At 64.4% G+C, this 55406-nt stretch carries 59 protein-coding genes (1 of these 59 only partly in view); 34 read left to right on the top strand and 25 right to left on the bottom strand.

Going from position 1 to position 55406, the window contains the following annotated elements:
- From RPS27_RS14595 to RPS27_RS14575, 5 genes are all read right to left on the bottom strand, one after another.
- Positions 1-70: the 5' end (the start) of a PepSY domain-containing protein gene (locus tag RPS27_RS14595; protein ID WP_063198686.1), read on the bottom strand. Its footprint begins 209 nt before the window's first position; 70 of the gene's 279 nt are visible here — the first part of the coding sequence; the start codon lies at positions 68-70; its stop codon lies beyond the left edge, outside the window.
- A gap of 243 nt (positions 71-313) precedes the next feature.
- Entirely contained in the window at positions 314-1126 is an 813-nt protein-coding gene (locus tag RPS27_RS14590; RefSeq protein WP_313754087.1) for an SDR family oxidoreductase, read from the bottom strand.
- Between the two features lie 3 nt (positions 1127-1129).
- Complete coding sequence (locus RPS27_RS14585; protein ID WP_212064696.1) at positions 1130-1576, bottom strand: PaaI family thioesterase; 447 nt, start codon at positions 1574-1576, stop codon at positions 1130-1132.
- A complete protein-coding gene (locus RPS27_RS14580) occupies positions 1573-2376 on the bottom strand; it encodes a crotonase/enoyl-CoA hydratase family protein (protein ID WP_212064697.1) in 804 nt (267 codons plus the stop codon). The genes RPS27_RS14585 and RPS27_RS14580 overlap by 4 nt, the downstream gene beginning before the upstream one ends.
- Before the next feature lie 31 nt (positions 2377-2407).
- The gene (locus RPS27_RS14575; protein ID WP_313754086.1) at positions 2408-2758 is read right to left on the bottom strand and encodes a hypothetical protein; all 351 of its coding nucleotides are present in this window, start codon (positions 2756-2758) and stop codon (positions 2408-2410) included.
- Positions 2759-2863: 105 nt separating this feature from the next.
- On the opposite strand from RPS27_RS14575, the gene RPS27_RS14570 reads away from it, so the two are divergent.
- Entirely contained in the window at positions 2864-3394 is a 531-nt protein-coding gene (locus RPS27_RS14570) for a TetR/AcrR family transcriptional regulator (RefSeq protein WP_212064698.1), read from the top strand.
- Between the two features lie 59 nt (positions 3395-3453).
- The gene (locus RPS27_RS14565; protein ID WP_194405294.1) at positions 3454-3651 is read left to right on the top strand and encodes a Trm112 family protein; all 198 of its coding nucleotides are present in this window, start codon (positions 3454-3456) and stop codon (positions 3649-3651) included.
- A 102-nt stretch (positions 3652-3753) separates the two neighbouring features.
- On the opposite strand, the gene RPS27_RS14560 is transcribed toward RPS27_RS14565, so the two are convergent.
- The gene (locus RPS27_RS14560) at positions 3754-4974 is read right to left on the bottom strand and encodes a ubiquinone biosynthesis hydroxylase (RefSeq protein WP_212064699.1); all 1221 of its coding nucleotides are present in this window, start codon (positions 4972-4974) and stop codon (positions 3754-3756) included.
- Between the two features lie 205 nt (positions 4975-5179).
- Between RPS27_RS14560 and tesB the strand changes: the two genes are divergently transcribed.
- Positions 5180-6043 (top strand): acyl-CoA thioesterase II, encoded by an 864-nt coding sequence (gene tesB / locus RPS27_RS14555; RefSeq protein WP_194405292.1) that lies wholly within the window; start codon positions 5180-5182, stop codon positions 6041-6043.
- A gap of 40 nt (positions 6044-6083) precedes the next feature.
- On the opposite strand, the gene RPS27_RS14550 is transcribed toward tesB, so the two are convergent.
- Positions 6084-6974 (bottom strand): DUF4339 domain-containing protein, encoded by an 891-nt coding sequence (locus tag RPS27_RS14550; RefSeq protein ID WP_313754085.1) that lies wholly within the window; start codon positions 6972-6974, stop codon positions 6084-6086.
- Between the two features lie 246 nt (positions 6975-7220).
- Between RPS27_RS14550 and RPS27_RS14545 the strand changes: the two genes are divergently transcribed.
- The 9 genes from RPS27_RS14545 (at position 7221) to xth (ending at position 17612) form a co-directional block, all read left to right on the top strand.
- On the top strand, positions 7221-7559 hold the full coding sequence (locus tag RPS27_RS14545; RefSeq protein WP_027535359.1) for a P-II family nitrogen regulator: 339 nt from the start codon (positions 7221-7223) through the stop codon (positions 7557-7559).
- Between the two features lie 74 nt (positions 7560-7633).
- The gene (locus tag RPS27_RS14540; protein ID WP_212064700.1) at positions 7634-8935 is read left to right on the top strand and encodes an ammonium transporter; all 1302 of its coding nucleotides are present in this window, start codon (positions 7634-7636) and stop codon (positions 8933-8935) included.
- A gap of 307 nt (positions 8936-9242) precedes the next feature.
- Positions 9243-9581: a P-II family nitrogen regulator gene (locus RPS27_RS14535; protein WP_008142813.1), complete on the top strand. Its 339-nt coding sequence runs from the start codon at positions 9243-9245 to the stop codon at positions 9579-9581.
- Between the two features lie 38 nt (positions 9582-9619).
- Positions 9620-11068 carry an ammonium transporter gene (locus RPS27_RS14530; protein WP_063198703.1) on the top strand — a complete coding sequence of 483 codons (1449 nt, stop codon included), beginning with the start codon at positions 9620-9622 and terminating at the stop codon, positions 11066-11068.
- Positions 11069-11285: 217 nt separating this feature from the next.
- On the top strand, positions 11286-11690 hold the full coding sequence (locus tag RPS27_RS14525) for a GFA family protein (RefSeq protein ID WP_212064702.1): 405 nt from the start codon (positions 11286-11288) through the stop codon (positions 11688-11690).
- 281 nt (positions 11691-11971) lie between these two features.
- Positions 11972-13186, top strand: a complete 1215-nt coding sequence (locus tag RPS27_RS14520; protein WP_212064703.1) for an aminotransferase class I/II-fold pyridoxal phosphate-dependent enzyme — start codon at positions 11972-11974, stop codon at positions 13184-13186.
- 8 nt (positions 13187-13194) lie between these two features.
- Complete coding sequence (locus RPS27_RS14515) at positions 13195-15675, top strand: DNA translocase FtsK (protein WP_212064707.1); 2481 nt, start codon at positions 13195-13197, stop codon at positions 15673-15675.
- A 154-nt stretch (positions 15676-15829) separates the two neighbouring features.
- Positions 15830-16588 carry an outer membrane lipoprotein carrier protein LolA gene (locus tag RPS27_RS14510; protein WP_212065207.1) on the top strand — a complete coding sequence of 253 codons (759 nt, stop codon included), beginning with the start codon at positions 15830-15832 and terminating at the stop codon, positions 16586-16588.
- A 208-nt stretch (positions 16589-16796) separates the two neighbouring features.
- Entirely contained in the window at positions 16797-17612 is an 816-nt protein-coding gene (gene xth, locus RPS27_RS14505; protein WP_212064710.1) for an exodeoxyribonuclease III, read from the top strand.
- A gap of 25 nt (positions 17613-17637) precedes the next feature.
- Here the strand turns inward: xth and RPS27_RS14500 are convergent, their stop codons facing one another.
- On the bottom strand, positions 17638-18081 hold the full coding sequence (locus tag RPS27_RS14500) for a cyclic nucleotide-binding domain-containing protein (RefSeq protein ID WP_194405284.1): 444 nt from the start codon (positions 18079-18081) through the stop codon (positions 17638-17640).
- A gap of 58 nt (positions 18082-18139) precedes the next feature.
- Complete coding sequence (locus RPS27_RS14495) at positions 18140-18826, bottom strand: response regulator transcription factor (protein ID WP_007598630.1); 687 nt, start codon at positions 18824-18826, stop codon at positions 18140-18142.
- Between the two features lie 237 nt (positions 18827-19063).
- Between RPS27_RS14495 and RPS27_RS14490 the strand changes: the two genes are divergently transcribed.
- Positions 19064-19600: a L,D-transpeptidase gene (locus RPS27_RS14490; RefSeq protein ID WP_249131343.1), complete on the top strand. Its 537-nt coding sequence runs from the start codon at positions 19064-19066 to the stop codon at positions 19598-19600.
- A gap of 5 nt (positions 19601-19605) precedes the next feature.
- Positions 19606-20391: a 2-keto-4-pentenoate hydratase gene (locus RPS27_RS14485; RefSeq protein ID WP_212064714.1), complete on the top strand. Its 786-nt coding sequence runs from the start codon at positions 19606-19608 to the stop codon at positions 20389-20391.
- Positions 20392-20439: 48 nt separating this feature from the next.
- Here RPS27_RS14485 and RPS27_RS14480 read toward each other — a convergent pair whose 3' ends face one another.
- Entirely contained in the window at positions 20440-21129 is a 690-nt protein-coding gene (locus RPS27_RS14480; RefSeq protein ID WP_211415196.1) for a YggS family pyridoxal phosphate-dependent enzyme, read from the bottom strand.
- A gap of 109 nt (positions 21130-21238) precedes the next feature.
- Here RPS27_RS14480 and RPS27_RS14475 point away from each other — a divergent pair, with 109 nt between their 5' ends.
- Positions 21239-22942: a diguanylate cyclase domain-containing protein gene (locus RPS27_RS14475; RefSeq protein ID WP_212064716.1), complete on the top strand. Its 1704-nt coding sequence runs from the start codon at positions 21239-21241 to the stop codon at positions 22940-22942.
- Between the two features lie 37 nt (positions 22943-22979).
- Here RPS27_RS14475 and RPS27_RS14470 read toward each other — a convergent pair whose 3' ends face one another.
- Positions 22980-24026, bottom strand: a complete 1047-nt coding sequence (locus tag RPS27_RS14470; RefSeq protein WP_212065208.1) for a GGDEF domain-containing protein — start codon at positions 24024-24026, stop codon at positions 22980-22982.
- Positions 24027-24217: 191 nt separating this feature from the next.
- On the opposite strand from RPS27_RS14470, the gene leuS reads away from it, so the two are divergent.
- The 3 genes from leuS (at position 24218) to holA (ending at position 28549) form a co-directional block, all read left to right on the top strand.
- A complete protein-coding gene (gene leuS / locus RPS27_RS14465) occupies positions 24218-26854 on the top strand; it encodes a leucine--tRNA ligase (protein WP_212064717.1) in 2637 nt (878 codons plus the stop codon).
- Positions 26841-27392, top strand: a complete 552-nt coding sequence (lptE, locus tag RPS27_RS14460) for an LPS assembly lipoprotein LptE (protein WP_211415199.1) — start codon at positions 26841-26843, stop codon at positions 27390-27392. Before leuS ends, lptE begins: the two co-directional genes overlap by 14 nt.
- 128 nt (positions 27393-27520) lie before the next feature.
- Positions 27521-28549, top strand: coding sequence for a DNA polymerase III subunit delta (gene holA, locus RPS27_RS14455; RefSeq protein WP_211415200.1), 1029 nt, complete (start codon positions 27521-27523; stop codon positions 28547-28549).
- 204 nt (positions 28550-28753) lie between these two features.
- Here holA and RPS27_RS14450 read toward each other — a convergent pair whose 3' ends face one another.
- The 5 genes from RPS27_RS14450 to mnmE form a co-directional block, all read right to left on the bottom strand.
- Positions 28754-29641 carry a ParB/RepB/Spo0J family partition protein gene (locus RPS27_RS14450; protein WP_026312464.1) on the bottom strand — a complete coding sequence of 296 codons (888 nt, stop codon included), beginning with the start codon at positions 29639-29641 and terminating at the stop codon, positions 28754-28756.
- A gap of 154 nt (positions 29642-29795) precedes the next feature.
- Positions 29796-30656, bottom strand: a complete 861-nt coding sequence (locus RPS27_RS14445) for a ParA family protein (protein WP_194405274.1) — start codon at positions 30654-30656, stop codon at positions 29796-29798.
- 27 nt (positions 30657-30683) lie between these two features.
- Positions 30684-31355, bottom strand: a complete 672-nt coding sequence (rsmG, locus tag RPS27_RS14440) for a 16S rRNA (guanine(527)-N(7))-methyltransferase RsmG (RefSeq protein ID WP_313754091.1) — start codon at positions 31353-31355, stop codon at positions 30684-30686.
- A 125-nt stretch (positions 31356-31480) separates the two neighbouring features.
- Entirely contained in the window at positions 31481-33361 is a 1881-nt protein-coding gene (gene mnmG / locus RPS27_RS14435) for a tRNA uridine-5-carboxymethylaminomethyl(34) synthesis enzyme MnmG (protein ID WP_212064718.1), read from the bottom strand.
- Positions 33362-33934: 573 nt separating this feature from the next.
- On the bottom strand, positions 33935-35293 hold the full coding sequence (mnmE, locus tag RPS27_RS14430) for a tRNA uridine-5-carboxymethylaminomethyl(34) synthesis GTPase MnmE (protein WP_212064720.1): 1359 nt from the start codon (positions 35291-35293) through the stop codon (positions 33935-33937).
- Positions 35294-35326: 33 nt separating this feature from the next.
- Here mnmE and RPS27_RS14425 point away from each other — a divergent pair, with 33 nt between their 5' ends.
- Positions 35327-35491, top strand: a complete 165-nt coding sequence (locus tag RPS27_RS14425; RefSeq protein ID WP_313754084.1) for a hypothetical protein — start codon at positions 35327-35329, stop codon at positions 35489-35491.
- A 114-nt stretch (positions 35492-35605) separates the two neighbouring features.
- On the opposite strand, the gene rho is transcribed toward RPS27_RS14425, so the two are convergent.
- Complete coding sequence (gene rho / locus RPS27_RS14420; RefSeq protein ID WP_008133567.1) at positions 35606-36871, bottom strand: transcription termination factor Rho; 1266 nt, start codon at positions 36869-36871, stop codon at positions 35606-35608.
- A gap of 249 nt (positions 36872-37120) precedes the next feature.
- Positions 37121-37555, bottom strand: coding sequence for a protoporphyrinogen oxidase HemJ (gene hemJ / locus RPS27_RS14415; protein ID WP_212064722.1), 435 nt, complete (start codon positions 37553-37555; stop codon positions 37121-37123).
- A gap of 457 nt (positions 37556-38012) precedes the next feature.
- On the opposite strand from hemJ, the gene RPS27_RS14410 reads away from it, so the two are divergent.
- The 4 genes from RPS27_RS14410 to dnaQ are packed head-to-tail and all read left to right on the top strand — an operon-like array spanning position 38013 to position 40863.
- Positions 38013-38852, top strand: coding sequence for a pyruvate, water dikinase regulatory protein (locus RPS27_RS14410; protein WP_194405270.1), 840 nt, complete (start codon positions 38013-38015; stop codon positions 38850-38852).
- Between the two features lie 8 nt (positions 38853-38860).
- Complete coding sequence (locus tag RPS27_RS14405) at positions 38861-39469, top strand: Maf family nucleotide pyrophosphatase (protein WP_211415203.1); 609 nt, start codon at positions 38861-38863, stop codon at positions 39467-39469.
- A gap of 23 nt (positions 39470-39492) precedes the next feature.
- The gene (gene coaE, locus RPS27_RS14400; RefSeq protein ID WP_211415204.1) at positions 39493-40092 is read left to right on the top strand and encodes a dephospho-CoA kinase; all 600 of its coding nucleotides are present in this window, start codon (positions 39493-39495) and stop codon (positions 40090-40092) included.
- Positions 40093-40146: 54 nt separating this feature from the next.
- Complete coding sequence (gene dnaQ / locus RPS27_RS14395) at positions 40147-40863, top strand: DNA polymerase III subunit epsilon (RefSeq protein ID WP_194405268.1); 717 nt, start codon at positions 40147-40149, stop codon at positions 40861-40863.
- A gap of 9 nt (positions 40864-40872) precedes the next feature.
- Here dnaQ and secB read toward each other — a convergent pair whose 3' ends face one another.
- Positions 40873-41364 (bottom strand): protein-export chaperone SecB, encoded by a 492-nt coding sequence (gene secB, locus RPS27_RS14390; protein ID WP_194405267.1) that lies wholly within the window; start codon positions 41362-41364, stop codon positions 40873-40875.
- Positions 41365-41776: 412 nt separating this feature from the next.
- Here secB and RPS27_RS14385 point away from each other — a divergent pair, with 412 nt between their 5' ends.
- From RPS27_RS14385 to RPS27_RS14375, 3 genes are read left to right on the top strand one after another with little or no spacing between them, the layout of a single operon-like run.
- Positions 41777-42484, top strand: a complete 708-nt coding sequence (locus tag RPS27_RS14385) for a Tim44/TimA family putative adaptor protein (RefSeq protein ID WP_313754083.1) — start codon at positions 41777-41779, stop codon at positions 42482-42484.
- Entirely contained in the window at positions 42462-44000 is a 1539-nt protein-coding gene (locus RPS27_RS14380) for an MltA domain-containing protein (protein ID WP_313754082.1), read from the top strand. The genes RPS27_RS14385 and RPS27_RS14380 overlap by 23 nt, the downstream gene beginning before the upstream one ends.
- The gene (locus tag RPS27_RS14375; protein WP_212064726.1) at positions 43997-44611 is read left to right on the top strand and encodes a Smr/MutS family protein; all 615 of its coding nucleotides are present in this window, start codon (positions 43997-43999) and stop codon (positions 44609-44611) included. The genes RPS27_RS14380 and RPS27_RS14375 overlap by 4 nt, the downstream gene beginning before the upstream one ends.
- On the opposite strand, the gene RPS27_RS14370 is transcribed toward RPS27_RS14375, so the two are convergent.
- From RPS27_RS14370 to hslV, 5 genes are all read right to left on the bottom strand, one after another.
- Complete coding sequence (locus RPS27_RS14370; RefSeq protein WP_212064727.1) at positions 44608-45732, bottom strand: hypothetical protein; 1125 nt, start codon at positions 45730-45732, stop codon at positions 44608-44610. The two genes, RPS27_RS14375 and RPS27_RS14370, sit on opposite strands and share 4 nt — an antisense overlap.
- A gap of 28 nt (positions 45733-45760) precedes the next feature.
- Positions 45761-47065 carry an ATP-dependent protease ATPase subunit HslU gene (hslU, locus tag RPS27_RS14365; protein ID WP_212064729.1) on the bottom strand — a complete coding sequence of 435 codons (1305 nt, stop codon included), beginning with the start codon at positions 47063-47065 and terminating at the stop codon, positions 45761-45763.
- A gap of 53 nt (positions 47066-47118) precedes the next feature.
- A complete protein-coding gene (locus RPS27_RS14360; protein ID WP_212064731.1) occupies positions 47119-47736 on the bottom strand; it encodes a DUF2585 domain-containing protein in 618 nt (205 codons plus the stop codon).
- Positions 47733-48218, bottom strand: a complete 486-nt coding sequence (locus RPS27_RS14355; protein WP_212064733.1) for a GNAT family N-acetyltransferase — start codon at positions 48216-48218, stop codon at positions 47733-47735. The genes RPS27_RS14360 and RPS27_RS14355 overlap by 4 nt, the downstream gene beginning before the upstream one ends.
- Before the next feature lie 186 nt (positions 48219-48404).
- Positions 48405-48965, bottom strand: a complete 561-nt coding sequence (hslV, locus tag RPS27_RS14350) for an ATP-dependent protease subunit HslV (protein ID WP_194405259.1) — start codon at positions 48963-48965, stop codon at positions 48405-48407.
- A gap of 193 nt (positions 48966-49158) precedes the next feature.
- On the opposite strand from hslV, the gene hisB reads away from it, so the two are divergent.
- From hisB to RPS27_RS14310, 8 genes are all read left to right on the top strand, one after another.
- Positions 49159-49752 carry an imidazoleglycerol-phosphate dehydratase HisB gene (gene hisB, locus RPS27_RS14345; protein WP_211415210.1) on the top strand — a complete coding sequence of 198 codons (594 nt, stop codon included), beginning with the start codon at positions 49159-49161 and terminating at the stop codon, positions 49750-49752.
- Positions 49753-49810: 58 nt separating this feature from the next.
- Positions 49811-50341, top strand: coding sequence for a DUF2628 domain-containing protein (locus tag RPS27_RS14340; protein ID WP_194405257.1), 531 nt, complete (start codon positions 49811-49813; stop codon positions 50339-50341).
- Positions 50338-50988, top strand: coding sequence for an imidazole glycerol phosphate synthase subunit HisH (gene hisH, locus RPS27_RS14335; RefSeq protein ID WP_194405256.1), 651 nt, complete (start codon positions 50338-50340; stop codon positions 50986-50988). Before RPS27_RS14340 ends, hisH begins: the two co-directional genes overlap by 4 nt.
- Positions 50985-51722: a 1-(5-phosphoribosyl)-5-[(5-phosphoribosylamino)methylideneamino]imidazole-4-carboxamide isomerase gene (gene hisA / locus RPS27_RS14330; RefSeq protein ID WP_313754081.1), complete on the top strand. Its 738-nt coding sequence runs from the start codon at positions 50985-50987 to the stop codon at positions 51720-51722. Before hisH ends, hisA begins: the two co-directional genes overlap by 4 nt.
- A 10-nt stretch (positions 51723-51732) precedes the next feature.
- Positions 51733-52506 carry an imidazole glycerol phosphate synthase subunit HisF gene (gene hisF, locus RPS27_RS14325; protein ID WP_027561669.1) on the top strand — a complete coding sequence of 258 codons (774 nt, stop codon included), beginning with the start codon at positions 51733-51735 and terminating at the stop codon, positions 52504-52506.
- A gap of 89 nt (positions 52507-52595) precedes the next feature.
- The gene (locus RPS27_RS14320; RefSeq protein ID WP_212064737.1) at positions 52596-52922 is read left to right on the top strand and encodes a phosphoribosyl-ATP diphosphatase; all 327 of its coding nucleotides are present in this window, start codon (positions 52596-52598) and stop codon (positions 52920-52922) included.
- A 27-nt stretch (positions 52923-52949) separates the two neighbouring features.
- The gene (coaA, locus tag RPS27_RS14315) at positions 52950-53906 is read left to right on the top strand and encodes a type I pantothenate kinase (protein WP_211415213.1); all 957 of its coding nucleotides are present in this window, start codon (positions 52950-52952) and stop codon (positions 53904-53906) included.
- Positions 53907-54008: 102 nt separating this feature from the next.
- Complete coding sequence (locus tag RPS27_RS14310; protein ID WP_212064739.1) at positions 54009-54248, top strand: hypothetical protein; 240 nt, start codon at positions 54009-54011, stop codon at positions 54246-54248.
- Between the two features lie 4 nt (positions 54249-54252).
- Here RPS27_RS14310 and RPS27_RS14305 read toward each other — a convergent pair whose 3' ends face one another.
- Positions 54253-55311: an AI-2E family transporter gene (locus RPS27_RS14305; RefSeq protein WP_212064741.1), complete on the bottom strand. Its 1059-nt coding sequence runs from the start codon at positions 55309-55311 to the stop codon at positions 54253-54255.
- Positions 55312-55406: the final 95 nt, after the last annotated feature.

The raw sequence follows: 55406 nt of genomic DNA, 5'->3' as shown, positions 1-55406 counted from the left end.
CGGCCATGGCCGCCGACCCCATGCCGATCCCGACCGTCAGTGCAATGGCAACAACACGAATGACCTTCACGAACATCTCCTCCTCTGTCGTGCGCGCTACGCGAGGTGCGAAGCGGAAGTGAAGGAAGCAAAGGGGATGATGAAGTCAATCCGGTACGGGCACGCCGCGCTTTAGATAAGTTCTATTGTTGAGTTTAGACTGGTTCTAACATGGACGAAAACGTGAGCGCGCTCTGAGGAGAATGCGGATTCGGCCGACCAGTGCGGCCTTACGCCTCACGGTCCGGATAAACGGCCGGCCTCACCAGCCGCGTTACGCCGCGCTTCGCATTCCCGGATAATTGTGCTGCAGCCAGTCCGCCCAACGGAGACGTCCGCGCACACCCTGGCTGACGACGAAGCCCATGTCGCGCGCCTTCGCCTCGGACAGGCCGATTGGCAGGATTTTCCGGTGCAGTTGCCTTGCATCCCGGTATTGGCGGGCGAAGGCAACGAGATCGAGAGCTTCGGGGCCACCAATCTCCGCACGCACGCCGCGCTTCCCGTCGAACGCGCAGGTCATGACGTGATCGGCGACATCCGATGTATCGACAGGATTGAACAGCGTGGTTGGCACCGGCCATACCGGGAGCCAAGCGAGGCTCGAGAGCAATTTGTCGAGCAGGTAATAGAACGGCATCGCGCGAACGATGGACCAGGACAAGGCCGAGGCACGCACCAGCTGTTCGCCGGCGAGCTTGACCCGTGCGTAGGGCAGGGTTGCCTGCTCGAGCCCGACGATCGAAACATGCAGAAAATGCCGTGCATCGGCCTCCCTGCAGAGCGACAGCAGCCGCTCCGTTCCCTCGACGTCCACGGCGGAAGGCGATCTGAAGAAATCGATCGGACGAACGCCGCCGCGCCGTGCGATCGGCGAATAGGTCGCCGCATTGATCACCGTATCGACGTCATGCAGGGCGTGCCGCAACCCCGCGCCTGTGGCGAGATCGCCTGTGGCCCATTCGACGTCCGTCCGTAGGCCGGGCGATCGTGCAAACACCCGAACGCGACGTCCGTCGCGAACCAGGCGATCGACGATATCCCGACCGAGATGCCCTGTACCTCCGGTGACGAGCGTCAGCGCCATGATTCAACTCCCGTCGATCTTGCGCGACGGCTCGCCAGTGGGGACGAGCACGGTCTCGCCTGTCGCGACGAGGGTCAACGCATCTTGCTCATCGGCCGCGAACAGTTCGGCGCGGGCGAACACCTGCCTGCGCCCTGCGCGGAGCGTCGTTCCCTTGGCGAGGAAGGAACGACCGATGGCCGGCCTCAGGCAGCTCATCGAGAAATGCGATGCGGTGACCGCGCCCACGAGCGTTGCTGCGGCGAACCCGCAGGCCGTGTCGAGCAGGGCCGCGATCAGGCCGGCGTGGAGATGCCCGGAATACTGGGTGAGCTCGTCGCGCCAATTCATGCGAATGGTCGCCTCGCCCTTGCCGGCCGCAACAACGTCGAAGCCCGCGGCGCGGTTGAACGCCGCGGACGCGTTGACCGCCTCGAGCGCTGGCAGGTCGAATCCGTGCGGCATGCTCATGCGCGGCTCCATCGTGGGGTGCGGCCTTCGAGGTTGCTCCTGACCGCCCCGACATGATTAACGGAGCCGAGCAGCGCCGCCTGTTCGGCAGTCTCCGCGGCGAGACCGGTTGCCACCTGGCAAGTTGCGGACAGTTTGAGCAGCCGCTTGGCGGCACGGATCGCATCAGGGCTGCGGCCAGCAATCTCACGCGCCGTTGCCAGTGCGGCGGCCACGGGATCATCGACGAGCCGCGTTGCAAAGCCGTAGGTAACCGCTTCGTCGGCCGAAAAAACGCGCCCGGTATAGGTCAGCTCACGCACGATATCCTCGCGCGCGAGATGGCGCATCAATTGCGTGCCGCACATGTCCGGCACCAGACCCCATTTCGTCTCGATCACAGCGAGCTTCGTATCGGGCGCGACGTAGCGCAGGTCCGCGCCGAGCGCGAGCTGGAAGCCGCCGCCGAAGGCAATGCCGTGCACCGCTGCGATCACGGGCACCGGCAGCTCGCGCCACAGCCAGACGAGGTGCTGGGCATAATTCGCGACGCCGTGGGTTCGCTGCGTGAGGTCCACGGGCGGAAGCAGCGGCTCGCCTCGCGTCGTCGCGACAAGGCGCTCCAGGTCGAGGCCCGCGCAGAATGCGCGTCCCTCGCCGGAGAGCACGACGGCCCGAATCTCCGGGCTGTCGCGCAGGTCTGCGCCGGCTTCGATGAGCGCCGCGAACATCGCGGGATCGAGCGCATTCATCTTGTCCGGACGGTTCAGGCGGACGTGGGCCACGTCATCCACGACAGTCACACGGACGCGATCAGTCATCGTGCTCCTCCTTTGGCGCGGACCGGCGGCCTCAATATCCGGCGACCGCCAGCGCGACCACGGCCGCGAGAGCCTTCCAGCCGAAGCCGCGTCCGCGCGACCACCACGCGTTGGCGACGGCCGCAAAGCCGTAGACGGCGACGATGGTCGCAACGATCCAGTGCCGTGCGCTGTCCGATCCCAACATCGGCGCCGCAAGCAGCAGCACGCCGCCGCCGATCCAGGCGACCGTCCCGGCCTGCCAGACCAGGCGGATCAGCATGCGCAGGCTTTCCGGGGTGATGGTCGCCCTGGCGAACACCTTGGTTTCGCCCAGCACGCCATGGATCAGGGCGACCACGATTCCCGCGACGCCGGCACATTGCAGCAGCAGATCACACATCGGAAGACCTCGCCTCCTCCATCCATACAGTGCTGTATGGAGAGATAGGCGCTGGTCGGCGTCCTGTCAATACACTAGTGTATGGTCAAATCTCGGGAACCCGACATGACCGACCAGCTTTCCGCCGACGACTGGATCAAGGCAGGCCTCAAGGCGCTCGCCAGCAGCGGCTTCACCGCGCTCAAGGCCGATCCCCTGGCAAAGGCCATGGGAGTGTCGCGCGGCAGCTTCTACTGGCATTTCGCTGATCTCGGCGCGTTCCACGCCGCCGTGTTGAGGCGCTGGCGCGAGATCGCGGCGGAGCAGATCATCGCCGACGTCGAGGCCGCCGGCGACGAGCCGTTGAAGGCGCTGCTGCGCAGGACGTTCGGCGCGCGGCTCGATCTCGAACGCGCGGTGCGCAACTGGGCGGCCTTCGATGCGGCGGCACAGGGTGCCGTGCGCGCGATCGACCGCCGCAGGCTCGACTATATCGAAGGGCTGCTGACGAAACGCGGGCTCGGGGCGGCGACGGCGCAGGCCCGCGCACAGATTCTCTATTGGACGTTTCTCGGCTTCGCGCTTTCGGGCGCGCCGGTGCCGGCGGCACGGCTGCAGCCCATGCTCGACGAGGTCTTAACGATGGTCTCCGCTTGAGCCCGCGATGGGCGGTGGCGAATTTCTGTGCTAGAGGCAGCCGAACGCCGGAGACCAAAATGAATACGCCCACCGAACGTCCCGAAGCCAGCGTCGATCCCAAATTGCTGGAGATTCTCGTCTGCCCGCTGACCAAGGGCCCGCTGGAGTTCGATTCCGCCAAGCAGGAGCTGATCTCGCGCAGCGCCAAGCTCGCCTATCCGATCCGCGACGGCATCCCGATCATGCTGCCGGAAGAGGCGCGGAAGATCGATTGAGTTTCTCGTGGTCCGGATGGAGCGCAGCGCAATCCGGGAATCCTTGCGCTGACGGTGCAGCGACCGCGGATTGCGCTGCGCTCCATCCGGGCTACGAAAATCCTACAACGCCTCGCCCTTCAACAGCCGTGGCACCTCGCCCGTGAGCCCGGCGGCCTGGCGGATAAAGAGGTTCTTCAGCGGCGGGGCGCGGTCGACGAGTCCGAGGCCGATGTCGCGGACGGTGCGCAGCAGCGTCGACTGGTTCGAGAACAGGAAGTTCAGCGAGTTGGTGGCAACGCCCATTGCCATGGTGTCGAAGCGGCGCCAGCGCTGGTAGCGCTCAAGCACGTCGGTCCCGCCGAGATCCATGCCGAGCCGCGCCGCATCGACGACGACTTCGGCCAAAGCCGCGACATCCTTCAAGCCCATGTTGAGGCCCTGGCCCGCGATGGGGTGGATGACATGGGCGGCATCGCCGACCAGCGCGAGGCGGGTGGCGATGAAGGAGCGCGCGACGAAATAGGACAGCGGAAACGCGCGCGGCTTGTCGAGCGCCTTGACCTCGCCGAGATGCAGGCCGAAGCGCTGCTCGAGCTCAGCGTGAAATTCCTCGTCGCTGAGCGCAACGATGCGCGCGGCCTCGGCCCGGCGCTCGGTCCACACCAGCGAGGAGCGCTTGCCGGAGAGCGGCAGGATCGCGAAGGGACCAGCCGGCAAGAAATGCTCCTCGGCGCGGCCCTCATGATCGCGCTCGTGGCCGACCGTGACGACGATGCCGGATTGATCGTACTCCCAGCCATGGGTCGCGATGCCCGCGCGCTCGCGCAGCTTTGAGCGCGCGCCATCGGCGGCAACCAGAAGACTGGCGGCGATCACGCTGCCGTCGCCCAGCGTCACGTCGATGCCTTCGGGCCGCGCATCGTAGGACGCCACGGTGGTGGCACGGAGATCAATGCCCTCGGCTTCCGCTCGCGCCGTCAGCGCATCGATCAGCCGGCGGTTCTCGACCATATGCGCAAAGGGCTCGCCCGGCGCGACGTCGCCCGCGAAATTGAGGAAGACCAGACGGGTAGCGTCCTCCAGCTTGGAGTCAGTGACGACCATGTCGAGGATCGGCTGCGCCTCGGCCCTGACGTCGTCCCAGGCGCCGATCACCTCGAACAGGCGGCGGCAGGCGGCCACGATCGCGGTCGCGCGGGGGTCGCGGCTTGGCCGCGTGCCGAGCGCGGGATCGGCGACGATGACGGGGATCTCGGGGCCGAGCCCCTGGCGTAACGCCAAGGCCAGCGCTAGGCCGGCAAACGCGCCGCCGCCAATGACAATGCTTCCCTGTACCGACATACCCAAATTCCCGGTCAATTCTCGGTCTTGCTAGCAGACTTGAGCTGGGCGAAACAGTGCGGTGAAACAAGGGCGGCGAGCCCTTCGTTCCCGTCATTCCGGGGCGCGCAATGCGCGAGCCCGGAATATCGAGGTTATCAGCTCGGGATTCCGGGTTCATCGCTGGCGCGATGTCCCGGAATGACGAGACAATTGAAAGCACCCGATGTCCAAGAGCCTGATCGACCTCATTTCGATCCTCGACCTCGAACAGCTCGAGGTGAACCTGTTCCGCGGCAACAGCCCGAAGACGAGCTGGCAGCGCGTGTTCGGCGGCCAGGTGATCGGGCAGGCGATGGTCGCGGCCTGCCGCACCGTCGAGGGGCGGCTGCCGCATTCGCTGCATTGCTATTTCATCCTGCCCGGCGATCCGCAGATCCCGATCATCTACCAGGTCGAACGTCTGCGCGACGGCAAGAGCTATTCGACCCGCCGGGTCACCGCGATCCAGCACGGCAACGCGATCTTCTCGATCATGGTCTCGTTCCATGCCGAGGAGGAAAGCGCCTTCGATCACCAGGACAAGATGCCCGACGTGCCGCCGCCGGAGAAGCTCACGGCAGAGGAGGTGGCGAAGCAGCCGATGTTCAAGGAGATGCCGGAGTTCATCCGCCGCTATTATGAATCGGACCGGCCGATCGAGCTGCGTCCGGTCGAACTCGGCCGCTATTTCGGCCAGAAGATCGACGACGGCCGCATCCATGTCTGGATCAAGACCGCCGCGAAGCTGCCTGACGACCCGGCGCTGCACATGTGCGCGCTCGCCTATGCCTCGGACTTCTCGCTGCTGGATGCGATCATGGCGCGCTATGGCCGCACGCTGTTCGACAAGCGCATGATGCCGGCGAGCCTCGATCACGCCATGTGGTTTCACCGCCCGTTCCGCGCCGACGAATGGCTGCTCTACGCCCAGGATTCGCCGAATGCGCGCGGCGGCCGCGGCTTGACCCGCGGCTCGATCTTCAAGCCCGACGGCACATTGGTCGCCTCCGTTGCGCAGGAAGGCTCCGTGCGCGAGCGCAAGGGATGATCACCTCGAACGCGAGGTCTCGCGTTCGAGGCTTTTGAGCTCATGCACCAAGAGACCCGCGCGGAGCGAGCTCGGTCTGCGACGCGAACCAGTTCATGATCCAGCGATACACCCACGGAATCGGGATGATCAGGCTGCTCAGGATCGCAGCGACAATGCCGCGCCAGAGGATGTCGAGGCCGGAGCCCTTGAACACGATCTCGCGCCGCGTGCCCTCGATGCTGCGGCAGAACCAGCGCATCTGGGCTGCGGCGACCCAGGCCCAGCCGATGATGGTGATGATGGAAATCGCAAACAGCAAATTCCAGCCGATATAGGCCCAGACCGAGCCGGTGAAGCTCAAGCCCAGCGGCTGCCCGTTGGAGGCGAGGTTGGCGATCATCCATTTGACCAGCAGCCAGTAGAGCACGATCTGGACGATGAACAGCAGATTGCTCAGCAGCTGGCTGCCGACGAAACCGATCGCGATCGCCAGAACGATGAAGCCGAAGAACCATGGCACCAGCGTCATCGCGGTGCCGGTGAAGCTGAGATTCGGCCGTCCGGGGACCTTCACGCAAGGCACGATCCAGTTCAGGTACCAGACGAACAGCCACGGCACCGGGATGATGAAGCACGAGCCGATCACGAAGACGAGCGTGCGCCAGGTGAACTCGAGGATGCCGAAATCGACGGCCAGCGATCCGCCGCCGGCGTCACCAGCATAACCACGGGAGCCCATCATCGGCGGGCCGCCCGCCGGGATCATCGGCGGCGCGCCGCCGCCCCCGACCAGGCCGGGGATTTCGGCGGCCTTCTGCCAGCCGGCCGTGCCCTCGGTCCACACCAGCGTATCCGGGCGCACCACACCCTGGGCAACGAGGTCGCGGAATTGCCCTTCCGGAAAGGGCCCCTGCTGCTTGCCCTCGGATGCGTAGAACCAACTCGCCATGAAGCGTCCCCTCAAAATACTTATGTACCGCTCGGCCGGCCCGGGTTCACCGTATCCATGCCAAAAATGCATTGTGAATGATGAACGGTTGCCCTGTACAGAGGCGGCCGTTCACATGACCGCCCTTGGCCAAACGTTTTTGCGCTTCAATCTGCAAGTTTTTTGTGCCATTTGCCCGGAAAGATGCCAGATTGACGCAGCGCCGGGGACATACGGCGCGGCGCATCCCGGGGAATAGGCCTGACCATGAAACTCGTCGTCGCGATCATCAAACCCTTCAAGCTCGATGAGGTCCGCCAGGCCCTGACGGCGATCGGCGTCCACGGCATGACTGTGACCGAGGTGAAGGGTTATGGCCGGCAGAAGGGCCATACCGAGATCTATCGCGGCGCCGAATATGTCGTGAACTTCCTGCCCAAGCTGCGCATCGAGATCGCGGTGGCCTCCGACATCGCCGACAAGGCCGTCGGTGTGATCACGGCCTCCGCCCGCACCGGGCAGATCGGCGACGGCAAGATCTTCGTCACGCCGATCGACCACGCGCTGCGCATCCGCACCGGCGAAACCGACAGCGACGCGCTCTAACAAAAACTCATTTTTCGATCGCACCAGCAACGACGCTAGCTTGTGCGACGCCAATTGATGCCGGGGGGAACGATATGGCGGGATTGTTGCGCCGCGCAGCTGCCATGGCTGCGCCGATCGGAATTGCGTTGGTCATGGCCGCGCCGGCGCAAGCCGCGACAAGTGAGATCAACGCCGCCGATACCGCCTGGATGATCGTCGCCACCGCGCTGGTGCTGATGATGACGATCCCGGGCCTCGCGCTGTTCTATTCCGGCATGGTGCGCAAGAAGAACGTGCTCGCCACCATGGCGCAGAGCCTCGCCGCGGTCGCGCTGATCTCCATCCTCTGGGTCGCGTTCGGCTATTCGCTGTGCTTCGTCGGCGATGGCCCGTGGATCGGCACGCTCGACCGCTGGTTTCTCGCCGGCATGACCATGGACAGCGTCAATCCGGCGGCGAAGACCATCCCCGAAGCGCTGTTCATGCTGTACCAGATGACGTTTGCCATCATCACGGTGGCGCTGGTCGCGGGCTCGGTCGCCGACCGGATGCGGTTCTCCGCCTATCTCCTGTTCTCCGTGGCCTGGTTCATCTTCGTCTACATTCCGCTGGCGCATTGGGTGTGGGGCGGCGGCTTTCTCAACAGCATGGGCGTGCTGGATTTCGCCGGCGGCCTCGTGGTGCACCTGTCGGCCGGCACCTCCGGCCTCATTGCGGCGAAGGTGATGGGGCGTCGCCAAGGCTACGGCTCCGAAAATCTCTCGCCGTTCGATCTGTCGCTCGCGGTGATGGGCACCGGCTTGCTGTGGGTCGGCTGGTTCGGCTTCAACGGCGGCTCGGCCGGCGCGGCCAATTCACGCGCGGTGATGGCGATCATCGCCACGCATCTTGCGGCCTGCTCAGGCGCGTTGACCTGGGGTGCGATCGAATGGTCGACGCGGCGCAAGCCCTCCGTGCTCGGCATGATCTCCGGCGCGGTGGCCGGGCTTGGCACCATCACGCCGGCCTCCGGCTTCGTGGTGCCCTGGCACGGCATCGTCATCGGCATCGTCGCCGGTGCGGTCTGCTATTGGGCCTGCACCTGGCTGAAGCACCGCTTCAACTATGACGATTCGCTCGACGTGTTCGGCGTCCACGGCATCGGCGGCCTGACCGGGACCCTGCTCGCCGGCGTGTTCGCAACCAGCGCCATCGGCGGCACCGCCGGCCTGTTCGAGGGCCATCCGCAGCAGATGCTGATCCAGTTGTACGGGATCGCCGTCACCTTCGTCTGGTCGGCCGGCGTGAGCTTCGTCCTGCTCAAGCTGGTCGGCCTGTTCGTGCCGCTGCGTGTATCCCGTGAGCACGAGCTCGAAGGGCTGGATATTTCGCAGCACGGCGAAGCCTTGCAATAAAGCTGACGCTACGTAATTACCTTTTTGCTGCCCGACACATGAGCAACATTGTGTCGGCAGCCTGTCTTGCACTCCATTTGAGCAGGCATGACCACGTTTTGGGCGCGACGGAATAGCGCACCGCACTGCAATACCCGCCAAACGCGAAAACCCCCGTTTTCATAGTCCATTAGGCAACGCGCCCGATCTGGCACGGCATTTGATTCTATGGGTCCGGCTGTGCCCGCGTAGTGAACTTCTCCCTCGTGGCGAACCAGTCGAGAACGCCCGGCCATGTCCGGACCGGGCCCAAGCGGGGATAGGACCCATGAAAATTGTTATGGCGATTATCAAGCCATTCAAGCTGGAAGAAGTCCGTGACGCCCTGACCGCCATCGGCGTTCACGGTCTCACGGTGACGGAAGTCAAGGGGTATGGCCGCCAGAAGGGCCATACGGAAATCTATCGCGGTGCCGAATATGCCGTGAGCTTCCTGCCCAAGATCAAGATCGAGGTCGCTGTCGCCTCCGACCAGGTCGACAAGACCATCGACGCCATCACGTCCGCCGCCAAGACCGGACAGATCGGCGACGGCAAGATCTTCGTCATCAACCTCGACCACGCGGTGCGCATCCGCACCGGCGAGGCCGATGCCGCGGCCCTTTGATTTCGCGCTCAACCATTATCCAATCAGGAGTGAATAATATGACGTTCAAGCGTCCCTATGGCGCGGGATTGGCGGCTCTCGCAGTCGGCCTGTTCGCTGCGACCGCAGCCTACGCCGAGCCAACGGTCAACAAGGGAGACAACGCCTGGATGCTGACATCGACAGTGCTCGTGCTGTTGATGACGATCCCCGGCCTCGCGCTGTTCTACGGCGGTCTTGTCCGTTCCAAGAACATGCTCTCCGTCCTGATGCAGGTGTTCTACACCGTCTGCATCGTCACCGTGATCTGGGCCGTGTACGGCTACAGCCTGGCCTTTACCGGCGGCTCCGACTTCATCGGCGGCTTCTCCAAGGCCTTCATGATGGGCGTCACCACCGACTCGAAGGCCGCGACCTTCTCGGTCGACGCCAACATCTCGGAGCTCATCTACATGTGCTTCCAGATGACCTTCGCGGCGATCACCCCCGCCCTCATCGTCGGCGCCTTCGCCGAGCGCATGAAGTTCTCGGCGATCGCGCTGTTCATCCCGCTCTGGGTCACGCTGATCTACTTCCCGATCGCGCACATGGTCTGGTACTGGCCGGGCCCGGACATGATCCAGGACGCTGCCAAGGCTCTTGCCGCGGCCACTGACGCGGCGGCGAAGACCGCGGCGCAGGCCAAGCTCGACGAGATCAACGCCGACGCCGGCTGGATCTTCAAGAAGGGCGCGATCGACTTCGCGGGCGGCACCGTGGTGCACATCAACGCCGGCATCGCAGGCCTCGTCGGCGCTCTCTTGATCGGCAAGCGCGTCGGTTACGGCAAGGAGCTGATGGCTCCGCACTCGCTGACCATGTCGATGATCGGCGCCTCGCTGCTCTGGGTCGGCTGGTTCGGCTTCAACGCGGGCTCCAACCTCGAAGCCAACGGCGGCGCAGCGCTCGCCATGACCAACTCCTTCGTCGCCACCGCGGCCGCCGCGCTGTCGTGGATGTTCGCGGAGTGGATCATCAAGGGCCATCCGTCGGTGCTCGGCGTCATCTCCGGCGCTGTCGCGGGTCTCGTGGCTGTCACCCCCGCCGCCGGCTTCTCCGGCGTGATGGGCGCGATCGTCCTCGGCCTCATCGTCGGCGTGGTCTGCCTGTTCTTCTGCACCGTCGTGAAGAACGCGCTCGGCTATGACGACTCCCTCGATGTGTTCGGCGTGCACTGCGTCGGCGGCATCGTCGGCGCCCTCGGCACCGGCATTCTCGTCAACCCCGCCCTCGGCGGCGCCGGCATCATCGACTACACCGCGATCCCGCCGAAGGTCGCCGACTACGACTTCGCGGCGCAGATGATGTCCCAGATCTGGGGCGTCGGCACCACGCTGGTGTGGTCGGGCGTCGGCTCGGCGATCCTCTACAAGGTCGTCGACGTGATCGTCGGTCTGCGCACCAATGTCGAGAGCGAGCGTGAAGGCCTCGACATCACCGAGCACACCGAGCGCGCCTACAACATGTAAGGCTCCTCCCGGACGCGGTCTCCCCGGAGACCGCGTCCAAAACTACGGTCCGGGCACATACCCGGCAATGCCCTGACCGTTGAGGGGCTCCAGCGCAAGCTGGAGCCCCTTTCTTTTTGCGCGGCTGTTTTTGATTTCGCAGCGAAGAAAGGGATTGCCATTCCGCACCGGCGGCGCAGAAATGTCGCCCATAAGAAACAACAAGCGGGAGGTCGTCATGCGTTTGGAAGGCGGATGCTATTGCGGCGAAGTGCGCTACCAGGCCGAGGGCGACCCGATGATGCAGGCCCAGTGTCATTGCCGCGAGTGCCAGTACATCTCGGGCGGCGCGCCCAACACCTTCATCGCGATGCCGGTGGCCGGCTTCAGCTACACCAAGGGTCAGCCCAAGCAGTTCACCCGCAAGGATCTCGAACGCGCCGTCACGCGTGAGTTCTGCGCCGAATGCGGCACCCATCTGGCGACCAAGGTTCCGGGCCTGCCCGCCGTGGTGGTGAAGGTTGGCACGCTGGACGATCCGACCCAGTTCCATCCGCAGATGGCGATCTACACCTGCGACATCCAGGAATTCCATGCGATCCCCGCGGGCATGAAGACGTTCGAGAAACTGCCGGGGCGCTGAGGCCGGGAGGCTTGCCAAGCTCGTCATGCCGGGCTTGTCCTGGGCATCCAGTTTCTTGAGTGCTGCCCGAAAGGCGTGGATGGCCGGGACAAGCCCGGCCATGACGCAGCCCCCGAACACGCCCGCATCCCGTTGTTATCCGGCCTCAATATTCCAGCTCTGGACGCACCTGCCGACCGATGGTTAATCGCGTCTTAACCTCGCCCTATCTATGGTGAACTGAACCGCTTCCCGCCGGCGCCGTGCTGCGACCGGCTGTTCCAAGAGTACTGGCGCCCAGAATGGTCATGACCGCTTCATCCCGTGCGCCGCAGGCCGGTGGAAGCTCCAACAACGAACGCTCGCCCTTCGTCCGGCTGAACGAGCTGCTGGCGCCGCATCAGCCTGGCAAGCCATTGATTTCCCTCGCGGTCGGCGAACCGCAGCATCCCGTGCCCGATTTCGTCGGCCCGGTGCTGGCCAAGCACATCGCCGATTTCGGGCGTTACCCGATGAACCAGGGCACCGACCCGTTCCGCCAGGCCGCAAGCGCCTGGATGTCGTCGCGCTTCAAGCTGCCGCGGGCGCTCGACCCCAAGGGCGAGATTCTCGTGCTCAATGGCAGCCGGGAGGGCCTGTTCCTCGCCGCGATCGCAGCGGCGCGCTATGTCGGCCCGCGCCCCGGCAAGCCCGCCATCCTGATGCCGAACCCGTTCTATCCGGTCTATGGCGCCGGCGCTCTCGCTGCCGCCTGCGAGCCGGTCTATCTGCCGACCACGGTCGAAAACGGCTTCCTGCCTGATCTCGACGCCATCGACGAGGCGACGCTGGCGCGCACCGTGGCGTTCTATCTGGCCTCGCCTGCCAACCCGCAAGGCTCGGTCGCCTCGCGCGATTACTTCACGCGCCTGAAGCGCCTCGCCGATCGCTACGGCTTCATGATCCTCAGCGACGAATGCTATTCGGAGATCTACACCCGCGAAGCGCCGGGCAGCGCGCTCGAATGCGCGGGCGGGGATTTCACCCGCGTGGCCGCGTTCCAGTCGCTGTCGAAGCGCTCGAATCTGCCGGGCCTGCGCGTCGGCTTCGCCGCCGGCGACAAGACATTCATCGGCATGTTCCTGGAGCTGCGCAACATCGCAGCGCCCCAGGTGCCGGTGCCGCTGCAGCATGTCGCGACCTTCGCCTACGGCGACGAAGCGCATGTCGAGGAGAACCGCAGGCTCTACCGGATCAAGTTCGACCTCGCCGACCAGATCATCGGCAACCGTTACGGCTATCGCCGGCCCGATGCCGGCTTCTGCGTCTGGCTCAATACGTCGGGGATCGGCGACGACGTGTCCGTAACGCTCAAGCTCTTCAGGGAAGCAGGCGTGCGCGTGGTGCCCGGCAGCTTCCTGGCGCGGCAGCAACCTGACGGATTCAATCCCGGCGCGGGCTACATTCGTCTCGCGCTGGTGCAGGATGGTGAGACCACGGCGCAGGCATTGCATCGCCTGGTCGAGACTCTGGGTTAGGCGGGCCCGTGAGCATGTCGGCAATCGAACGTGTCATTCCACTGGTCGGCCATCTGCCGCCATCGATCCGTGAGGGTCTGGCGCGGCGCATGCGCGAGCTCTCCGGCCTCGGCCTGATCGGGCTGGCGGGCGTCGCCTCGGCCGCGCTGATGACCTGGTCGGTGCAGGATCCCAGCCTCAGCCACGCCACCTCGCGGCCGATCCGCAATATCCTCGGCTATGCCGGCGCGATCGGCGCCGATCTTGCGATGCAGATCCTCGGGCTCGGCGCGATCATGCTGGTCCTGACCGTCGCGGTCTGGGGCTGGCGCATGATGACGCATCGCCCGTTCGACCGCGAAGCGCTGCGGCTCGGCTCCTGGATTCTCTGCACGGTCATCGCGGCGGGCTTCGTCAGCTGCTGGCCGCATGGCGGCGCATGGCCACTGCCAACCGGCCTCGGCGGCGTCGTCGGCGATGCCCTGGTGCGCGCGCCCGCGGTGATTTTCGGACCGCCGGGCACGATCTATCGCATCGTGCTCGGCACGATCCTGTTCGCCGCAATGGCCGCGACCTTCCTGATCGCCTGCGGCCTTGGCGCCCGCGAGCATGACGACGAGCTCGCGGAGATCGAGGATGACGACAAGCCGCTCGACGAAGACGATGAGAGCGATCGCGGGTCGGTGTCGCTGGGCTGGCTGTTCCATGCGCTGATGAGCACGAAGGCGCGGCTGATCTGGCTGTGTGGCGCCGCCTACCGTTCGCTGGTCTCGAGCGGACCGAAGACCAAGGCCGTGGCGTTCAGCCGGCAGGAGCCGAATCTCGGGGGCGGGCGCTCCGCGCCGTCGATCTCGCCGCAGTCGGAAGACGAAGACGACGAGGATCAGCACGAGGAAGAGGAAGACGAGGAGGAAGAAGAGGAGGAGCCCGTCGCGCGCGCACCGCGCAAGAAGGCTTCGCCGAAGGCCCCCGCCAAGAAATCCTCCGACAAATTCGAGCTTCCGTCCGTGTCCGTGCTGGCCGCGCCCAAGGCCGGCGATCGCCAGCCGCTCAGCAAGGCCGAGCTGGAAGCCAATTCGCGCTCGCTCGAAGGCGTGTTGCAGGATTTCGGCGTCCGCGGCGAGATCGTGAAGGCCAATCCAGGCCCCGTGGTCACGCTGTACGAGCTGGAGCCTGCGCCCGGCATCAAATCCTCGCGCGTGATCGGGCTTGCAGACGACATCGCCCGCTCGATGAGCGCGCTGTCGGCGCGCGTCGCCGTCGTGCCGGGCCGCAACGCCATCGGCATCGAGCTGCCGAACGCGCATCGCGAAAAGGTCTATTTGCGCGAATTGCTGATCGCCAAGGAAGCAACCGACACGGTGGCCAAGCTGCCGCTCTGCCTCGGCAAGACCATCGGCGGCGACCCCGTCATCATCGACCTCGCGCGCACGCCGCACATGCTGATCGCCGGCACCACCGGCTCCGGCAAATCGGTCGCCATCAACACCATGATCCTCAGCCTGGTCTACCGGCTGCGCCCGGACCAGTGCCGCCTGATCATGGTCGATCCGAAGATGCTCGAACTCTCCGTCTATGACGGCATTCCCCATCTGCTCACGCCCGTCGTGACCGACCCGAAGAAGGCGGTGGTCGCGCTGAAATGGGCCGTGCGCGAGATGGAAGAGCGCTACAAGAACATGGCCAAGCTCGGTGTGCGCAACATCGACGGCTACAACACGCGCCTGCTCGAATTGAAGGCCAAGGGCGAGGAGCCGACGCGCACGGTGCATACCGGCTTCGACAAGGAGACCGGCAAGGCGATCTACGAGGAAGAGAAGCTCTCGCTCGACCCGCTGCCCTACATCGTCATCATCGTCGACGAAATGGCCGACCTGATGATGGTCGCCGGCAAGGACATCGAAGGCGCGGTGCAGCGCCTCGCGCAGATGGCGCGCGCCGCCGGCCTGCATGTGATCCTGGCGACGCAGCGTCCGTCGGTCGACGTCATCACCGGCACCATCAAGGCGAACTTCCCGACCCGCATCGCCTTCCAGGTGACGTCCAAGATCGACAGCCGCACCATTCTCGGCGAGATGGGCGCCGAGCAATTGCTCGGCCAGGGCGACATGCTCTACATGGCCGGCGGCGGCCGCATCAGCCGCGTGCACGGGCCTTTTGCCTCCGACGACGAAGTCGAGAAGGTGGTGCGTCACCTCAAGACGCAGGGACAGCCGGAATATCTCGAGGCGGTGACCGCCGAAGAGCCGACCGAGGACGAGGATGGCGGCGCCGTGTTCGACGCCAGCGGCATGGGCGCGGACGGCGGCGGCGATCTCTTCCAGCAGGCCGTTGCGATCGTCAAACGCGACCGCAAGGCTTCGACCAGCTATATCCAGCGCCGCCTGCAAATCGGCTATAACCGCGCCGCATCGCTGATGGAACGCATGGAACTGGAAGGCATCGTCGGACCCGCCAACCACGCCGGCAAGCGCGAGATTCTGGTCGAGGAAGAAGACAGCCATATGTGAGGCGAGGAGCCTCGACGAGACATCATTTCACGCAAAATCGATATCTGCTTTTGCCCGAAATCACGCTAAAAGGCGCCTAGACATACAGGACGACGCGTTGATCAGACATCCGGACATTCGATTCGCTGCCAATATCGCTGCGCGAAGCGCGCGCGTGGCCGGCGTGCTGCTCGTCACTGCCGCGATGGTGACCGCGACGTCGTTCGCGCAGACCGTGCCGGTGCCGAAACCCGCGCCGAAGGGCCGTGATGGCGCTCAAACCGGAGGTGGTGGACCCGCTGTCACCGGCGCGACGCAGACGCCGCCGAATCCGGTGATCCCCGATCCGCGCCGCAACGTGCCGAGCAGCATCTTCCAGACCTTCGATGCCAACCAGAAGGCGCAGGCGGCCAAGGTCAGCGCCTACCTCTCGTCGCTTTCGACGCTGGTCGGGAATTTCGTCCAGGTCGGCCCCGACGGCAGCAAGACGCAGGGCGATTTCTACATCCAGAAGCCGGGCAAGGTACGCTTCGAATATGACGCGCCGAGCCCGATCGACATCGTCGCCGACGGATCGTCGCTGGTGGTGCGCGACCGCAAGCTCGCGACCCAGGACGTCTATCCGCTGTCGCAGACGCCGCTGCGCTTCCTGTTGTCCGACCGCATCGACCTGATGAAGGACACCAATGTCGTTGGCGTCTCGGCCGACGACGTCTTCGTCAGCGTCACCATCGAGGAGAAGCAGGCGCTGGTCGGCACCAGCCGCCTGCTCTTGATGTTCGGCGCCAAGGACGGCCAGCTCAAGCAGTGGACCGTCACCGATCCGCAGGGCTACGACACCACGATCGCGGTCTACAATCTGGATTCGAGCAAGAAGCTCGATCCCGGCATGTTCAAGATCGATTTCACCAATTACGGCCCGGCGCCGGGCTAGTCCCGTCTCGTGTCCCGGACGCGACGCAGCGCGTAGCGGTGCGGCGCACAGCCGGGACCCAGAATGCAGCGCAGTGGGCCCCGGCTCAGCAGCGCGTCACTCGTGGCGCGCAGCGTCCGGGGCACGAGAGATTGTCGTGGATGGCCATAGTCGGTCTATCGCGCACGGGTGCTTTCCCCGCGCCAATCCATGCTAAGACGCATTTCCCATGCGTTTTTCCCTGACAACCTGGAACATCAATTCGGTGCGGCTGCGCATCGATCTGGTCGCGAAATTCCTCAAAAGCGCGCGGCCGGACGTGCTGTGCCTGCAGGAGACCAAGTGCATCGACGACGCCTTCCCGCTGAAGCGCTTCAAGCGGCTCGGCTATGAGCACGTCGCGCTGAACGGGCAGAAGGGCTATCACGGCGTCGCCATCGTCTCGAAGATTCCGTTCGAGTCAAAGGACATCCGTACCTTCTGCGACAAGGTGGATTCGCGCCACATCTCCGTGTCGTTCGGCGAGAAGGCCAACATCGCAAAGCCGCTGGTGCTGCATAATTTCTACGTGCCCGCCGGCGGCGACATTCCTGATCCCGCGGTGAACGAGAAGTTCGACCACAAGCTTCGCTTCCTCGACGAGATGAAGGCGTGCGAGCCGCTGCATCCGCGCGGAGAGGATCGCCACATCCTGGTCGGCGATCTCAACGTCGCCCCGCACGAGAACGACGTGTGGTCGCACAAGCAGCTGCTGAAGGTCGTCTCGCACACGCCGGTCGAAGCGGAAAAGCTGCAAGCCGCGCTCGAGGCCGGCGAATGGGTCGACGTCGCACGCGACCGCATTCCGATGTCCGAGAAGGTCTACACGTGGTGGAGCTATCGCTCCGCCGACTGGACCGTCGGCGATCGCGGCCGCAGGCTCGACCACATCTGGGTGTCGCGCGCATTGAAGGATGCCGTCAGCGATTTCAAAATCCTGCGCGATGCGCGGAGCTGGGAGCGGCCGTCGGACCATGTGCCCGTGACGGTGACGCTGGACGTATAAGTTCGTAGCCCGGATGGAGCGGTAATCAGGACGTCAGCTTCGCACCCGCCATCAAGATGTCGCTCGCGATCTGGCTCGAGCGCACCGCGAATTCGTCACGAAGACGGACTGCGGCGGCAGGGTCGCTTTCGAGCACGCGCTGGAACAGGCTGCGGGCGACGCGGATGACGGAGGAGTGCTCCAGCGCGATCGCGCTCGACGGACGCTTCATCGGCACCACCAGCGCGAGCTCGCCGATCAGCGCGCCGGGACCGGCGATCATCTCGGCGCCGGCGCCGTCGTCGACCCGGAACGCGCCGCGCTGGACCACGAAGCCGGCATCGGCGTCGTCGCCGAGATTGAACAGGGTGTCGCCGCGGACAAAGTCACGCTGCTCAGACCCGATCGCCAGCATGCGCAACGAGGCGTCGCCCAACAGGCGCAGTGTCGGGACTCGCTCGAGAAGCGCTACGTCGTCGTCGATTGACATTCAGATCCGAGGCTCAAGGGCATGCGATCTAAAACGATTCGCACGCCCTTCAAGCGTATCACGGCACCAGCTTGTAGCCACCGGCTTCCGTGACCAGGATTTCCGGGTTGGCGGCGTCCTTCTCGATCTTCTGGCGCAGGCGGTAGATGTGGGTTTCCAGCGTGTGGGTGGTGACCCCGGAATTATAGCCCCAGACCTCCTGGAGCAGGGTCTCGCGCGAGACCGGCATCTGGCCGGCCCGGTAGAGGAAGCGGAGGATGGCGGTTTCCTTCTCCGTCAGGCGCACCTTGCGGGCATTGGCCGCGGTGAGCATTTTCGAGCCGGGACGGAAGGAGTAGGGGCCGACCGAGAACACCGCGTCCTCGCTGGCCTCGTGCTGGCGGAGCTGGGCGCGGATGCGGGCCAGCAGGACGGCAAAGCGGAAGGGCTTCGCCACATAGTCGTTGGCGCCGGATTCCAGCCCCAAAATCGTATCGGAATCGGTGTCGTGACCGGTCAGCATGATGATCGGAGCCTTGAAGCCACCCTTGCGCAGGGAGCGGACCACCTCACGGCCGTCGGTGTCGGGCAGGCCGACATCCATCAGAACGAGATCGGGGGCATTGGCCTTGGCGGCGCTTGCGCCCTTGGCGCCGGTATCGACGGCAGAGGCCTCAAATTCTTCGTGTAGCGATAATTGCTCCACCAACGTATCGCGCAGATCGGTATCGTCATCCACGATCAGGATCTTGCGGGCATTGGCCATAGGGGGTCATCCTTTTGGGGTCCGGCTCGGCGCGCATCCAATGCCGCACCCAGCCGTGAGGGGAAGTTTAGGGGTCGCTGTTGTTATTGTTGTTCGTGTTGAAGTAGTGGGCTGTCACCGATTCACAAGCCAGAACCACTCTAACTCAGAATAGCAGGGCGTTTCGATGAATGTCCTGTAATGAATTCGACATTGCACGTTCACATGAAAAATAGAGCTGCTTCAGTCGGTTACACCATGAATCGAAGTGCCGGACCGCTTCGAACGATCCGCGTTAAGCCTGCCGCCGGCAATCCGCGGCGAGGCTGGCTGATCGCGGGCTCGCTGACCATTCCGGTCGCGCTGGGGCGGGGCGGCATCCTGGCCAACAAGCGCGAGGGCGACGGCGGCACCCCCAGAGGCAGCTTCCGTCCCCGGCGATTGTGGTGGCGGGGCGATCGGCACAGCCGTCCGCAGACCTTCGTGCCGGCCCGGACCATCACCGCAGCCGACGCCTGGTGCGAGGATCCCAAGGACCGCCATTACAACCAGGGAATCCGGCTGAGCGAGGGGCAGGGCGGCGACCGCCTCAAGCGCACAGATCATCTCTATGACTTCATCATCGAGATCGACCACAATACCAGGCCGCGGATTGCCGGCCGCGGCAGCGCGGTATTTTTGCACCTGGCCCGCGACAATTTCGGCCCGACCGCGGGCTGCGTCTCGATGACGAAATCTGCGATGCTGCAATTGCTGCGGCGCCTGGGCCCACGAACAAGAATTGTCATCGGGTGAGATCAATGCTCGACAAGGATCAGATCGCGGCCGCATCGCGCGTGCTCGTTCAACATTGGCGCGACGGCTCCAAGCTTGACGCGCTGGAGGCTCCGGTGCGGCCGCAGAGCCGCATCGAGGGCTACGCCATCCAGGCTGCGCTCGAAACCCAGTCGCTGGGAGAATTGTTCGGCTGGAAGATCGCAGCCACGAGCGTATCAGGACAGCAGCACATCAATGTCACCGGACCGCTGGCCGGTCGCATCATGAGCGACACGGTCATCGCCGACGGAGGGACTGCGTCGATGAAGGGCAACGAGATGCGCGTGGGCGAGCCTGAATTCGCCTTCCGCATGGGACGCGACCTGCCGCCGCGCGCAGTGTCGTACACCATCGACGAGGTGCTGTCCGCCGTCGACAGCTTCCATCCCGCGATCGAGATTCCCGATTCGCGCTTTCGCGATTTCGCCAGCGCCGGCGAGGCGCAGCTCATCGCCGACAATGCCTGCGCGCATCTGTTCGTGCTGGGCGAGGCGACGGCTGCGAACTGGCGTGCGATGGATCTCGTCGAGGAGCGGCCGCAGATCACGCTGCGCGGCGAGCGTTATGTCGGCCACGGCAAGAACGTGCTCGGCGATCCCCGCGTCGCGCTCGCCTGGCTTGCCAATGAGCTCTCCGGGCTCGGCATCACCTTGCGGGCAGGGCAGGTGGTGACGACAGGCACGTGCCATCCGCCGCTGCCGATCCAGTCCGGCGATCACATGACGGTGGACTTTGGGGTGTTGGGGACGGTGGCGGTGGGGTTCGTGTAGGCAATTCACGCTCTCCTGTCGTCCCTGCCTTCGCAGGGACGACAGCAATCACCTGTGCCCGAAGATCGCACTGCCCACGCGTACATGGGTGGCACCCAGCATGATTGCGGTGGCGAAATCCGCGCTCATGCCCATCGAGAGATTGGTCAATCCATTGCGCGCGGCGATCTTGGCGGTCAGCGCGAAATGCGCCGCCGGCGGTTCGTCCACCGGCGGGATGCACATCAAGCCCGATATCGTCAGCCCATAGGTGTCGCGGCAGCTGGCGAGGAAGGCGTCCGCCTCTCCGGGCGCGATGCCGGCCTTCTGCGGCTCTTCGCCGGTGTTGATCTGGACGAAGAGCTGCGGGTGCTTGTTCTGGGATTCGATTTCCTTGGCTAACGCTTGGCAAATGCTCGGACGGTCCACCGAGTGGATGGCATCGAACAGCGCGACCGCCTCTTTCGCCTTGTTGGATTGCAACGGTCCGATCAGATGCAGCGCGATGCCGGGGTAAACAGACGTTAACGCGGGCCACTTGCCTTTGGCCTCCTGCACCCGATTCTCGCCGAATACGCGCTGTCCGGCGTCGATGATCGGGATAATGGCGTCCGCGGCGAACGTCTTGGACACCGCGATCAGCGTCACGGAGGCGCGATCGCGCCGCGCATCCTTGCAGGCGCGTGCAATTTCGGCTTCGACCGCGGCAAGCGCGTTTGGTGAATGGCCGGTTACCGGCGCGGCGTTTTCATCTGTCATGACGTCGACTGATTAAGGACGTAACTGGGGTAAGTCCAATTTTACCGAGTTCAAGAAAGAGTTTTTGAACCCTTCGCTTTACCTTCGCCCATCGGGGTGGGTAGCGAAGATGGCAAGCATCAGTCTCAACCGCAAGCGAGCGAAACTCAAGCAGGTTCTCGGGATCCGGGCGCGGCTTGCGTTGCTCGCGGTGATTCTGGTGGCGCCCTTGATGCTCGAGCGCATTCGTTCGCTCGAAGACACCCGCGCCCGGCAGATCGCGCAGGCCACGATTGAATTCACCACCGTCGCAAGGCACAGCGCCGATGCGCAGCGCGAGGTGATCTCCTCGGTCGAGACCATCCTGAAGTCGGAAGCTTTCATCCGCGCCTCCGCCGGCGGCGTCAGCAAGAGCTGCGACGTGCTGCGCGCGAGCCTGCCGTCGAACCTGCCCTGGATCCGTACGCTTCTGATCGCAGGCCAGGACGGACGCATCCAATGCGCCACCAACAACATGTATGTCGGCCTCGACCTCAGCGACCGGCCGTATTTTCGGCAGGCCCAGGAAACCGGCCGCTTCGTGCTGAGCGATTTCATCCTGTCGCGCCCGGTGCAGACGCCGACCGTCATGGCGGTCTACCCGGTATCCGCCTTCAGCGGCGTCGCCGATGCCGTCGTGCTCGCCACGGTCAACCTTGACTGGATGTCGAAGGTGATGAGCAATCTGGGCGGCCGCGCCGGCATCACCGCCGTGCTGGTCGACAGCGCAGGCACCGTGCTGGCCGCGCCGGCCGATCAGCATAGCGCGGTCGGCCGTCCGCTCGACAACATGCCGCTGATGTCCGCTATCGCCGACCGGGCGCTGCGCTCCGACCAGGACGAGGGCGCGCTGTCTTTCCTCGCCGCCGACGGCTCGCGCCGCGCGGTCAGCTACATCCGCATCGCGGGCACCAATGCCCGCCTGATCGCCAGCATCGACGAGGACAAGGTGTCCGCGGCGGTCAGCCGCGACATCCGCACCGCCTATCTCCAGCTCGCTTTCGTCGTGGTGTTCGTCCTGCTCGGCGCGCTGATCGCTGCCGAGAAGCTCGTCATCAAGCCGATCGAGATGCTGGTCGACATGGCCAAGCGCCTCGGCGAGGGCGATCTGTCGGCCCGCGCGGCGCGCAATCGCCTGCCGGCCGAGTTCGTGCCGCTGGCCCGCGCGTTCAATGCGATGGCCGCGCAACTGAGCCAGCGCGAACGCGAGCTGATCGCGAGCAACGACCGGCTGACGGTGATGGCCTCGATCGACATGCTCTCGGGCCTTGCCAACCGCCGCGGCTTCCAGAGCCGGCTCGACTTCGAATGGATGCGCGCGCAGCAATATGGCAGCGACCTCGCGCTGCTGATGATCGACGTCGACCATTTCAAGCTGTTCAACGACACCTATGGTCATCTCGAAGGCGATTCCTGCCTGACCAGGCTCGGCGAATCGCTGTCCGGCATCGCCGCCGACACGATGGGCTTTGCGGCGCGCTATGGCGGTGAGGAGTTCTGCCTGCTGCTGCCGAACACCGATGTGAACAGCGCCGTGAAAATCGGCGAACAGGTGCGCGCGGCGGTGCTGAAGCTGTGCCTGCCGCACATCACCTCGGCCCATATGATCGTCACCGTCTCGATCGGCGTTGCCGCGACGAAGCCCAACGAGGCCTTGCGTCCCGGCGATTTGATCGAAGCCGCCGACGCCGCGCTCTACGCCGCCAAGCACCGCGGCCGCAACAATGTCGTCGAGCACGGCATCCAGGCGATCGAGAGCGGCGCGGCTGATATGATGATGGCGGCCAGCGCCTAGTCAGGAGCCGCTGCCTTTCCCTCTTCCCGCGCGAAACTTAGTCCGCAGCCCTGCGACGATCGAGCTCGATCTCCGTCACCACGCGATTGCGGCCGCTGCCCTTGGCGAGATAGAGCGCGCGATCGCAGCGCTCGATGAGATCGGTGATCGCTTCGCCGGGCCGGTACTGTGCCACGCCGATCGACACGCTGATATTAGGCAGGGTCTCGCCGGTCGAGCGGCGCGTGATCGTGCATTCGGCGAGCGCACGCCTGATGCGTTCGGCAATCTCGGCGCAAGTGGCGAGATCGGCGTCCGGCAGCACCGCGATCAGCTCCTCCCCGCCATAGCGGGCCGGCAGATCCTGCGTCCGGACCTTTTCCCGCAGCACCTTCGCCATCAGGCGCAGCACCTGGTCGCCGACGCCGTGGCCGAAATTGTCGTTGAAGGTCTTGAAGTGGTCGATGTCGAGCATCAGCACGCTGAGCGGCTCGCCCCAATCCGCAGTCCCCTGCGCCTTGCGCAGGAATTCGTCGAGCGCCCGCCGGTTTGCAAGGCCCGTCAGGGTGTCGGTCCGCGCGCGCTCCTCGGACCGCGAGAGCGAATCCCGGATGACATCCAGCTCGCGGGTCTTTTCCGCAAAGCCCGCTTCCAGCCGCGTGGCGCGTGTGGCGGCCCGGGCCAGCTCGTTCATGAGCTGGGCGACCAGCGCCTTCGGATCGACGCCGGCCTTGCTCTGGTCGGCCACCTGGCTGATGGCCTGCATCTGCGAATGGTTGTCAGCGATCGCGGTCGCCAGAAATTCCTTGGCCGCACCCATCAGGGCCTGCAGCCGCTCGGACGTGTCGACCACGATGGCGCTGACCTGGGGCGCGACATAGGTCTCGAACAGATCCTGATTGGTACGGGCGTCGAACGGACGATTATGGTCGATCAAGAGATCGATCGCGTTGCGCAAATCGTCGTGGCTGCCCGCGAAATATTGGTACCAGACCGCGAAATTGGCCGGCGTCGGCGCAATCCGCTGTTCGGCCATGCTGCGCATCGCCCGTCCGGCGATGGAGGCGGCATAATCATAATCGGGATCGTCGAAGCTGGAATCCATTGCGCTCATGCGGTCTTATTGGGCCGCAAATTGGCATCGACCCCTTAATCACACGCCAACGCAGGCCCTCGTAGTTATGCGGAGGCGCGCGCAAAGTTCCAAATCGCGGCAACCCATTGACCCCTTGAGGACTTCTATGGCCTAGTCCGCCGTCTTGAGACGGCCGAACCCATGAAAACCCCAACGATTCCATGACCTCCGAACGCTATAACGCCCGCGACGCCGAACCGCGGTGGCAACGCCTCTGGGACGAACAGGCGATCTTCGTCTCCAAGAACAACGATTCGCGGCCGAAATACTATGTACTCGAGATGTTCCCCTATCCGTCCGGGCGCATCCATATCGGTCACGTCAGGAATTACACGCTCGGCGACGTGCTGGCCCGCTTCATGCGCGCCAAGGGGTTCAACGTGCTGCACCCGATGGGCTGGGACGCGTTCGGCCTGCCGGCCGAGAATGCCGCGATCGAGCGCAAGGTCGCGCCGAAGGCCTGGACCTACGACAACATCGCCGCGATGAAGAAGCAGCTCCGCTCGATCGGGCTGTCGCTGGACTGGAGCCGCGAATTCGCGACCTGCGATCCCAGCTACTACAAGCACCAGCAGAAGATGTTCCTGGACATGCTCGCCGCAGGTCTCGCCGAGCGCGAGAAGCGCAAGCTGAACTGGGACCCGGTCGACATGACCGTGCTCGCCAACGAGCAGGTCATCGACGGCCGCGGCTGGCGCTCCGGCGCAATTGTCGAACAACGGGAAATGAGCCAGTGGGTCTTCAAGATCACGAAGTACTCGCAGGAATTGCTGTCGGCGCTGGATGGTCTGGACCGCTGGCCCGACAAGGTGCGCCTGATGCAGCGCAACTGGATCGGGCGCTCCGAGGGCCTGTTGATCCGTTTCGCGCTGGATGCGGCGACGACGCCGGCTGGCGAGAACGAGCTGAAGATCTTCACGACGCGCCCCGACACGTTGTTCGGCGCGAAGTTCATGGCGATCTCGGCGGATCATCCGCTGGCGCAGGCAGCAGCCGCGAAGAACCCGAAGCTCGCGGAATTCATCGCCGACATCAAGAAGATCGGCACCGCACAGTCGATCATCGACACCGCGGAGAAGCAGGGTTTCGACACCGGCATCCGCGCGGTGCATCCGTTCGACCCGAGCTGGAAACTGCCGGTCTATGTCGCCAACTTCGTGCTGATGGAATACGGCACCGGCGCCATCTTCGGCTGTCCGGCGCACGACCAGCGCGACCTCGACTTCGTCAACAAGTACAATCTCGGCAATACGCCCGTCGTGTGCCCGGAGGGCCAGGATCCGAAGACGTTCGTGATCACCGACACCGCCTACGATGGTGACGGCCGCATGATCAATTCGCGTTTCCTCGACGGCATGACGATCGATCAGGCCAAGGACGAGGTCGCAAAGCGCCTGGAGATCGAGCTGCGCGGCAACGCGCCGGTCGGCGAGCGGCAGGTCAATTTCCGCCTGCGCGATTGGGGCATTTCGCGCCAGCGCTATTGGGGCTGCCCGATCCCGGTCATCCATTGTCCGAAATGCGACGTGGTCCCGGTGCCGGACGCCGACTTGCCGGTGGTGCTGCCGGAGGATGTGAGCTTCGACAAGCCGGGCAACGCGCTGGACCATCATCCGACGTGGAAGCATGTCACCTGCCCCAAATGCGGTGGCAGCGCCAACCGCGAAACCGACACCATGGACACCTTCGTGGATTCGTCCTGGTATTTTGCGCGCTTCACCGATCCCTGGAATGAGACCGCCCCGACGACGCCCGCGGTCGCCAACCGGATGCTGCCGGTCGACCAGTATATCGGCGGCGTCGAGCACGCGATCCTGCATCTGCTCTACAGCCGCTTCTTCACCCGCGCGATGAAGGCGACCGGGCACATTGCGCTGGACGAGCCGTTCGCCGGCATGTTCACGCAAGGCATGGTGGTACACGAGACCTACCAGCGGGCCGACGGTACCTATGTGCAGCCGGCCGAGGTCAAGGTCGAGGTTGGCGGCAACGGGCGCCGCGCGACGCTGCTCAGCACGGGCGAAGACATCCAGATCGGCCCGATCGAGAAGATGTCGAAGTCGAAGAAGAACACCGTCGACCCCGACGACATCATCGAGACCTACGGCGCCGACGTCGCCCGCTGGTTCATGCTGTCGGACTCCCCGCCCGACCGCGACGTGATCTGGAGCGACGAGCGCGTCCAGGGCGCCTCGCGCTTCGTGCAGCGGCTGTGGCGGCTGGTGAACGATTCCGTGGAGCTCGGCAAGGCAGCGCCCGCGGCCCGGCCGGCCAGCTTCGGCCCCGACGCCACCGCCCTGCGCAAGGCCGCCCATGGCGCGCTGGACAAGGTGACCACCGGGATCGAGCGGCTGCACTTCAACGTCTGCCTCGCCCATATCCGCGAATTCGCCAACAGCTTCTCGGAAATCCTGCAGCGCCCCGGCCAGCCGTCGTCCGATCTCGCTCCAGATTTGGCTTGGGCGATCCGGGAGGCCAGCCAGATCCTGGTCCAGCTGTTCTCCCCGATGATGCCGCACCTCGCCGAGGAGTGCTGGCAGGCTATGGGCCAGAGCGGGCTGGTTTCCGAGGCCAACTGGCCCCAAATCGAACGCGATTTGCTGGTCGAAGACAGCGTGACCCTGGTGGTCCAGGTCAATGGCAAGAAGCGGGGTGAGGTCACAGTTGCAACAGCGGCCCAGAATCCGGAAATCGAGGCTGCCGTTTTGGCCCTCGATGCGGTAAAGCTGGCCCTGGACGGCAAGCCCGTCCGCAAGGTGATCATCGTCCCCAAGAGGATCGTAAATGTTGTCGGCTAGGATCCGCATCGCAGCCCGCTTGCTGGCGGTCGCCGCCCTGGCCGCGTTGACCGCCGGCTGCTTCCAGCCGATGTATGCCGAGCGAAACGACGGCACCCCCGGCCTGCGCGAGAAGCTGATGGGGGTCGAGCTGCCCCCGATCAGCAAGCCCAACGCCTCCCGCGAGGCTCGCGTCGGCGTCGAGATCCGCAACGCCCTCGCCTTCAAGCTTTACGGCTCGGCGACGGGCATGCCGCCAACCCACCGGCTGGACATCCGCTTCACCACCAACCGTTCCTCGTTGATCGTCAGTACCGCGACGGGACTGCCGACCAACGAAAATCTCGGCATCGACGCCCAGTACAATCTGATCGACGTCGCGACCGGCAAATCAGTCATGTCCGGCTCGACCTTCTCGCGCGTGTCCTACGACATGCCGGGGTCCTATCAGCGCTTCTCCCGCAACCGCGCCGTGCGTGACGCGGAGGATCGTGCCGCCAGCGAGATTGCCGACAACATCACGACCCGGCTCGCCTCGTTCTTTACCGCGGGGACCTGAACCACTCCCGTCATTCCGGGGCACGCACAGCGTGAACCCGGAATCGCGATCAACAATCTCTGGATTCTCAGGTGCGCAATGCGCACCGTAGTTGGCGCATCGCGCGCACCGGAATGACGATCTAGGCCATGGTCGCGCTGCGTGGAAAAGAGATCGACAGCTTCCTCGCCCGCCCCGATGCGGGGCGTCCGATCATCCTGCTTTACGGTCCCGACGCCGGTCTCGTGCGCGAGCGCGCCGATGCGTTGATCGCCTCCGCCGTCGATGATCCCAACGATCCCTTTGCAATGGTGAAGCTCGACGGCGACGAGCTGTCCGCCGAGCCATCGCGGCTGGTCGACGAGGCCATGACGGTGCCGCTGTTCGGCGGCCGCCGCGCCATCCGCATCCGCGCAGGCTCGCGCAGCTTTGCCAGCGGGGTCGACACCCTGGCCGAGATGAACGTCAGGGATTGCCGCATCGTGATCGAGGCCGGCGAACTCCGCCCGGAATCGCCGCTGCGCAAGGCGTGCGAGAAAGCCAAGACGGCGGTGGCGATCGGCTGCTATCCCGACACCGAGCGCGATCTCGCCAAGCTGATGGACGACGAGCTGCGTATCGCGAATCTGCGCATCGCACAGGACGCCCGTGCCGCGCTGATGTCGTTCCTCGGCGGCGACCGCCAGGCCTCGCGCAACGAGCTGCGCAAGCTGACGCTCTATTCCCACGGCAAGGGCGAGGTCACGCTGGACGACGTGATGGCTGTGGTCGCGGACGCGTCCGAGCTGAAGCTCGACCCGATCGTCGACGGCGCCTTTGCCGGGCGGCCCGATATCGTCGAGACCGAATTCGCAAAAGCCATGATCGCCGGCACCTATCCCGGCGTGATCATCTCCGCCGCGCAGCGCCAGGCGGCGTGGCTGCACAAATCCGCGCTCGCCATCGCCGACGGCCAGCCTGCCTCCGCCGTGCTCGACGGCGGCTATCCGCGCCTGCATTTCTCACGAAAGCCCGCGGTCGAAACCGCGCTGCGCAATTTCAGCGTGGCGAAGCTCGCCGCCGTGATCGAGCAGCTCGCGGCGGCGGCGCTCGACACCCGCAAGCAATCCACCCTCGCCGCCGCCATCGCCCAGCGCACGCTGATGGCGATCGCCGCAAATGCGAAGCGGCGGGGCTGAGCCCGAACTCTCTCCGTCATTGCGAGCGCAGCGAAGCAATCCAGAATCCCTCCGCGGAAAGATTCTGGATTGCTTCGTCGCAAGTGCTCCTCGCGATGACGATGTTGACGCACACGGCCTTCCCAACGTCGTCCTGGCCATCGCCAGGGCGAGACTGAAGGTGTGGCCAATCGCCCGGCTCGCAACGCCAGGGCAGGTCGAGGCCTACAGCGCGCCCTTGGCCAGGCGCTTCATGACCTCGTCGAGCTGATCGAGGTTGCGGTAGTTGATCTGCACCGAGCCGCCGGGGTCGCGGTGATTGACGGTGACCTTGAGGCCGAGCGCATCGCTGACGCGCTTCTCCAGATCGATCGTGTCGGGGTCCTTTTCCTTGCCCCCCGTGCTGCGCGCCTTTTGCGGCTTGCGCTCCGGCACGCCCTCTTCATGCGCGAGCGCTTCGGCCTGCCGGACGTTGAGTCCCTCCTCGACGATGCGCTTGGCGGCGGCGAGCGGATCCGGCACGCCGATCAGTGCGCGGGCGTGACCGGCCGTCAGCTCGCCGGTTGCGATGAAGGCCTGCACCTCCGCCGGCAGCTTGGTCAGCCGCATCATGTTGGCGACGTGGCTGCGGCTCTTGCCGACGACCTTCGCGATGTCGTCCTGGCTGCGTTTGAACTCGTTGGCCAGCGCGTGATAGCCCTGCGCCTCTTCCATCGGATTGAGGTCTTCGCGCTGCACGTTCTCGACGATCGCGAACTCCAGCGCATCGCTGTCGCTGATGTCGACCGGCACGATCGGCACTTCGTGCAGGCCGGCCATCTGCGAAGCGCGCCAGCGCCGCTCGCCGGCGATGATCTCGAAGCGATCCTGCGCGCCCTTCACGGGACGCACCACGATCGGCTGGATCACGCCATGCTGCTTGATGGACTCGCTGAGCTCCTTCAGCTCGGTGTCGGAAAAGGTGCGGCGCGGATTGCGCGGATTGGCCTTGATGAATTCGATCGGCACCTTGCGCTGCGCGCGCGGACGGTCGACGTGCTGAGCCTCGCCGCCGACATCACCGATCAGACTTGCAAGTCCCCGGCCCAGTCGCGAACGCGCTTCATCGGCCATCGCCAGCTCCCTTGGATTCACGGTGCAGCACTCCAGAACTGAATTTCAAATCGTAGGTCGTAGGGCGGATCAGCGCAGCGTAATCCGCAACAGGTTCGTTCGCGGCGAGAGATCGGCGGGTTGCGCTGCGCCAACCCGCCCTGCGGATCTCACGTCAATGCGTAACGCGCAGCTCGCGCTCACGCTGGATCACCTCGGTGGCGAGCCGCAAATAGGCTTCGCTGCCGACGCATTTGAGATCGTAGACCAGCACCGGCTTGCCGTAGGACGGCGCCTCCGAGATGCGCACGTTGCGCGGGATCATGGTCTTGTAGACCTTCTCGCCCATGAACTGCCGGACGTCCGCGACGACCTGGTTCGACAAGTTGTTGCGCGAGTCGAACATGGTCAGCACGATGCCGTGGATCGACAGGTTCGGATTGAGCGTCGAGCGCACCTGCTCCACCGTCTGCAGCAATTGCGACAGACCTTCGAGCGCGAAGAACTCGCACTGCAACGGGACCAGGATCGCGTCGGAAGCCGCCATCGCGTTCACCGTCAGCAGGTTGAGCGAGGGCGGACAGTCGATCAGCACATAGGTGTAGTCGGCATCCGGCGAGACGTTGTTGTTGAGCGCACCGATGGCGTCGCGCAGCTTGAAGGCGCGGCCGGGCGTGGTGCCGAGCTCGAGCTCGAGACCGGAGAGATCCATGGTCGACGGCGCGATGTGCAGCCGCGGCACCGCGGTGGAGACCACGGCTTCGCGCAGGGGCGCTTCACCGATCAGCACGTCGTAGGTCGAGCAGGAGCGGCTGCGGCGGTCGATCCCGAGGCCGGTCGAGGCGTTGCCCTGGGGATCGAGATCAACGATCAGGACGCGTTCGCCAATCGCGGCGAGCGCCGTGCCGAGATTGATCGCTGTGGTTGTTTTTCCCACACCGCCCTTTTGATTCGCCAGCGCCAGGATGCGCGGGTGGCCGTGCGGGACCTCGCTGGTCGGTTCTTGCGTCTGCTGCGGCTCGTCAATCACGGTCATCGAAAATTCCCCAGTCCCCTGAACGCCTCACCCGCGCCGTTCGGCCGCATTCAACTCCACGATCCAGCCGTCACCCGTGCGGCTTTGGTGGAGCTGAGGCGCAATATTCCAATATTTAGCGGCTTCGGTCAATTCAGCCTCTACATCTTGACCCTTGAGAAACAACGCCTTTGCGCCCTGGCGCATAAGCGGCTCCGCAAAGCCGATGAGTTGATGTAGCGGAGCCAGCGCACGCGCGGTGACGCAATCGACGGGGCCGGTGATTCTATCCACATTATCCCCGATCTCAGCGAGATGTACGACTCCCGGAGATGTGGTGACGCGAATCGCTTCGCGCAAAAAGGCGGCCTTCTTGGCGATTCGCTCGACGAGATGGACCCTCGCATCCGGCGTGCCGGCCATGGCGCAGGCGAGCACCACGCCGGGAAAGCCGCCGCCACTGCCGAGGTCGGCCCAGCGTTTTGCCGTAGGCGCGAGCTCGACCAGCTGGAGCGAGTCGGCAATGTGCCGGGTCCAAAGCTGTGGCAGGGTCGAAGGTGCGACCAGATTGGTCTTGGCCTGCCACTCCCGGAGCAGCGCGATATAGCGATCGAGCCGCTCCTCGGTTTCACGTGAAACGGGCGCGAGCTTCAACGCCGCCCGCTTGTCGGCAGCGATGATGGAATCGAGTGCGGGATCGTTCGCGCTGGCTTTGTCGATCTTTGGCTTGGCGGGCCCCGGATCAGATCGATGGCCCGCGCCCTCACCTGTGCCGGGTCGTCGCGATAGCGGTCTGTCTCCGCCCGGTCCGCGCTGTTTCACGTGAAACGCCTATTGCAATTGGCTTATGCGATTGCCTTGGAAGTCTTCCGTGCCTCGCGACGAAGATAGGCCGCGAGGATGCCGAGCGCCGCTGGTGTCATGCCGTCGATCCGGCCGGCCTGGCCGACCGTGAACGGCCGCGCCTTCTCCAGCTTGGCGCGGACCTCGTTGGAAAGACCGGGCACGAGGCTGTAGTCGACCTCCGACAGCACCATCCCCTCGTCGCGCCGGAAAGCCTCGACGTCGGCGCTCTGGCGCTCGAGATAGACATCGTATTTGGCGTCGATCTCGAGATGGATCGCGATGACGGGATCGATGGCTGATAGCTCCGGCCAGATCGCCCGGACCTGGCTCCAGCCGATCTCCGGATAAGCCATTAGCTCGAAGGCCGACCGGCGCTGGCCGTCCCGGTTGAGGGACAATCCGTGCCTGATCGCCTCGTTCGGGGTGATGGTCAGCGACTTCGAGAGCGTCCGGGCTGCGTTCAGGGCGTCCATCTTGGCGCGATGGTGCAGGGTTCGGCCGCTTCCAACACACCCCAGGGCGATGCCCTTCTCCGTCAGACGCTGATCGGCATTGTCCGCCCGCAGCGTCAGCCGGTACTCGGCCCGCGAGGTGAACATCCGATAGGGTTCGCTGATGCCGCGGGTGACGAGGTCGTCGATCATCACCCCGAGATAGCCATCGGCACGATCGAACACCGTCAGTGCCGCTCCGCTCGCAGCAAGCGCCGCATTCAGACCGGCCACGATGCCCTGCCCGGCCGCTTCTTCGTACCCGGTGGTGCCGTTGATCTGCCCGGCCAGGAACAGCCCGCGCAGACGCTTGGTCTGCAGGGTCGGATCGAGCTCCCGGGGATCGATATGGTCGTATTCGATGGCGTAGCCGGGACGGACCATCTTCACCCGCTCCAGGCCCGGGATGGTGGCGAGGATCGCGAGCTGGACCTCCTCGGGCAGCGACGTCGAGATGCCGTTGGGATAGACCGTGCTGTCGTCGAGCCCTTCCGGCTCCAGGAAGATCTGGTGACCGTCACGGTCGCCGAAGCGGACGATCTTGTCCTCGATCGAGGGACAATAGCGCGGTCCGGAGCTCTTGATCTGGCCGGAGTACATCGGGGAGCGATGGACATTGGCCCGGATCACTTCATGCGTTGCCGCGGTGGTCCGGGTGATCCCGCACTGAATCTGCGGGGTTGTGATCCGCTCGGTCATGACCGAGAAGGGCTCCGGCGGTTCGTCACCGGGCTGCATCTCGACCGCGGACCAGTCGATCGTGGTGCCATCCAAACGCGGCGGAGTGCCGGTCTTGAGCCGTCCCAAGGTGAAGCCGGCTCGCTCGAAGGAGGCCGACAGACCCATCGCGGGGGCCTCGCCGACCCGGCCGGCCGGCCAATTCTTCTCACCGAGATGGATCAGACCACGGAGAAAGGTGCCGGTGGTGACGACAACGGCCCCTGCCCGGAGCTCCCGGCCGTCAGCCAGGCGCAATCCAGTCACTCGGCCATCGGTCACGATTAGCTCGTCGGCTTCGCCTTCAATGATGAAAAGGCCCTCGGTCTCGCGGATCGCGGCCTGCATCGCAGCGGCATAAAGCTTTCGGTCCGCCTGGGCCCGGGGACCGCGGACAGCAGGACCCTTGCGGCGATTGAGGACGCGAAACTGGATCCCGCCAGCATCGCCGACCCGGCCCATCAGACCATCGAGAGCGTCGACTTCTCGGACGAGATGGCCCTTGCCGAGACCCCCGATAGCGGGATTGCAGGACATTGCGCCGACGGTCGAGAAACGGTGCGTGACCAGGGCGGTCGCGGCGCCCATCCGGGCAGACGCAGCCGCGGCTTCACAGCCGGCGTGGCCGCCGCCAATCACGATGACGTCGAAGCTCTCTCGCTCTGTTCGCATGGGCGGACTTCTAGCTCAGAGGCGGGAAAGCCGGAAGTGGAAACTGGGGCGCGCGGTGGTTCACGTGAAACATGTGCCGAGCGGGGACGGTAAAAACGATTTTGCGAAACCAACCCCATGCAAAGTAGGAAACCTTGGGAGGGGTGCTGTTTCACGTGAAACGGAATGCCCATGTCTGAAGCGCCGGGGCCAAAGCCTGGCGGCGGCAGGCCCGGTCGTTGGGAGCGCAGAAGCAAGCCAGCCCCTGTCTCCCTGGAGGCGGTCTGGATCGCTTCGTTTTATGAGCGCCTCTTAATGAGGGGATCGGAAGCACACCGATCATCTCGACGGTTGCGCTTTCCGGCTGGCTGGCTAGCGGCATGGGGAGACGAGACCGGTCCGGCGGTCACCTGTTTCACGTGAAACGGCCGGAACCCCACTGAATGAAGCGCCCACTCACTGGCCCGGTTATGACCGCCCCGGATTGCGCTTCGCACCATCCGGGCTATGAGGCCGGAACTCTTAAGAGCGAACTCGTTTCACGTGAAACACAAGAAATGGAACAAGCGCTAGTTCTACAATGAAGAACCAGCGCTACTTTCCGATGCAGAATTTCTGAAAAATGGCGCCCAGGACGTCCTCGACGTCCACCCGACCCAGCAACCGGCCCAAGGCATAAGCGGCGGCACGCAATTCCTCGGCGGCCAGCTCTTCGCCTTCTTCTACAAGCTCGAGGCTCCGGCGCAAGCTGTCCGACGCACGGCTCAACAAGTCGCGTTGGCGCGCCCGGGTCAGAACGGCGCCCTCGCTGGCTCCGAAGAACTCGGCTGCGAATTTGACGAGGGCCTCGACCAGTTCGGGGACGCCATCGCCCTTTCGCGCCGAGATCGCAAACTCGCCCGGCGCGGCGGAGCCTCCGGCTCTACCGAGGTCAATCTTGTTTCGGACGATCCACACCGGGCCGCCGGACCGATCGCTCTCCGTCCCGGAAATTTGAAGCGACTGCAACGGCACCGGATCAACGGCTTGCTCGGGTTCGACCAGCCATAACACGAGGTCGGCGTCCTCGGCCCGCGCGCGGGCGCGGCGCACGCCCTCCTGCTCGACCGGATCGTCGGTCTCGCGAATGCCGGCGGTGTCGATCACCGTGACCGGATAGCCGTCGAGATCGAGCTGTACCTCGATCACGTCGCGCGTCGTGCCGGCATGCGGCGAGACGATCGCGACCTCGCGGCGTGCGAGCTGATTCATCAGCGTCGACTTGCCGACATTCGGCTCGCCGGCGATCGCTACCACCAGCCCGTCGCGCAGACGTTCAGAATGTCCCTGTGCCGCAAGGACTTTTGCAATTTCGTCATGCAGCGCCTTGATGGCGCTGATCGCCGGCGCCATCAATTCCGCGGGCACGTCGCCTTCATCGGAAAAATCGATGCCGGCTTCGATCAGCGCCGACGCCTCAATGATGCGCTCGCGCCAATCGCGCGCGCGGTCGCCGAGCAGGCCCCGCAACTGGCGCAGCGCCTGGCGCCGCTGCCGGTCGGTATCGGCGTGAATGAGATCGTCGAGACCCTCGGCCTCAGTGAGGTCGAGCTTGCCGTTCTCGAATGCCCGCCGCGTGAACTCACCCGGTTCGGCCGCCCGTGTATTCGGAATAAAAGAAATAGAGGTGAGCAGCGTCGCCAGCACGGCGCGGCCGCCATGAGTATGGAACTCGGCGATGTCCTCGCCGGTCGCACTGGCAGGTCCTGGAAACCAGAGCACCACCGCATCGTCGATCGGCTCGCCGGCCCTATCCCGGAGCACGCGGCGGCTGGCCTGCCGCGGGGCCGGCAACTTGCCGGCAAGCATCGTCAGCACCTGGCCAGCCTGCGAGCCCGACACCCGCACCACCGCGATCGCGCTGGGCGCCCGGCCGGATGACAGCGCAAAAATGGTCTGGTCTCGCGGATGCATGGCCCATTTGTCCGGCTGCCGGCGAAAAAGCAAATGTCAGCTTCAACTCCGTCCGGGGCGCATTTTGCTGCAAAAATCCCGCAGCAATTTCCTATTGCACTGCAATATATCCGCCAGATTTTGCTGCAGAAACACTTTCTCGGGCAGCGGTTCCACCCCGCCGAATTCAAGCATTACCTAGATATATCAACAGATTAATTGAAGATGGGGATCGGTCGTCCCGACCTCTGTCATGCTGCAGCTCTTCCGCAGCAACAGCGCACAACGAAAAGGGCGCCCGAAGGCGCCCTCTAATCTAATGCTGCACTGCACTCAAGTATTCATGGAGTCGAAGAACTCCGAATTGCTCTTGGTCGAACGCAGCTTGTCGAGCAGGAAGTCGATCGCGTCCATCGTCCCCATCGGATTGAGGATGCGGCGGAGCACGTACATCTTCTTGAGCACCTGCGGGTCGGTGATGAGCTCTTCCTTGCGGGTGCCGGAGCGCGAGATGTCGATCGCCGGGAAGGTGCGCTTGTCCGAGACCTTGCGGTCCAGGATCAGTTCCGAGTTACCGGTGCCCTTGAACTCTTCGAAGATGACTTCGTCCATGCGGCTGCCGGTATCGACCAGCGCGGTCGCGATGATGGTCAGCGAGCCGCCCTCCTCGATGTTGCGGGCGGCACCGAAGAAGCGCTTCGGGCGCTGCAGCGCGTTGGCGTCGACACCGCCGGTCAGCACCTTGCCGGATGACGGCACGACGGTGTTGTAGGCGCGGCCGAGGCGCGTGATCGAGTCGAGCAGGATGACGACGTCGCGGCCATGCTCGACGAGACGCTTGGCCTTCTCGATCACCATCTCGGCGACCTGGACGTGACGCACCGCCGGCTCGTCGAAGGTCGAAGAGACGACCTCGCCCTTCACCGAACGCTGCATGTCCGTGACTTCTTCCGGACGCTCGTCGATCAAGAGCACGATCAGGTAGCATTCGGGATGATTGTGCGTGATCGAGTGCGCGATGTTCTGCATCAGCACGGTCTTACCCGTGCGCGGCGGCGCAACGATCAATGCGCGCTGGCCCTTGCCGATGGGAGCGACGATGTCGATCACGCGTGCAGACAGGTCTTTCCGCGTCGGATCGTCGATTTCCATGCGAAAGCGCTGATTCGGAAACAGCGGCGTGAGGTTGTCGAAATTGACCTTGTGCTTGGCCTTCTCCGGATCCTCGAAGTTGAGCGTGTTGACCTTCAGCAGCGCGAAATAGCGCTCGCCCTCTTTCGGGCTGCGGATGTGGCCTTCGATGGTGTCGCCGGTGCGCAGGCCGAAACGGCGGATCTGCGACGGCGAAACGTAGATGTCGTCGGGGCCCGGCAGATAGTTAGCATCGGGCGAACGGAGGAAGCCGAAGCCATCGGAAAGCACTTCGACGACGCCCTGGCCGACGATGTCGGTCTCGGCGAGTGCGAGCTGCTTGAGGATGGCGAACAGCAGCTCCTGCTTTCGCATCGTGCTGGCGTTCTCGACCCCATTCTCCTCCGCAAACGAGACGAGCTCGGCCGGCGTTTTGGACTTGAGGTCTTCGAGTTTAATTTCCCGCATTGGGGTGGTCCTGTGGGGTAACCTGGGGAGGGGGGTGCGAGGAGGCTCTGAAATGCGGACGTGAGAAGAGAAGGTCCGCAGGTCTGGCAAGGTTAAGTGCCGATGAGGCTTCAAACCTGATGCGGTGTCCGGCCTCTGGAAAGCTCAGACACAACCACATCCGCCTGCGTTGGGTGGGATGTCGACAATATAGAAAATCGCTTCCAGCTCCGCAAGAAGAAGCGCTGAGCTATTCGCGAGAGGCCTTGCCTAGAACGGCTTCACGATCACCATGATGACGATGACAATCATCAGGACAGTCGGCACCTCATTGATAATGCGATAGAATTTCTGGGTGCGCGGGCGCCGGTCGGCAGCGAAATCCTTCAGCCAGCGGGAAAAAAAGCCGTGGACCGCCGACATCGCCAGGACCAGTGCCAGTTTTACGTGCAGCCAGCCGAACGAGAACCAATGGCCCGACCATGCGAGATAGAGGCCGGCGAGCCAGGTGACCATCATGGCGGGATTGATGATGGCCTTGAGCAGCCGACGCTCCATCACCTTGAACGTTTCCGACTGCTTCGAGCCGATCTCGGCCTCGGAATGATAGACGAACAGCCGCGGCAGATAGAGCATGCCCGCCATCCAGGCGATGACGGCGATCACGTGCAGGGCCTTGATCCAGAGATAGACGTTTTCGAACATTTTCGGCCCCGGATTGCTGCCCAGCGAATGGAACTGGGGATAGTAAGAACTCGTTAAGGTCTCACCGTGCACACATATCCGTCCGGTGTGCCTTCCTCAAATCTAGAATCTTAGATTCTTAAGGTTTGAGTCTATGTGACCGTGGATTGGACTCATGCAATTCCATCCGCGGGTTCGCGCGCGCTTGTTCACACCCATCAACATATCCCCTATCGTTCCTGGCGCTCTGCGATAAGTCGGCCAGCCTCAAAGGCTTGCGCCTTTCTGTCAGCAGCTTATCAAGGGGGTTGTCCGCATAATCCCGTTTCCCGCCCGGCAGGCCGGCGAACTTGTTCAGACGGGCAGCGGTGTGAAGAAAATTGGCACTTGTCCCGCCCCTGGTGTCGCGCAACCCTTTCCGAGGGGTTAAGGTCCACAGAAATCCACAAACCACACCGCCCTCATACAAAGAGTTTTTGTGCCGACCTCGAACAATTATTTCCATCTGCACCTCGTCTCCGACTCCACCGGTGAGACGCTGATCACCGTGGCCCGCGCGGTTGCGGCTCAATACGCCAATGTGACGCCGGTCGAGCACGTCTATCCGCTGGTGCGCAGCCAGAAGCAGCTCGATCGGGTCCTCGATGAGATCGAGGAGGCGCCGGGAATCGTGCTGTTCACGCTGCTCGAGAAGGATCTCGTCTCCAGGCTCGAGGACAAGTGCAAGGGGATCAACGTTCCGAGCCTGTCGATCATCGGCCCGGTGATGCAGCTGTTCGAAGCCTATCTTGGCGCAGCAACCACCGGCCGCGTCGGCGCCCAGCACGTCCTCAACGCGGAATATTTCAAGCGCATCGACGCGCTGAACTACACGATGATCCACGACGACGGCCAGCATGTCGAAGGCCTCGACGATGCCGACGTCGTCCTGGTCGGCGTGTCCCGCACCTCGAAAACACCGACGTCGATTTATCTGGCGAACCGCGGCATCCGGACCGCCAACGTGCCGTTGGTTCCGGGCATTCCGGTGCCCTCGCAATTGGAGACGCTGACGCGGCCATTGGTGGTCAGCCTGCACGCGACGCCGGAACGGCTGATCCAGATCCGCCAGAATCGCCTGCTCTCCATGGGAGCCGAATCCGGCAGCGACACTTACACCGACAAGCAATCGGTCACCGAGGAGGTCGCATTTGCGCGCAAGCTCAGCGCCAAGCACGATTGGCCGCTGCTGGACGTCACGCGCCGCTCGATCGAGGAAACCGCGGCGGCGATCATGAAGCTCTACAGCGATCGCCAACGCAACCGGCCTTCCGAATAGTTTTCGCGATGGGTCTGTGGCTCGGCACATCTCCGTTGATCCTGGCGTCGCAGAGCAGCGCGCGAAAAATGCTGCTGGCCAATGCCGGGCTGGAGTTCAGGGCTGTGACCGCTGATATCGACGAACGCGGTATTCAAGGCGCTTCAGAGCTTTCAAATCCGCGCGAGATCGCTTTGCTGCTGGCGCGCGAAAAGGCCAAGGCGGTCTGCGCCCGTTATCCCGGGAGCTACGTGATCGGCGCCGATCAGACGCTGGCTCTTGGCAACCGCCTCTTCAACAAGCCCGCGGGCCGCCCGCAGGCGTTGGCGCAATTGAGCGAGCTTGCCGGCAACAGCCATGAGCTGAACTCCGCAGTCGCCGTGGCGCATGACGGCAAGATTGTTTTCGAAGACGTCTCGATCGCCCGCATGACGATGCGTGAGATGACCGAGGGCGAGCTTTCAGCGTATCTGGATGTTGCCGGCGACGCCGTTACGACCAGCGTCGGCGCCTATCAGCTGGAGGGGTTGGGCATCCATCTGTTCGAGCGCATCGAGGGCGATCATTTCACCATTCTCGGTCTGCCGTTGCTGCCGCTGCTTGCGTTCCTGCGAAGCGAACGGCTAGTTGCCGTGTGAATGACAGACATGGCTGTAGGCTGATGCGGATCCTCGGACTGACCGGCTCGATCGGGATGGGCAAATCGACCACCGCAAAGCTGTTCGCGGAGGCCGGCGTGCCCGTCTACGACGCCGATGCAGCCGTGCATCAGCTCTATGAAGGTGAAGCGGCGCCGGCGATCGAGGCCGCCTTTCCCGGCACCACCGTGAACGGCAAGGTGGACCGGCCAAAATTGTCGGCGCGCGTGGTGCACGATCCCGCCGCCATCAAGCAGCTCGAGCAGATCGTGCATCCGATGCTCGGCGCCTCCCGGCAAAAGTTCTTTGCCGAGGCCGAGGCTGCCAAGGCGCCGGTCGTAGTGCTGGACATCCCGCTGCTGTTCGAAACCGGCGGCGAGAAGCGGGTCGATGCCGTGGTCGTGGTCTCGACCTCGCCGGAACTCCAGCGCGAGCGGGTGCTGGCGCGCGGCACGATGGACGAGGCCAAGCTGGACGCCATCATCGCCAAGCAGACGCCCGATGCCGAGAAGCGCAAGCGGGCCGATTTCGTGGTGGATACCTCGCACGGACTCGAGCCGGTGCGGGCGCAAATCGCGCACATCCTCGCCGAGGTCGTTAAGATGCCGCAGCGGCGAGCCTGATTCGCCGCCTCTCCGGCGTTCAGCACTCCGATCTCAACTTACTGATCTCAAGTCATGCGCGAAATCGTCCTCGACACCGAAACCACCGGCCTCGATCCGCTCCGCGGCGATCGTCTGGTCGAAATCGGCTGCGTCGAGATCTTCAACCGCATGCCGACTGGCCAGACCTATCACGTCTATATCAATCCTGAGCGGGACATGCCGGCGGAAGCCTTCGCGGTGCACGGGCTGTCGGCCGAATTCCTGTCGACCAAGCCGCTGTTCCACGAAGTCGCCGATGCGTTTCTCGAGTTCATCGGCGATGCGCCGCTGGTGATCCACAATGCCTCGTTCGACATCGGCTTCATCAACGCCGAGCTCGACAGGATCAAGCGCGCAGCGATCCCGCGTGAGCGGCTGGTCGACACGCTGCTGCTTGCGCGACGCAAGCATCCCGGCGTGTCGAACCGGCTCGACGATCTCTGCTCGCGCTATGCGATCGACAATTCACACCGCACCAAGCACGGCGCGCTGCTGGATGCCGAGCTGCTGGCCGAGGTCTATGTCGATCTGGTCGGGGCGCGTCAGTCGCAGCTGCTTCTGGCGTCGGAGAGCGAAGAGATTCGCATCAATGCTGCGGGCGATACGCCGCGGCGGCAGCGCCTGGTGCCGCTTGCGCCGCGGGTTTCTGATGCCGAGCGGGAGGCCCACCGGGCCTTCATCGCAACGATGGGCGAAAAGGCGATCTGGAACGAGTATCTCGTTGCTCCAGTCGCCTCTCCGGCTGGTTAAGGTTGTGAGTTAGGCCTGACCGGTCTGGCCGCCGCCCTGGGAGGCCATTTGCCGCTCCATGTTCTGGCGATAGAGACCGACGAAGTCGACCGGATCCAGCATCAAGGGCGGGAACCCGCCGTCGCGCACTGCGGTGGCAATGATCTCGCGTGCGAACGGGAACAGCAGGCGCGGGCACTCGATCATGACCAGCGGATGCAGATTCTCCTTGGGCACGTTGGCGATGCGGAACACGCCGGCATAGGCGAGCTCGAACGAGAACATGATCTTGCCCGCGGTCTCGGCCTTGCCCTCGACCGACAGCGTCACCTCGAACTCCTGTTCGCTGAGATTGTTGGCGCTGACGTTGATCTGGATGTTGATCTGGGGCGGCTGGCTCTGCTGCTGGAGCGAGCTCGGCGCGTTCGGATTTTCGAACGACAGGTCCTTGGTATATTGCGCCAGCACGTTGAGCTGGGGAGCCTGGGCCGCCTCGGGAGGGGTGCCGTTACCGTTGGTCATGAGAGTCTCTCCTTACCCGATTTGGGCTGAATTTCGCGGCGGTTGGCTAACATAGGGCTGCCTCGTTCCACAAGGACGAACGGTCCCGGGGTGGGATTTCCGGCCGCGCCAAGCCTTGCGGCGGTCATCCGGCCTTTTCCGCAAAATAGCGCCTTAAACGATTGAAGATGCGCGATTTCCGGGCAGGATCGGGTTTCCCCTTAAGCATAAAACGCGCTACACTCGGTGCTGTGCCAAAAGGCGCCATTGGCCGGGCAAGATTTCGTGCCTACATCCCCAGGACCTGACGTGGACCTAAAATGGTGATGTAGACTTGCCGTTCCCGTGTGGAACGGTCTACTGGCCGGATTGATTTTCCCGGCGACGACCCCAAAAGCGAAGACCCAGGCATCGGCCAGAAAGCGAATACGACGTGGACATCTACACCATCATCTTCCTGGCGCTGGCGGTCTTCATCTTTCTGCGGCTGCGCAGCGTGCTGGGGCAGCGCACCGGCAACGAACGGCCGCCTTTCGATCGGACCGCCGCCCGCAATGCGCTGGGGGGTGCCCAGGACAACAACGTCGTGACCATGCCGGGCAAGGTGATCGACCAGGCCCCGCTGGCGCCGACCGCCGACCCAACCCCGCCCTCCGACCGCTGGAAGGGCCTCGCCGAACCCGGGACCACGCTGGCGCAGGGCCTGGATGCCATCGTCGAGAAGGATTCCACCTTTGACCCGCGTCATTTCATCTCGGGCGCCCGCGGCGCCTATGAGATGATCGTGCTGGCCTTCGCCAACGGCGACCGCCGCGCGCTGCGCGACCTGTTGTCGCCGGACGTCTATGACAGCTTCGACGCGGCGATCAAGGAACGCGAGAAGAACGAGCAGAAGACCGAGACCCGCTTCGTCTCGATCGACAAGGCCGAGCTGGTCGGCGCCGAGCTGCGCGACCGGACCGCCCAGCTCACGATCCGTTTCGTCTCGCAGATGATCTCGGCCACCCGGGACAAGGCCGGCAACATCGTCGACGGCAGTGCCGACACGGTTGCCGACATCACCGACATCTGGACTTTCGCCCGCGACATCACCTCTCGCGATCCGAACTGGAAGCTGGTTGGCACCGGAACCGCGAATTAAGATCCTATTGAAGAACAGCGCGACCGCGCTTTGCGCAGGCGTCGTCGTGCTGTCGTCGTTTTCGCTCGGCGCCGAGGCGGCGCGGCGCCACTACCGCAACCATCACCATCATCTCCCGCACTTGCCCGCTGCTCCGCCGCGGGCCTTGCCCTATCCGCAACTCCCCCTGCCGTTCGAAATATCAGGCGCGCAATACATGCCGCTGGCCTGGGCGGACGTGAAGGGCTGGGGCGACGACAATCATCTCGCCGCGTTCAAGACATTCCGTGCGAGCTGCAAGTCGATCAATGCGCAGACCGGCGCGACTGAACCGAAAGCGCTGGCAGGTTCGCTGAACGAGCCTTGCAAGGTCGCGAAGACGCTCGAGCTCAGCGACGACGCGAAAGCAAAGACCTTCTTCGAGGAGAATTTTGCGCCGCTGCGCATCTCGCGGCTCGGCGAGCCCGACGGTTTCGTCACCGGCTATTACGAGCCGGTGCTGGAGGGATCGCGCACCCAGACCGACATCTACAACGTTCCTGTCTACCGCCGCCCTTCGAATCTGTTCGTGCGCGGCTACAAGCAGGATTCGGTGAGCCTGCCCAACAAGGGCCCGGTCTATCGCAAGATCGGCCGCCGCAAGCTGGTGCCCTATTACGACCGCGGCGAGATCGAGGACGGCAAGATCGCCGGCCGCGGACTGGAGATCGCCTGGCTGAAGGATCCCACCGATCTGTTGTTCGCGCAGATCCAGGGTTCGGCGCGCATCAAGTTCGACGACGGCAGCTCGGTCCGCCTCAACTACGACGCCTATAACGGCTATCCCTACACCGCCGTCGGTCGCATCCTGATCGAGCGCGGCATCATCCCCAGGGAAGAGATGTCGATGCAGAAGATCAGGGAGTGGATGACGCAAAGCCCTGACGGCGCCAAGGAGCTGCGCCGGGCGAACCGCGCCTACATCTTCTTTCGCGAGGTCAATTTGTCCGACAAGGACGAGGCGGTGGGTGCGCAAGGCATTCCGCTGACGGCGGGACGCTCGATCGCGGTCGACAAATCGCTGCATGTCTACGGCACGCCGTTCTTCATCGAGGGCGAGCTGCCGATCGAATCCGACCGCGCGAAGACACCATTTCATCGGCTGATGATCGCGCAGGACACCGGCTCGGCCATCATCGGGCCTGCGCGCGCCGATCTGTTTTTCGGTGCGGGCCAGGAGGCCGGCCGCGTCTCCGGCCGGCTGCGCCATCCCATGCATTTCGTGATGCTGGTGCCGAAGGGCCTCGATCCCTCGGTTCGTGCCGCGCGTCTGCCGGTGCCTGATCCGCGTCCCTCGGAGAAGATCGCAAAGCTGTTTCCGCAGACCGATCCGGGCAAGGGGACGACGAAGCCGGCAGCGGCGGCCGCTTCAGCGGACAACAAGACCGAAACAATTGCCACCGCAGGTCCGGTCCCGCTACCGGTGCCGCGCCCAGCGATCGAGCCCGCTCCCGAACCGCAGCGGCCGGTGAAGAAGCGTCCCCATCGGCAGCAATGAAGCGATCGTCTCGTCCGCCCGTGCTGGAGCCTCGCCCCTCGCCGCGTCGTCGCGCGCTGAGCGAGGAGGAGCGCGAGCTGTGGGAGACGGTCGCCAAACAGGTCAAGCCGCTGCGGAAGCACCGCGTGGCCAAGGCGGTAGTCAAGGCGGGGGTCAAGGCGCACGTCGCGCCGCTCGCTGGACCTTCACTGGTAGCCCCGGCGCTGCGGCCCTCGCCACCGCCGAGGCCGGTGGCTGAGGCCCCGGCGCCGCGTATCGCGAAGCCGCAAGTCCCGCCCTTGGCGCCGCTTGGCAAGCGCGAGCGCACAAAGCTGTCGCGCGGCCGCAGCGAGATCGAGGCACGGCTCGACCTGCACGGCATGACCCAGACGCGCGCCCATCGCGCGCTGACCGGATTCCTGCACCGCGCCCATCATAACGGCCTGACCTTCGTGCTCGTCATCACCGGCAAGGGTCGCAGCGGCGGCGAAAGCGGCGTGCTGCGCCGCCAGGTGCCGGAATGGCTGAGCCTGCCGGAATTCCGCGCCTTCGTCGTGGGATTCGAGACGGCGCATATCGGCCATGGCGGCGAGGGCGCGCTGTATGTGCGGATCAGGCGGGCCAGACTCTAGAACGGCCGGATGATTCCGACGCGCGGGATCAGGGTGATGATCAGGCCGAAGATGTTTGTCTTCCGGTCGTCAGGCGGAATCAGCGCCGTCTCGTGCGCCGCCGGCAGCATCTTCACCGCATGCAGGATCAGGAACATGCAGACCGCCCAGTTCGAGATCCAGCGCGAATAGTCGAACACCATCACGAACATCACGAGATAGGCGATGCTGATGCCGATCAACGCCGCGATGACGAGGCGACGGTGCATCTCGCTCGCGAGCGTGCCGATCAGCTTCGCGAGGAAACGCCACAGCGGCGTGTGCAGCCAGATCAGCAACGCGAACACAGGTATGCCGAGGCTGTTGTGCGGCAGGCGGCCCCAAGTGTCGGAAACTTCCTTCGCCAGCGGCTGGTACCAGATATAGGCGAATTGCAAGAGATCGGTGCGCGAGGGATCGGCCATGCGCGTTTTCAGATAGGCGACGAAGTCCGCCTCCGGGATCGGCATCGTTCCCCAGAATTGCGCGGCGAAGAACAGCGCGGAGACGATCGCGAGGGCGACGATACCGAACGCGACATTGCCGCGATCAAGCCCGTAAGCGAGATAGTGCCTGATCACGACGATGGTGACGATCGTCGGCACATACATCAAGAGATGAATGTGGTGGATCAGCACGAGGATGACCGAGAACAGCGCTGCCGTGGCGACGAACAGCAGCGAGCGCGCGGGCATCAGCAGCAGGATCATGGCCAGCGCACAGCCATAGATGTCGAAATGGCCGAGCGTGTGCATGAAATTCTTCAGGAAGAACGGCGAGCCCGCGATGAAGACGAACAGCGGCAGCGTCTTCGCGGTGAAGCCGAAGGTCTTCTGGAACAGCTTTGCGTACAGCCCCAGCGTCGCCAGCCACGTCACCCCGCCCAGCGCGAACACCAGCCAGACCGGCACCTTGTCGGTGAACAGCGCGACGGCTGCCCCGATCAGCGCGCGCTTGATGAAGCCGAAATGGTAGTCGACCAGGAGGTGGATGTAGGGGACGTAAGGCGGCAGCTGGATCTTGTGCACGAACACGCCGACGATCACCGCCGCGTTGATCGCGAGCAGCAGGCGCCAGGGATTTTGCAAGATGCGTACGGTCACGCCGCATCCATAGCGTGACCGCCCCGAATTACAAAATAAACCGGCTCAGATCCGCGTTCTTGGCGAGATCACCGACGTGCTTCTGCACGAAATCGGCATCGACCTTGACGGTCTCGCCGCTACGGTCGGGGGCGGTGAAGGAGATCTCGTCCAGCACCCGCTCCATCACGGTCTGCAGCCGCCGGGCGCCGATGTTCTCGACGGTCGAGTTCACGGCGACCGCGACGTCGGCGAGCGCGTCGATGGCGCTGTCGGTGATGTCGAGGGTCACGCCCTCGGTCTGCATCAAGGCGACATATTGCTTGATCAGCGAGGCCTCGGGCTCGGTCAGGATGCGGCGCATGTCGTCGCGGGTCAGCGCCTGCAATTCGACGCGGATCGGCAGGCGGCCCTGCAATTCCGGCAACAGGTCGGACGGCTTTGCGACGTGGAAGGCGCCGGAGGCGATGAACAGGATGTGGTCGGTCTTGACCGCGCCATGCTTGGTCGAGACCGTGGTGCCTTCGATCAGCGGCAAGAGATCGCGCTGCACGCCCTCGCGCGAGACGTCGCCGCCGACGCGGCCGTCACGGGCGCAGATCTTGTCGATCTCGTCGAGGAACACGATGCCGTTGTTCTCGACCGCGCTGATCGCCTCCAGCGTCAGCTGATCATTATCCAGCAGCTTGTCGGATTCCTCGTTGACGAGGATCTCGTGCGAGCCTTCCACGGTCAGGCGCCGCGTCTTGCTGCGGCCCCCTAGCTTGCCAAAGATGTCGCCGATCGAGATCGCGCCCATCTGCGCGCCCGGCATGCCCGGGATCTCGAACATCGGCATGCCGCCGCCGGAGGATTGCGTCTCGATCTCGATGTCCTTGTCGTTGAGCTCGCCGGCGCGCAGCTTCTTGCGAAAGGATTCCCGCGTCGTGGAAGAGGCATTGGCGCCGACCAGCGCATCGAGCACGCGCTCCTCGGCGGCGAGCTGGGCCCGGGCGTGCACGTCCTTGCGCTTCTTCTCGCGGACCTGGGCGATCGCGACCTCGACGAGGTCGCGCACGATCTGCTCGACGTCGCGGCCGACATAGCCGACCTCGGTGAACTTCGTCGCTTCCACCTTCAGGAAGGGCGCGTTCGCGAGTTTTGCCAGTCGCCGCGCGATTTCGGTCTTGCCGACGCCGGTGGGGCCGATCATCAGGATGTTCTTCGGCAGCACCTCCTCGCGCAAGGAGCCTTCGAGCTGCTGTCGCCGCCAGCGATTGCGCAGCGCGATCGAGACGGCGCGCTTGGCATCGGCCTGGCCGACGATGAAACGGTCGAGTTCGGAAACGATTTCACGCGGAGAGAAGTCTGTCATGGGACCTTAGCTAGGGTCAGTTGCGGAGGAGGACAAGCCGCTTTTTTCGGCCGTCAGATGATCGGCGGGCCCGATTGCCATTGCTTCAACGCCTCGATCGGATGGATCAGCATCAGGATGTTGAGCGTCAGATTGTCGCGAATGTGCAGCGCCAGCATGATCTCGAAGGCGAGGCCGATCAGGACGGTCATCGAGACCGGCAGTGCGCGCGCGACGAGGAACCCGAGCACCATGGCCAGATTGTCGGAGACCGAGTTGACGATGCTGTCGCCGAAATAATCCAGCGAGATCGTGCCGGCGCGGTAGCGCTCGATGATGAAGGGCGAGTTCTCGACGATCTCCCAGGCGCCTTCGATCAGCATCGCGATGATCAGCCGAGCAGGCCAGGACAAGCTGAGGAACGGCAGGCGCACGAACAGCAGCCAGGTCAGGCCGTAGAACAGGAAGCCGTGCAGCACGTGCGAGAAGGTGTACCAGTCGGCGATGTGCTGGGAATTCTCCGAGCTGTTCACCACGCCGTGCCACAGCTTGACAGTGCCGCAGGTGCAGATCGGCACCCGCCCCATCGCAAGCAGGATCGCGGCCTGCAGAGCCAGCAGCGATAGCGCGATGCCGGCCCAGGCAAGTGGTGAAAACGCGGTCTTGCTTGCGCGTGCGTGAACCAGCGTCATGCTTCGCGCACCATCAGCAGCGCCGCTCCGTCCGGCGTCTCGACCAAGCGGTCGCGGACGAAGCCGGCCTTCTCATAGGCGCGCAGGGCGCGCGCGTTGAGCGGATCGGGATCGGTGACCATGCGCGGCAGGCCGCTGCGAGACTGCTCATCGACAAACTGGCGGATCAACGCCGAGCCGTGACCGCGTCCGATCATGTCGCTTTCGCCGATGAACTGATCGATCCCACGCGTGCCCTCCGGTTGCGGCCCGAAGCCCGTATTCCAGGCGGTCAGGCGGTAGCACTGAAGATAGCCGAAGGGCTTGTCGTCGGCCAACACGATGAACTGGTCCATCGCGGGCTCGTCGAGGTCGCCGCTGACGAGCGCGTACTGCTCGTCCGGATCGCCCCACCATTCCCGCACATGGGCCTCGCCCAGCCACCGCCGGATCAGCGGCAGGTCGGCCGCTGTCATTGGGCGGAAGGTGTAGGTGGGCGTCATCCCGCGCCGATGGCGGTGCGCTCCCTCTCCCGCTTGCGGGAGAGGGCTGGGGAGAGGGTATCTCCACAATGGGATAGCCCCCAAGGGGAGAAAGCCCCCACCCGGCGCTTCGCGCCGACCTCCGCCGCAAGCGGGAGAGGTTGCACCGTGCATGTGGATAGGCTTTCGGACAAATGACCCTCCGCCCTACCCTGTCGCCAGGCTCTCGATGGTCAGATTGCGGTTCGTGTAGACGCAAATATCCGCGGCGATGTCCATGGAGCGGCGGACGATGGTTTCGGCGTCCTTGTCGGTGTCGAGCAGGGCCCGTGCCGCCGCCAGCGCGTAATTGCCGCCGGAGCCGATCGCCATCACGCCGGCTTCGGGCTCCAGCACGTCGCCGGTGCCTGTGAGCACCAGGGAGACGTCCTTGTCGGCCACGATCATCATGGCCTCCAGCCGCCGCAGATAGCGGTCGGTGCGCCAGTCCTTGGCCAGTTCCACCGCCGCCCGGGTCAGCTGCCCCGGATATTGCTCGAGCTTGGCCTCCAGCCGCTCGAACAGGGTGAAGGCGTCGGCGGTCGCGCCGGCAAAGCCGCCGATCACGTCGCCCTTGCCGAGCTTTCGGACCTTCTTGGCGTTGGACTTGATCACGGTCTGGCCGATCGAGACCTGGCCGTCGCCGCCGACCACCACCTTGCCGCCCTTGCGGACCGTCAAAATCGTGGTGCCGTGCCAGCCCGGGGAGCTGTTCTGGGAATCCTGCATGAATGATCCTCGTTGTCCGGCCTGATTTAGGCGGTCGACAACCGGGGCACAACGGGCCGTTCCGGGCCGAATTTCGCTCACCATAGGCAGAAGTAGAGGGCCAGCCGGCCGTTCCCGCAGTAGCGAAGGGGGCATTTGGCTGTTATTAGACTGGCGTTTTCGGCTCCCTAGCTAGGATGAAAGCCAGTTTTCAATGCGCACCGCGACGATCAAGCGCAAGACCAAGGAAACCGACATCGAGGTCACCGTGAACCTCGATGGCACCGGCGTGGCCAATATCGCGACCGGCATCGGCTTTTTCGACCATATGCTCGATCTCCTCGCCCGCCATTCCCGCATCGACCTCACGGTCAAGGCGGTGGGCGACCTGCACATTGATTATCACCATACCACCGAAGACACCGGCATCGCGCTCGGCCAGGCGGTCAGGCAGGCGCTCGGCAACATGGCGGGCATCACCCGCTATGCCGGCGTGCACATGCCCATGGACGAGACGCTGTCGCGCGTGGTCATCGACATCTCGGGCCGTCCGTTCCTGGTGTTCAAGGCCGACTTCCCCCGCGACAAGATCGGTGAGTTCGACACCGAGCTGGTGCGCGAGTGGTTCCAGGCCTTCGCCATGAACGCCGGCGTGACTCTCCACGTCGAGACCCTATATGGCGATAACAGCCACCATATCGCCGAGTCCTGCTTCAAGGGTCTGGCGCGGGCGCTGCGCACGGCGGTCGCGATCGATCCGAAGGCTGTGGGCGAGATCCCGTCCACCAAGGGCTCGCTCGGCGGCTGACATTCGGGCCGGCGGCACACGCCGCCTATCACTGAATTCCGAGGAACGGGGCATCACCATGCCTGTCTACACAGTTCACGCTCCCTCCCCTGCCGGAGCCGATCTGCGCGCGACCGACAAATTCGTGTTCGTGCGCGACGGCTTTCATTTCTGGGCGATGATCTTCGGACCGCTCTGGCTGCTGTGGAACAGGCTGTGGCTGGCGCTGATCGGCTATCTGATCTTCGTCGCCGCGTTCAATGCGGGGCTGTCGAGCCTCGGCGTCGGACGCTCGTCGATCTTCTTCGCCGACCTCATCGTCGCCCTCTTGATGGGTCTTGAGGCTGCGAGCCTGCGCCGCTGGACGCTGTCGCGCGGCAATTGGCGGCAGCTCGACGTGGTGGTTGCCGACGACGAGGACACGGCCGAGCGCCGCTTCTTCGAGCGCTGGAGCAAATCCCAGCACGGCATCGTCAATGATCAATGGGCCGTCGATCGCGGCGGCCCGCCGCCGACCCGCAGCGTGCCGGGTCAGCCATTCTCGAACCCGCCGCCGATTCCGGCCGGCGGCATCATTGGATTGTTTCCAGAACCGGGAGGGTCAAGATGAGCGTCGCCATCATCGATTACGGTTCCGGCAATCTGCATTCCGCCGCGAAGGCCTTCGAGCGCGCCGCGCGCAGCCTGGAGAACCCGCAAAAGGTCTTTGTTACCAGCGATCCGGACCAAGCTTACGAAGCCGACCGCCTGGTGCTGCCCGGCGTCGGCGCCTTCGCCGATTGCCGCCGCGGGCTCGATGCCGTCAACGGCATGGTCGAGGCGATCACCGAAGCGGTGCGCGTCAAGGCGCGCCCGTTCTTCGGCATCTGCGTCGGCATGCAGCTGATGGCGAGCCGCGGCAAGGAGCATGTCGTCACCGAAGGCTTGAACTGGATCGGCGGCGACGTCGAGAAGATCACGCCGCGCGACGAGAGCCTGAAGATCCCGCACATGGGCTGGAATACGCTGGAGGTGCTCAGGGAGCATCCGGTGCTGAACAAGCTGCCGCTCGGCCCCAAGGGCCAGCACGCTTATTTCGTGCACTCCTATCACCTCAACGCCGCCAACGAGGCGGACGTGCTCGCGCGCGCCGATTACGGTGGGCCTGTCACCGCGATCGTCGGCAAGGACACCGCCATCGGCACGCAGTTTCACCCCGAGAAGAGCCAGCGCTTCGGCCTCGCTCTGATCTCGAACTTTTTGCGATGGAAGCCGTGATTCTCTTTCCCGCGATCGACCTCAAGAACGGCCAATGCGTGCGCCTCGAGCAAGGCGACATGGCGCGCGTGACCGTGTTCAACCTCAATCCGGCCGCGCAGGCGCAGAGCTTTGTCGAGCAGGGCTTTGAGTATCTGCACGTCGTCGACCTCGACGGCGCCTTCGCCGGCAAGCCGGTGAATGCCGAGGCCGTCGAGGCGATGCTGAAGACGATCAAGATTCCGGTGCAGCTCGGCGGCGGCATTCGCGATCTCAAGACCGTCGAGGCCTGGCTCGACAAGGGCATCACCCGCGTCATCATCGGCACGGCGGCGGTGCGCGATCCGGAATTGGTGAAATCCGCCGCGAAGACATTCCCCGGCCGCGTCGCGGTCGGGCTCGATGCGCGCGACGGCAAGGTCGCGGTCGAAGGCTGGGCCGAGACTTCGCAGGTCACGGTGCTGGAGATCGCCAAGCGGTTCGAGGATGCCGGCGTCGCCGCGATCATCTTCACCGACATCGCGCGCGACGGCCTGCTCAAGGGCCTGAACCTCGATGCGACCATTGCGCTTGCCGATGCCATCTCGATTCCCGTGATCGCCTCGGGCGGCCTCGCCTCGATCGAGGACGTCAAGGCGATGCTGACGCCGCGCGCGAAAAAGCTCGCCGGCGCGATTGCGGGCCGCGCGCTTTACGACGGCCGGCTCGATCCCGCGGCCGCCCTCACCTTGATCCGCAACGCGCGCACCGCCTAGGAGCCGACACATGTTCAAGGTGCGCGTGATCCCCTGCCTCGACGTCAAGGACGGCCGCGTCGTCAAGGGTGTCAACTTCGTCGACCTGCGCGATGCCGGCGATCCCGTCGAGGCCGCCATTGCCTATGACGCCGCCGGCGCCGACGAGCTCACCTTCCTCGACATCACCGCCACTCACGAAAACCGCGGCATCATGCTCGACGTGGTCCGCCGCACCGCGGAAGCCTGTTTCATGCCCGTCACCGTCGGTGGCGGCGTGCGCGAGGTCAACGACATCAAGACGCTGCTGCGCGCGGGAGCCGACAAGGTCTCGATCAACAGCGCCGCGGTATCGCGGCGCGAGTTCGTCAAGGAAGCGGCCGAGAAATTCGGCGAGCAGTGCGTCGTGGTCGCGATCGACGCCAAGCGGGTCAAGCGCCCGGGCGGTGACCGCTGGGAGATCTTTACCCATGGCGGCCGCAACTCGACCGGCATCGATGCGATCGAATATGCCCAGGAAGTGGTCTCGCTCGGCGCCGGCGAAATCCTGCTCACCTCGATGGACCGCGATGGCACGAGGCAAGGATTCGACATCCCGCTGACCCGGGCGATCGCCGACAGCGTGCCCGTCCCGGTGATCGCCTCGGGCGGCGTCGGCAATCTCGACCATCTCGTCGACGGCATCCGCGATGGACACGCCACGGCTGTGCTGGCGGCCTCGATCTTCCATTTCGGGGAATTCACCATCCGCGAAGCCAAGGAGCACATGGCCCGCCGCGGACTGGCGATGCGCCTCGATGCCTGACGACTCCCGTTCGTAAAAGTGCTACATGAGGTAGCGGGGATGGCCTCCGTAGCCAAGTCTGCTGCCAAGCGTGTTTTCGAGTAAGTCCGATGCCGCGTTTCACGATCCACGATCTGGCCGAGACCATCGACGCCCGCGCGGCGGCCGGCGGCGAGGCGTCCTATACCCGCAAGCTCCTCGACAAGGGCGCCGAGCATTGCGCAAAGAAGTTCGGTGAGGAAGCAGTCGAAACCGTAATCGCAGCAGTCGAAAACGATCGCGCGCATCTGATCGCTGAAAGTGCCGACCTGCTCTATCACTTCCTTGTCTTGCTCAAGGCCCGCGGCGTAAAGCTGGAGGACGTCGAGGCGGCGCTGGACAAGCGGACGAATATGTCTGGGTTGGAAGAGAAAGCGTCACGCAAGAGCGGCAGCTAGTCAGGCTCTCAACGGAAAGGTCGCGTCATGGATATCCGCGCACCCGAGCAGCAGTATAATCCGTACCGCGTTTATACGCGCGAAGAGTGGTCGCGACTGCGCGACGACACGCCGATGACGCTGGAGCCGGGCGAGTTCGACCGGCTGCGCTCACTGCACGACCGCCTCGACCTTCAGGAGGTCGAGGACATCTACCTTCCACTGTCGCGCCTGCTCTCGATCTACGTCGATGCGATGCAGCGCCTGTATTACGCCGAGCGCCAGTTCCTCAACATCCGCGACCGCAAGGTACCCTACATCATCGGCGTCGCCGGATCGGTCGCCGTCGGGAAATCCACCACGGCCCGCGTGCTCCAGGCGCTGCTGGCGCGCTGGTCACCGCGTCCGAAGGTCGAGCTGATCACCACCGACGGGTTTCTCTATCCCAACGCGGTGCTCGATAGGCAGGGCATCATGCAGAAGAAGGGTTTCCCTGAAAGCTACGACCTGCCGCTGCTGCTCAGCTTCCTCTCCGATATCAAGTCCGGCCGGCGTCATGTGCGCGCGCCGGTCTATTCGCATCTGACCTACGACATCGTGCCGAACCAGTGGGCCGAGATCGACCAGCCCGACATCCTGATCGTCGAGGGCGTCAACGTGCTGCAGACCGGCAAGCTGCCGCGGGACGGCAAGGCGGTGCCCGTGGTCTCCGACTTCTTCGATTTCTCGGTCTATATCGACGCCGACGAGGCGGCGCTGCGGCAATGGTACATCAAGCGCTTCCTGGCGCTGCGCGACACCGCGTTCACCAATCCAAAGTCGTACTTCAACCGCTATGCGCTGCTGTCGGACGATGAAGCCACCGCGACCGCGATCGCGATCTGGGAGCGCACCAACCTCGCCAATCTCGAGGACAACATCCTGCCGACCCGCCCCCGCGCGACGCTGATCCTGAAGAAGGGCGCCGACCACACGGTGGAGAGCGTGGCGCTCAGGCGGCTGTGATCGCGTCGGTTGAGCAGGCGCTGGTCTGTTCGGGCAAAAAGTGTCTTTTGTTGCAGACCGGCAAGCGGTATTCGGCTATGACCTTCGAAATGCGAGGGCTCCATGGTTGATCGTCTCAGAAGCGCCGCCGAGCATCTGGAAGCACCGACCTGCCCGGATTGCCATATCGAGATGAGATGGTGGCGATCCGAACTGCTCGCGGACGAGCCGGTTCCGATCATCGCGCACCTCTTCGTCTGCCCGCATTGCAAGCGCGCCGCGCAGGCGGACACCGTCTTCAAGGGAACTCCGGGGCCGCCCGAGAGGCTCTCCGCGCCACGTTTTATGGCGCACGCCGCGTAACGGGTCACTTGCGGATCTGCTGCCGCTCTCTTGAACCGATGAAGATCTGCCATGCCGTCAGGAACATCGCGGCGACAAGCGGGCCGATGACGAAGCCGTTCGCGCCAAAGGTTGCAAGGCCGCCGAGCGTGGCGAGCAGCACGACGTAGCTGGGCATCCGGATCGACTGGCCGACCAGGACAGGACGCAGAAAATTGTCGGCAAGACCGATCACGAAGGTTCCGAAAGCGAGCAGGATGAGCCCCTTCGTGACCGAGCCGGCCACAAGCAAATAGAGTCCGGCTGGCGCCCAGACGAGGGCGGAGCCGAGCACGGGCAGAAGCGAAAGCAGCGCCATGATGGCGCCCGCCAGCAGCGGCGCGGTCAGGCCGAGCAGCCAGAAGATCAGCCCGCCCAGGGCGCCCTGGATCATCGCAACCAGGATGATGCCCTTGATCGTCCCGCGAACCGCCAGCGTGAACGCGTCCAGGATCTCGACGGTTTGGCTCGCGCGCAGCGGCAGCGCGTCGCGGATGCGCAGGTTCAGCTCGTCGCCGTCGCGCAGGAAGAAGAACAGCAGGTACAGCATCACGAGCAGGCTCGCGACGAACTCCAGCGTCAATTGGCCGAGGTTGATCGCATGCCCGGCGAGCTGCTGGCCGGCCGGCACCACCAGGCTCGACAGGCGTTCCTTCAGTGCGGTCAGATCGATGCCGGCCAGGCGATCCGATATGGAGGCGGCCCAATCCGGCAGCGCGGCTTTCAGCTGCTGCAGGGGATGAGCCAGATTGATCTCGCCGGTCTGAACGCGCTGGTAGAGCTCGCCGCCCTGGTCGATGAGCGACGCGATCACGATCCCGACGGGGATCAGGACCATGACGACCACCACGATGACGGTGGAGAGCGCAGCAAGGTTGCGCCATTCCGGAAACATTTCCAGGCAGCGTCGATAGACCGGCGCGAAGATGATCGCCAGCAGCGTGGCCCACAACACCGCGCCGGAGAACGGCCAAAGCAGCCAGCCGAACACGAGGGTGATCGCGCCGAGCCAGACGAGGAATGAGCGGTCTTCCGATGTTCTCACGTGTCGCCGGCCTCCAGTCGCACCTTACCGGACTTTGCTAGCACAGGACCGAGGCGGAGCGGCAAGTCACGGTCGCAAGTCACGCCCCGCCTCCG

This window comes from Bradyrhizobium sp. WYCCWR 12699, assembly GCF_032144035.1.
In the GTDB taxonomy this organism is placed as follows: Bacteria; Pseudomonadota; Alphaproteobacteria; order Rhizobiales; family Xanthobacteraceae; genus Bradyrhizobium.
This window is presented reverse-complemented; position numbering and strand designations above follow the sequence as displayed.

Excerpts from the sequence above, each read along its gene's own strand:
- RPS27_RS14590 (WP_313754087.1), bottom strand. The coding sequence starts at position 1,126 with ATGGCGCTGACGCTCGTCACCGGAGGTACAGGGCATCTCGGTCGGGAT.
- RPS27_RS14585 (WP_212064696.1), bottom strand. The coding sequence starts at position 1,576 with ATGAGCATGCCGCACGGATTCGACCTGCCAGCGCTCGAGGCGGTCAAC.
- RPS27_RS14580 (WP_212064697.1), bottom strand. The coding sequence starts at position 2,376 with ATGACTGATCGCGTCCGTGTGACTGTCGTGGATGACGTGGCCCACGTC.
- RPS27_RS14575 (WP_313754086.1), bottom strand. The coding sequence starts at position 2,758 with ATGTGTGATCTGCTGCTGCAATGTGCCGGCGTCGCGGGAATCGTGGTC.
- RPS27_RS14570 (WP_212064698.1), top strand. The coding sequence starts at position 2,864 with ATGACCGACCAGCTTTCCGCCGACGACTGGATCAAGGCAGGCCTCAAG.
- RPS27_RS14565 (WP_194405294.1), top strand. The coding sequence starts at position 3,454 with ATGAATACGCCCACCGAACGTCCCGAAGCCAGCGTCGATCCCAAATTG.
- RPS27_RS14560 (WP_212064699.1), bottom strand. The coding sequence starts at position 4,974 with ATGTCGGTACAGGGAAGCATTGTCATTGGCGGCGGCGCGTTTGCCGGC.
- tesB (WP_194405292.1), top strand. The coding sequence starts at position 5,180 with ATGTCCAAGAGCCTGATCGACCTCATTTCGATCCTCGACCTCGAACAG.
- RPS27_RS14550 (WP_313754085.1), bottom strand. The coding sequence starts at position 6,974 with ATGGCGAGTTGGTTCTACGCATCCGAGGGCAAGCAGCAGGGGCCCTTT.
- RPS27_RS14545 (WP_027535359.1), top strand. The coding sequence starts at position 7,221 with ATGAAACTCGTCGTCGCGATCATCAAACCCTTCAAGCTCGATGAGGTC.
- RPS27_RS14540 (WP_212064700.1), top strand. The coding sequence starts at position 7,634 with ATGGCGGGATTGTTGCGCCGCGCAGCTGCCATGGCTGCGCCGATCGGA.
- RPS27_RS14535 (WP_008142813.1), top strand. The coding sequence starts at position 9,243 with ATGAAAATTGTTATGGCGATTATCAAGCCATTCAAGCTGGAAGAAGTC.
- RPS27_RS14530 (WP_063198703.1), top strand. The coding sequence starts at position 9,620 with ATGACGTTCAAGCGTCCCTATGGCGCGGGATTGGCGGCTCTCGCAGTC.
- RPS27_RS14525 (WP_212064702.1), top strand. The coding sequence starts at position 11,286 with ATGCGTTTGGAAGGCGGATGCTATTGCGGCGAAGTGCGCTACCAGGCC.
- RPS27_RS14520 (WP_212064703.1), top strand. The coding sequence starts at position 11,972 with ATGGTCATGACCGCTTCATCCCGTGCGCCGCAGGCCGGTGGAAGCTCC.
- xth (WP_212064710.1), top strand. The coding sequence starts at position 16,797 with ATGCGTTTTTCCCTGACAACCTGGAACATCAATTCGGTGCGGCTGCGC.
- RPS27_RS14500 (WP_194405284.1), bottom strand. The coding sequence starts at position 18,081 with ATGTCAATCGACGACGACGTAGCGCTTCTCGAGCGAGTCCCGACACTG.
- RPS27_RS14495 (WP_007598630.1), bottom strand. The coding sequence starts at position 18,826 with ATGGCCAATGCCCGCAAGATCCTGATCGTGGATGACGATACCGATCTG.
- RPS27_RS14490 (WP_249131343.1), top strand. The coding sequence starts at position 19,064 with ATGAATCGAAGTGCCGGACCGCTTCGAACGATCCGCGTTAAGCCTGCC.
- RPS27_RS14485 (WP_212064714.1), top strand. The coding sequence starts at position 19,606 with ATGCTCGACAAGGATCAGATCGCGGCCGCATCGCGCGTGCTCGTTCAA.
- RPS27_RS14480 (WP_211415196.1), bottom strand. The coding sequence starts at position 21,129 with ATGACAGATGAAAACGCCGCGCCGGTAACCGGCCATTCACCAAACGCG.
- RPS27_RS14475 (WP_212064716.1), top strand. The coding sequence starts at position 21,239 with ATGGCAAGCATCAGTCTCAACCGCAAGCGAGCGAAACTCAAGCAGGTT.
- RPS27_RS14470 (WP_212065208.1), bottom strand. The coding sequence starts at position 24,026 with ATGGATTCCAGCTTCGACGATCCCGATTATGATTATGCCGCCTCCATC.
- leuS (WP_212064717.1), top strand. The coding sequence starts at position 24,218 with ATGACCTCCGAACGCTATAACGCCCGCGACGCCGAACCGCGGTGGCAA.
- lptE (WP_211415199.1), top strand. The coding sequence starts at position 26,841 with ATGTTGTCGGCTAGGATCCGCATCGCAGCCCGCTTGCTGGCGGTCGCC.
- holA (WP_211415200.1), top strand. The coding sequence starts at position 27,521 with ATGGTCGCGCTGCGTGGAAAAGAGATCGACAGCTTCCTCGCCCGCCCC.
- RPS27_RS14450 (WP_026312464.1), bottom strand. The coding sequence starts at position 29,641 with ATGGCCGATGAAGCGCGTTCGCGACTGGGCCGGGGACTTGCAAGTCTG.
- RPS27_RS14445 (WP_194405274.1), bottom strand. The coding sequence starts at position 30,656 with ATGACCGTGATTGACGAGCCGCAGCAGACGCAAGAACCGACCAGCGAG.
- mnmG (WP_212064718.1), bottom strand. The coding sequence starts at position 33,361 with ATGCGAACAGAGCGAGAGAGCTTCGACGTCATCGTGATTGGCGGCGGC.
- mnmE (WP_212064720.1), bottom strand. The coding sequence starts at position 35,293 with ATGCATCCGCGAGACCAGACCATTTTTGCGCTGTCATCCGGCCGGGCG.
- RPS27_RS14425 (WP_313754084.1), top strand. The coding sequence starts at position 35,327 with ATGTCAGCTTCAACTCCGTCCGGGGCGCATTTTGCTGCAAAAATCCCG.
- rho (WP_008133567.1), bottom strand. The coding sequence starts at position 36,871 with ATGCGGGAAATTAAACTCGAAGACCTCAAGTCCAAAACGCCGGCCGAG.
- hemJ (WP_212064722.1), bottom strand. The coding sequence starts at position 37,555 with ATGTTCGAAAACGTCTATCTCTGGATCAAGGCCCTGCACGTGATCGCC.
- RPS27_RS14405 (WP_211415203.1), top strand. The coding sequence starts at position 38,861 with ATGGGTCTGTGGCTCGGCACATCTCCGTTGATCCTGGCGTCGCAGAGC.
- coaE (WP_211415204.1), top strand. The coding sequence starts at position 39,493 with ATGCGGATCCTCGGACTGACCGGCTCGATCGGGATGGGCAAATCGACC.
- dnaQ (WP_194405268.1), top strand. The coding sequence starts at position 40,147 with ATGCGCGAAATCGTCCTCGACACCGAAACCACCGGCCTCGATCCGCTC.
- secB (WP_194405267.1), bottom strand. The coding sequence starts at position 41,364 with ATGACCAACGGTAACGGCACCCCTCCCGAGGCGGCCCAGGCTCCCCAG.
- RPS27_RS14375 (WP_212064726.1), top strand. The coding sequence starts at position 43,997 with ATGAAGCGATCGTCTCGTCCGCCCGTGCTGGAGCCTCGCCCCTCGCCG.
- hslU (WP_212064729.1), bottom strand. The coding sequence starts at position 47,065 with ATGACAGACTTCTCTCCGCGTGAAATCGTTTCCGAACTCGACCGTTTC.
- RPS27_RS14360 (WP_212064731.1), bottom strand. The coding sequence starts at position 47,736 with ATGACGCTGGTTCACGCACGCGCAAGCAAGACCGCGTTTTCACCACTT.
- RPS27_RS14355 (WP_212064733.1), bottom strand. The coding sequence starts at position 48,218 with ATGACGCCCACCTACACCTTCCGCCCAATGACAGCGGCCGACCTGCCG.
- hslV (WP_194405259.1), bottom strand. The coding sequence starts at position 48,965 with ATGCAGGATTCCCAGAACAGCTCCCCGGGCTGGCACGGCACCACGATT.
- hisB (WP_211415210.1), top strand. The coding sequence starts at position 49,159 with ATGCGCACCGCGACGATCAAGCGCAAGACCAAGGAAACCGACATCGAG.
- RPS27_RS14340 (WP_194405257.1), top strand. The coding sequence starts at position 49,811 with ATGCCTGTCTACACAGTTCACGCTCCCTCCCCTGCCGGAGCCGATCTG.
- hisH (WP_194405256.1), top strand. The coding sequence starts at position 50,338 with ATGAGCGTCGCCATCATCGATTACGGTTCCGGCAATCTGCATTCCGCC.
- hisF (WP_027561669.1), top strand. The coding sequence starts at position 51,733 with ATGTTCAAGGTGCGCGTGATCCCCTGCCTCGACGTCAAGGACGGCCGC.
- RPS27_RS14320 (WP_212064737.1), top strand. The coding sequence starts at position 52,596 with ATGCCGCGTTTCACGATCCACGATCTGGCCGAGACCATCGACGCCCGC.
- coaA (WP_211415213.1), top strand. The coding sequence starts at position 52,950 with ATGGATATCCGCGCACCCGAGCAGCAGTATAATCCGTACCGCGTTTAT.
- RPS27_RS14310 (WP_212064739.1), top strand. The coding sequence starts at position 54,009 with ATGGTTGATCGTCTCAGAAGCGCCGCCGAGCATCTGGAAGCACCGACC.